Origin of the sequence: Kitasatospora humi, assembly GCF_020907985.1 — a bacterium.
Lineage (GTDB): Bacteria > Actinomycetota > Actinomycetes > Streptomycetales > Streptomycetaceae > Kitasatospora > Kitasatospora humi.
The window spans coordinates 1-50,223 of the sequence record NZ_JAJJPA010000046.1; the positions used below are offsets into that span (position 1 = coordinate 1).

At 72.3% G+C, this 50,223-nt stretch carries 40 protein-coding genes, 3 tRNA genes and 1 pseudogene; 12 read left to right on the forward strand and 32 right to left on the reverse strand.

The genetic code is table 11. The features are described from left to right. The first annotated feature begins 149 nt into the window (after positions 1-149). From LN042_RS29590 to LN042_RS29600, 3 genes and pseudogenes are all read left to right on the forward strand, one after another. On the forward strand, positions 150-593 hold the full coding sequence (locus LN042_RS29590) for an SMI1/KNR4 family protein (RefSeq protein WP_230054481.1): 444 nt from the start codon (positions 150-152) through the stop codon (positions 591-593). Positions 594-638: 45 nt separating this feature from the next. Then, positions 639-1,406, forward strand: a pseudogene (locus tag LN042_RS29595) (transposase). 151 nt (positions 1,407-1,557) lie between these two features. Next, on the forward strand, positions 1,558-1,884 hold the full coding sequence (locus LN042_RS29600; RefSeq protein ID WP_230054482.1) for a DUF2087 domain-containing protein: 327 nt from the start codon (positions 1,558-1,560) through the stop codon (positions 1,882-1,884). Between the two features lie 21 nt (positions 1,885-1,905). Here LN042_RS29600 and LN042_RS29605 read toward each other — a convergent pair whose 3' ends face one another. Both LN042_RS29605 and LN042_RS29610 read right to left on the reverse strand, forming a co-directional pair. Further along, positions 1,906-4,719 carry a ComEC/Rec2 family competence protein gene (locus LN042_RS29605; protein WP_230054483.1) on the reverse strand — a complete coding sequence of 938 codons (2,814 nt, stop codon included), beginning with the start codon at positions 4,717-4,719 and terminating at the stop codon, positions 1,906-1,908. Positions 4,720-5,008: 289 nt separating this feature from the next. Beyond that, on the reverse strand, positions 5,009-5,416 hold the full coding sequence (locus tag LN042_RS29610; RefSeq protein WP_230054484.1) for a ComEA family DNA-binding protein: 408 nt from the start codon (positions 5,414-5,416) through the stop codon (positions 5,009-5,011). Between the two features lie 9 nt (positions 5,417-5,425). On the opposite strand from LN042_RS29610, the gene LN042_RS29615 reads away from it, so the two are divergent. Further along, on the forward strand, positions 5,426-5,641 hold the full coding sequence (locus LN042_RS29615) for a hypothetical protein (RefSeq protein ID WP_230054485.1): 216 nt from the start codon (positions 5,426-5,428) through the stop codon (positions 5,639-5,641). A gap of 1,505 nt (positions 5,642-7,146) precedes the next feature. On the opposite strand, the gene LN042_RS29620 is transcribed toward LN042_RS29615, so the two are convergent. The 5 genes from LN042_RS29620 to LN042_RS29640 form a co-directional block, all read right to left on the reverse strand. Next, entirely contained in the window at positions 7,147-7,992 is an 846-nt protein-coding gene (locus LN042_RS29620; protein ID WP_230054486.1) for a DegV family protein, read from the reverse strand. A 132-nt stretch (positions 7,993-8,124) separates the two neighbouring features. Next, a complete protein-coding gene (locus LN042_RS29625) occupies positions 8,125-8,973 on the reverse strand; it encodes a hypothetical protein (RefSeq protein WP_230054487.1) in 849 nt (282 codons plus the stop codon). Positions 8,974-9,316: 343 nt separating this feature from the next. Next, positions 9,317-12,202, reverse strand: a complete 2,886-nt coding sequence (leuS, locus tag LN042_RS29630) for a leucine--tRNA ligase (protein ID WP_230054488.1) — start codon at positions 12,200-12,202, stop codon at positions 9,317-9,319. Between the two features lie 226 nt (positions 12,203-12,428). Beyond that, positions 12,429-13,418, reverse strand: coding sequence for a UDP-glucose 4-epimerase GalE (galE, locus tag LN042_RS29635; protein WP_230054489.1), 990 nt, complete (start codon positions 13,416-13,418; stop codon positions 12,429-12,431). 315 nt (positions 13,419-13,733) lie between these two features. Further along, complete coding sequence (locus LN042_RS29640; RefSeq protein WP_230054490.1) at positions 13,734-15,017, reverse strand: NsdA family TPR-like regulatory protein; 1,284 nt, start codon at positions 15,015-15,017, stop codon at positions 13,734-13,736. Positions 15,018-15,227: 210 nt separating this feature from the next. Between LN042_RS29640 and LN042_RS29645 the strand changes: the two genes are divergently transcribed. Beyond that, the gene (locus LN042_RS29645) at positions 15,228-16,505 is read left to right on the forward strand and encodes an MFS transporter (protein ID WP_230054491.1); all 1,278 of its coding nucleotides are present in this window, start codon (positions 15,228-15,230) and stop codon (positions 16,503-16,505) included. 58 nt (positions 16,506-16,563) lie between these two features. Here LN042_RS29645 and LN042_RS29650 read toward each other — a convergent pair. Both LN042_RS29650 and LN042_RS29655 read right to left on the reverse strand, forming a co-directional pair. Then, a tRNA-Ala gene (locus LN042_RS29650) sits at positions 16,564-16,636 on the reverse strand. A gap of 151 nt (positions 16,637-16,787) precedes the next feature. After that, positions 16,788-18,248 (reverse strand): MFS transporter, encoded by a 1,461-nt coding sequence (locus tag LN042_RS29655; protein ID WP_230054492.1) that lies wholly within the window; start codon positions 18,246-18,248, stop codon positions 16,788-16,790. 102 nt (positions 18,249-18,350) lie between these two features. Between LN042_RS29655 and LN042_RS29660 the strand changes: the two genes are divergently transcribed. Further along, positions 18,351-19,262: a helix-turn-helix transcriptional regulator gene (locus LN042_RS29660; RefSeq protein WP_230054493.1), complete on the forward strand. Its 912-nt coding sequence runs from the start codon at positions 18,351-18,353 to the stop codon at positions 19,260-19,262. 44 nt (positions 19,263-19,306) lie between these two features. Here LN042_RS29660 and LN042_RS29665 read toward each other — a convergent pair. From LN042_RS29665 to LN042_RS29700, 8 genes are all read right to left on the reverse strand, one after another. After that, positions 19,307-19,379 (reverse strand) — tRNA-Ala (locus tag LN042_RS29665). A gap of 38 nt (positions 19,380-19,417) precedes the next feature. Further along, a tRNA-Ala gene (locus LN042_RS29670) sits at positions 19,418-19,490 on the reverse strand. 113 nt (positions 19,491-19,603) lie between these two features. Next, positions 19,604-20,254 carry a histidine phosphatase family protein gene (locus LN042_RS29675; protein WP_230054517.1) on the reverse strand — a complete coding sequence of 217 codons (651 nt, stop codon included), beginning with the start codon at positions 20,252-20,254 and terminating at the stop codon, positions 19,604-19,606. Further along, the gene (gene rsfS, locus LN042_RS29680; RefSeq protein WP_230054494.1) at positions 20,251-20,694 is read right to left on the reverse strand and encodes a ribosome silencing factor; all 444 of its coding nucleotides are present in this window, start codon (positions 20,692-20,694) and stop codon (positions 20,251-20,253) included. Before rsfS ends, LN042_RS29675 begins: the two co-directional genes overlap by 4 nt. A gap of 73 nt (positions 20,695-20,767) precedes the next feature. Next, positions 20,768-22,597 carry an LCP family protein gene (locus LN042_RS37850; protein ID WP_230054495.1) on the reverse strand — a complete coding sequence of 610 codons (1,830 nt, stop codon included), beginning with the start codon at positions 22,595-22,597 and terminating at the stop codon, positions 20,768-20,770. Positions 22,598-22,646: 49 nt separating this feature from the next. Then, positions 22,647-23,264 carry a nicotinate-nucleotide adenylyltransferase gene (nadD, locus tag LN042_RS29690; protein ID WP_230054496.1) on the reverse strand — a complete coding sequence of 206 codons (618 nt, stop codon included), beginning with the start codon at positions 23,262-23,264 and terminating at the stop codon, positions 22,647-22,649. Positions 23,265-23,352: 88 nt separating this feature from the next. Continuing rightward, complete coding sequence (locus tag LN042_RS29695) at positions 23,353-23,499, reverse strand: hypothetical protein (RefSeq protein ID WP_230054497.1); 147 nt, start codon at positions 23,497-23,499, stop codon at positions 23,353-23,355. A gap of 136 nt (positions 23,500-23,635) precedes the next feature. Continuing rightward, entirely contained in the window at positions 23,636-23,782 is a 147-nt protein-coding gene (locus tag LN042_RS29700; protein WP_230054498.1) for a hypothetical protein, read from the reverse strand. Between the two features lie 147 nt (positions 23,783-23,929). Here LN042_RS29700 and LN042_RS29705 point away from each other — a divergent pair, with 147 nt between their 5' ends. Both LN042_RS29705 and LN042_RS29710 read left to right on the forward strand, forming a co-directional pair. After that, the gene (locus tag LN042_RS29705; protein ID WP_230054499.1) at positions 23,930-24,997 is read left to right on the forward strand and encodes a M48 family metallopeptidase; all 1,068 of its coding nucleotides are present in this window, start codon (positions 23,930-23,932) and stop codon (positions 24,995-24,997) included. Positions 24,998-25,105: 108 nt separating this feature from the next. Continuing rightward, entirely contained in the window at positions 25,106-26,569 is a 1,464-nt protein-coding gene (locus LN042_RS29710) for a sensor histidine kinase (protein ID WP_230054500.1), read from the forward strand. On the opposite strand, the gene LN042_RS29715 is transcribed toward LN042_RS29710, so the two are convergent. Then, positions 26,544-28,016 carry a DUF2079 domain-containing protein gene (locus LN042_RS29715; RefSeq protein WP_230054501.1) on the reverse strand — a complete coding sequence of 491 codons (1,473 nt, stop codon included), beginning with the start codon at positions 28,014-28,016 and terminating at the stop codon, positions 26,544-26,546. The two genes, LN042_RS29710 and LN042_RS29715, sit on opposite strands and share 26 nt — an antisense overlap. A 127-nt stretch (positions 28,017-28,143) precedes the next feature. Between LN042_RS29715 and LN042_RS29720 the strand changes: the two genes are divergently transcribed. Beyond that, entirely contained in the window at positions 28,144-28,821 is a 678-nt protein-coding gene (locus LN042_RS29720; RefSeq protein WP_230054502.1) for a response regulator transcription factor, read from the forward strand. 9 nt (positions 28,822-28,830) lie between these two features. On the opposite strand, the gene LN042_RS29725 is transcribed toward LN042_RS29720, so the two are convergent. From LN042_RS29725 to LN042_RS29785, 13 genes are all read right to left on the reverse strand, one after another. Beyond that, positions 28,831-29,904: an SCO2583 family membrane protein gene (locus LN042_RS29725; RefSeq protein ID WP_230054503.1), complete on the reverse strand. Its 1,074-nt coding sequence runs from the start codon at positions 29,902-29,904 to the stop codon at positions 28,831-28,833. A 72-nt stretch (positions 29,905-29,976) separates the two neighbouring features. Beyond that, on the reverse strand, positions 29,977-30,558 hold the full coding sequence (locus tag LN042_RS29730; protein WP_230054504.1) for an SCO2584 family spore wall biosynthesis protein: 582 nt from the start codon (positions 30,556-30,558) through the stop codon (positions 29,977-29,979). A gap of 72 nt (positions 30,559-30,630) precedes the next feature. After that, positions 30,631-31,923 (reverse strand): glutamate-5-semialdehyde dehydrogenase, encoded by a 1,293-nt coding sequence (locus LN042_RS29735; RefSeq protein ID WP_230054505.1) that lies wholly within the window; start codon positions 31,921-31,923, stop codon positions 30,631-30,633. A gap of 64 nt (positions 31,924-31,987) precedes the next feature. After that, the gene (locus LN042_RS29740; RefSeq protein WP_372495844.1) at positions 31,988-32,389 is read right to left on the reverse strand and encodes a DUF8830 family protein; all 402 of its coding nucleotides are present in this window, start codon (positions 32,387-32,389) and stop codon (positions 31,988-31,990) included. A gap of 106 nt (positions 32,390-32,495) precedes the next feature. Next, complete coding sequence (proB, locus tag LN042_RS29745) at positions 32,496-33,632, reverse strand: glutamate 5-kinase (protein ID WP_230054506.1); 1,137 nt, start codon at positions 33,630-33,632, stop codon at positions 32,496-32,498. A 111-nt stretch (positions 33,633-33,743) separates the two neighbouring features. Further along, entirely contained in the window at positions 33,744-35,216 is a 1,473-nt protein-coding gene (gene obgE / locus LN042_RS29750; protein WP_230054507.1) for a GTPase ObgE, read from the reverse strand. A gap of 102 nt (positions 35,217-35,318) precedes the next feature. Continuing rightward, entirely contained in the window at positions 35,319-35,576 is a 258-nt protein-coding gene (rpmA, locus tag LN042_RS29755) for a 50S ribosomal protein L27 (protein WP_030058248.1), read from the reverse strand. Between the two features lie 16 nt (positions 35,577-35,592). Further along, on the reverse strand, positions 35,593-35,907 hold the full coding sequence (gene rplU / locus LN042_RS29760; protein ID WP_035849223.1) for a 50S ribosomal protein L21: 315 nt from the start codon (positions 35,905-35,907) through the stop codon (positions 35,593-35,595). 231 nt (positions 35,908-36,138) lie between these two features. After that, a complete protein-coding gene (locus tag LN042_RS29765) occupies positions 36,139-39,435 on the reverse strand; it encodes an Rne/Rng family ribonuclease (protein WP_230054508.1) in 3,297 nt (1,098 codons plus the stop codon). Between the two features lie 420 nt (positions 39,436-39,855). Further along, positions 39,856-40,659: a TIGR03936 family radical SAM-associated protein gene (locus tag LN042_RS29770; protein ID WP_230054509.1), complete on the reverse strand. Its 804-nt coding sequence runs from the start codon at positions 40,657-40,659 to the stop codon at positions 39,856-39,858. Positions 40,660-40,998: 339 nt separating this feature from the next. Further along, positions 40,999-41,565 (reverse strand): GNAT family N-acetyltransferase, encoded by a 567-nt coding sequence (locus LN042_RS29775; RefSeq protein ID WP_230054510.1) that lies wholly within the window; start codon positions 41,563-41,565, stop codon positions 40,999-41,001. A 405-nt stretch (positions 41,566-41,970) separates the two neighbouring features. Next, positions 41,971-42,654, reverse strand: a complete 684-nt coding sequence (locus LN042_RS29780; protein WP_230054511.1) for a response regulator — start codon at positions 42,652-42,654, stop codon at positions 41,971-41,973. Continuing rightward, positions 42,651-43,868 carry a sensor histidine kinase gene (locus tag LN042_RS29785; protein WP_230054512.1) on the reverse strand — a complete coding sequence of 406 codons (1,218 nt, stop codon included), beginning with the start codon at positions 43,866-43,868 and terminating at the stop codon, positions 42,651-42,653. The genes LN042_RS29780 and LN042_RS29785 overlap by 4 nt, the downstream gene beginning before the upstream one ends. Positions 43,869-44,011: 143 nt before the next feature. Here LN042_RS29785 and LN042_RS29790 point away from each other — a divergent pair, with 143 nt between their 5' ends. Then, complete coding sequence (locus LN042_RS29790) at positions 44,012-44,740, forward strand: ABC transporter ATP-binding protein (RefSeq protein ID WP_230054513.1); 729 nt, start codon at positions 44,012-44,014, stop codon at positions 44,738-44,740. 921 nt (positions 44,741-45,661) lie between these two features. Then, complete coding sequence (locus tag LN042_RS38120; protein WP_372495843.1) at positions 45,662-47,137, forward strand: ABC transporter permease; 1,476 nt, start codon at positions 45,662-45,664, stop codon at positions 47,135-47,137. A 216-nt stretch (positions 47,138-47,353) separates the two neighbouring features. Here the strand turns inward: LN042_RS38120 and LN042_RS29805 are convergent, their stop codons facing one another. After that, positions 47,354-47,815, reverse strand: coding sequence for a DUF4304 domain-containing protein (locus LN042_RS29805; protein ID WP_230054515.1), 462 nt, complete (start codon positions 47,813-47,815; stop codon positions 47,354-47,356). A 486-nt stretch (positions 47,816-48,301) separates the two neighbouring features. On the opposite strand from LN042_RS29805, the gene LN042_RS29810 reads away from it, so the two are divergent. After that, positions 48,302-49,990 (forward strand): recombinase family protein, encoded by a 1,689-nt coding sequence (locus LN042_RS29810; RefSeq protein ID WP_230054516.1) that lies wholly within the window; start codon positions 48,302-48,304, stop codon positions 49,988-49,990. The last annotated feature ends 233 nt before the right edge of the window (positions 49,991-50,223 follow it).

Here is a 50,223-nt window from a genome sequence, read left to right on the forward strand (position 1 = left end):
GGTTGTCCCGTATTGCCCTGGGGCGGGTGAGCGACTGACTTGGCCAGGGCCGTACTGTTCGCCTGGCGATCAGGTGCTCCCCTGGTCGTGTCGCGGGCTCCTGTTGATGCCGACCGGGCCGCAGGCCGGCCCGATTAGTGGCCAGGATCATGGAGGTCGATTCCATCGTGTGGACCGAGGTTGTGGCGGCCCTGCCCGGGACGGTGGTCTTTCAGCCCCCTGCATCGGAGCAGTCGCTGGCCTGCTGCACTGCGGTCCTCGGCCACTCACTGCCTGCGGACCTCGCAGCCCTCCTCCGGGAGAGCAACGGCATCGAGGGCGAGTACGGCGCGGGGCTCATCTGGTCCGCCGAGCGCATCGCCTCCGAGAACCAGACCCTTCGCTCGGATGCCGAGCTCGCCACCTTGTACATGCCGTTCGATCCGCTGCTCTTCTTCGCGGACGCGGGGAACGGGGACCTGTTCGCGCTCCTCCCCAGAATCAACCGCCCCGACGTCTTCGCCTGGAACCACGAAGACGACAGCCGCACCTGGGTGGCACCCAGTCTGGCCAAGTACCTCGAATGGTGGTTGACGGGGAAGATCAAGCTGTAGTGCCACGCCTCATGAGCACCTGGTCACCAATGAGATGATCTTGGTGTGGCTGGTGTGATCACGGCGTCGGAGCCCTCCTGGATAGCCCCGTTCACCGGGCTGAGCCCGCGCGACTTCCGCAAGCTGATGACGATGCTGCGACGCGAGGGCGCCGACACGGTGCGCCCGGGCCGGCCTTGGGGCCTCCCGCTGGAGGACCGCGTGCTGCTGGTCGCGGCCTACTGACGAACCAACCTGACGCTGCGGCAGCTCGCACCGCTGTTCGGGGTGTCCAAGTCGGCCGCCGACCGGATCATCGACCACATCGGCCCGCTCCTGGCGCTCAAGCCCCGGCAACGGTTCCGCAAGGACACCGTGCTGATCGTCGACGGAACCCTGGTGCCCACCCGAGACCACACCATCGCCGAGCAGTCCAAGAACTACAGGTACTCCACCAACCACCAGGTGGTCATCGACGCCCACTCCCGCCTGGTCGTGGCGATCGGCAGACCTCTGCCAGGCAACCGGAACGACTGCAAGGCATGGGAGGAGTCCGGCGCCAACGCGGCCGTCGGACAGACCACTACGATCGCCGACGGCGGCTACCCGGGCACCGGCCTCGTCATCCCACACCGCCGGCCCAGGGGCGGCGAACTCACCGAGTGGCAGGCCGAGCACAACCGCGAGCACAAACAAGTCCGAGCCCGCGTCGAGCACGTCTTCGCCCGGATGAAGACCTGGAAGATCCTGCGCGACTGCCGCCTCAAGGGTGACGGCGTCCACCACGCCATGCTGGGCATTGCCCGCCTGCACAACCTGCTCCAGGCTGCATAAGCCAACGCACTGCCGGTCGACCGACCGTGCCTCGAACCACCCAAAGATCAATTACGGGACGGCCCTTAGTTGACCTGATGTCGGACACGAGGTGCGTCAGCTGCGGAAAACCCCTTGCTGGTAGGAGGGTTGACGGGGGACGCTGCCGAACATGTCCGCAGACGTTTCCCAGGCCGAGGCTGAGGCCGATTCCAGTGTCCATGCCGGCTCCAGTGTCCAAGCCGCCGGTCTGGCCGCCTTCTTCACGGGCGGGCGGCTGACCACCGTTCCGCGCAAGCCCGCCCGGCGCGAGCAGCTGCTGCGTCACCTGGCCCGGACGCTCTTCGAGGCCGACCGTCGCTACAGCGAGCGCGAGGTCAACGAGGCACTGCTGACGGTGCATGACGACTTTCCCGCGCTGCGCCGCTACCTGGTGGAGGCCAAACTGCTGACCCGGGACAAGGACGGCAGCGGCTATCAGCGGGCGGCGATCGGGTAGCGGCCGACGGGCTCACGGGGCTCACCCGCCTGCGGGGCGTGGATGGACCACCGCCTGCAGGGTGGCCGGAGTGCTGCCCAGCACGGCGATGTCGCCGGTGCGGTCGGTGCGCAGCACGGTGGCTCCCAGGGCTGCCAGGCGGTCGACGGTGCGCGGTGACGGATGACCGTAGGAATTGCCGGCCCCCACGCTGATCAGGGCGAGACGGGGGTGCAGAGCGCTGGCGAGCGCCCAGTCCTGGTGGACCGAACCATGGTGGGCCACCTTCAGGACGTCCACCGGACCTGGATGGGTGGTGCGCAGCAGTTCCGCCTGGGCGGTGGGTTCGAGGTCGCCGAGCAGAGCGAACCGCAACCGGCCCGCGGTGACGAGCAGGCTGACGCTGGCGTCGTTGGGCCCCGAACTCACGGGATCGAAGGCCGCGTTGGGCCAGAGCACCTGCCAGGAGAGCTCGGGTGCCGCGGTGCGCTGCTCTCCCGGAGACGCTCGCAGCAATGGAACGTGGGCGCTCGCGGCCAGCGCGGTGACCTTGGCCGCCTCCGCGGCGGGCGCGGCCAAGGTGGTGGTCTCGATGGCGCCGACTGCACGACCGTGCAGCACCCCGGGCAGACCCGCACTGTGGTCCGCGTGGAAGTGGGTGAGCACGACCAACGGGATCCGGGTGACTCCGAGGTCCCGCAGGCAGTCGTCCGCGGCGGTCGGGTCCGGCCCCGTGTCAACCACCACGGCGGTGTCGGAACGACCGGCCAATGGCAGCACCAGCAAGTCCCCTTGCCCGACCGAACACATCACCAACCGCGCCCCTGCCACCGGCCAGCCTGTGGCGATCCGGACCAGGGCAGGCGGCCGCAGCAGCAGGACCACCAGGCCGAGCGTCAGCACGACGGCGACCGCCAGGCGGAGCATGCGGCGGGGCCGCGGGAAGCTGGACGGCGACAGGAGGCTACCCGGGGGTTCACCGGCGCCGGAGTCAGCAGTGGTGGACCGACCAGCAGCGGATCCGGCGGTTGTGGGCGGCCCGCTACGGGGTTGCGCGGGAACGGGTTGCGCGGGGCCGGGTTGTGCGGGGCCGGATCTGGCAGCGCCCGGGTGGCTGCTGCCGGTGACCTCGGTGGCCTGGGCCGTCGGGAAGAGCAGCCGGCCCGCGTAACAGGCCGCCAGCACGCCCAGGGCCAGCGTGGCGGTGCCTCGCCAGCCCGCCGTCCAGGTGAGTTCGGCGCCGGGCAGTGCCGCACCGGCCCGCGCGACGACAGCCAACCACTGTGTCGGGTAGCCGGCCATGCCGGCCAGGAACGCGGCCACCCCGCTGGAGAGCGGTGCCACCGCAAGAGCCGCGAAGCCCAGCAACGTGGCCGGCATCACCGCCAGTTCGGCAAGCAGGTTGCACGGGATCCCGACCAGGCTGATCCGTGGTGCGAACAGCACGGTGACCGGAGCGCAGAGCACCTGCGCCGAGGCCGTGCAGGCCACTGCCTCAGCAGCACTGTGCGGCCAGCCCCGCTGGTGCAGCCCCTCCGCCCAACGGCGCCCCAGGGTGAGCAGCCCCGTGGTGGCGAGCACCGAGAGCAGGAACCCGTACGAGCGGGCCAGGAACGGGTCGACCAGCAGCAGGAGGAGGACCCCCGCCGCGAGTGCGGAGAGCGCCTGGCGCGGACGACCCAGCGCCAGGGCGAGCAGGCTCACCAGCCCCGTCGCCGCCGCGCGCAGAACGCTCGGCTCCGGACGGCAGAGGATGACGAAGGCGATCGTGAGGGCCGCGCCGAGCAGGGCCGCCACCCTCAGCGGGACACCCAGGAAGGCCGCCAACCCACCGCGCTCCGCGGTGCCCGAACGCGTCGGGGCGCCCAGTAGGAGCGCCAACACGATGGAGAGGTTGGCGCCGCTCACCGCGGTGATGTGGACCAGGTCGGTGCTCTGGAATGCCTGGGCGAGGTCGTCCGGCATCGCATCGGTGTCGCCCACCACCAGGCCGGGCAGCAGGGTACGGGCGTCGGACGGCAGGCCCGCACATGCCTGGCGCAGCCCCGCCCGCAGCCGACCTGCCAGGCGCTGCGTCCAGTTCGGCGGCGCCAGCAGCCGCGGCGGCCCCGTGGCCACCAGGGCGGCCGCAGTGTCACTGCTGCCCTCCTCGCCGGCCGGCAGGACCCGCGCGAGGGTCGCCACCCGGGCGGACGGCAGCAGCCCCTGCCAGGAGGCGGCGTCGCGCTCCTGGACGATCAAGGTGATCGGGGTGTCGGTCTGTGTGGTCTCCGCGCCGTGGCGGGTGGCGCCGCTGGTGCCGCTGGTATTACTGCTGCCCGCATTACTGCTGCCGCCTGTGGTGCCACCGGTGTCAGTGGTGACGCGAACTGCGGTGGCGTCCACGAGGAGCATGTGACGGCCGGCGTCCGCCCCGTGGGCGTGCGAGGTGCGAGGACGCGGGTCGCCGGTGATGGTCAGCTCAACGGTGACCTGCGTGCCAGGTGGTGGTCCGGCGACGGCTCCAGGGCGGGAGTCGCGGATGGCTGTGGTCGAGGTGGCGAGCCCGCTGTTGATGTCGGTGCCGGTCGGCGGTGCGTCGGCGGCGGTAGCGGCTCGGGCGAGGGCGGGAATCGGTCCGCGGTACAGGTCGGCGGTCCGCAGCACGGTGCAGGTGGTGGCCGCGGCTGCGGTGAGCAGTACGGCGGCTCCGAGTGCGGCAGTTCGACGTGACCGGTCGCCGCCGCGCACGAGCAGCAGCAGGGCAACCGCTGTGCCCGCGGCTACGGCAGCCCCGTAGAGCAGCGCCGTGGTGGCGTGCGAGTTGCTGCTGAGCAGCAGCGCCGTGACGGCCCAGGCGGCGACGGTCGGCAACACGAGCCGCAGATCGGGCCCCTGCGAAAGATCGGCGTGTTGGGTGGTTGTGCGCGGAGATGGCATGGCCTGTGACGGTGGGTGGTGGTGGACGGTTGGCGTAGGAGCGGATTCTCCGGGCCCGGGGGCCGGCGTTGGTGGCTTGGCGTGGAGAAGGCGAGGCACGGCGGACGGCGCGCAGTTGTCTTGGGCCTGCGTCGACCGGTCACGCTTGCCGTTGCGCAGTCGGTCGGAGCGAGGACCGAGCAGCGGTGATCACAGGAGCCGGGACGTAATGGAAGGTGCCGGCGCGTCAGAGAACAAGCAGTGGTCTCAGCTCGGCGAACTTGCGTCCGCCGAGCCCGCTGATCTGCCGGAGCTGCTCCAACGAGCGGAACGGGCCGTGTTGGGTGCGGAAGTCGAGGATGCGGCGGGCCAACGCAGGGCCGATACCGGGGAGCGCATCGAGCTGTTCCTGAGTGGCCCTGTTGATGCTCACCGGCTCCTTGGGCGGCGTGGATTGGGCGGCGCTCCCACCGGGCGGAGCGGTTGAGCCGACCAGCACCTGCTCACCGTCCACCAGTACCCGGGCCAGGTTGAGGCCATCGGTGTCCACGCCCGGTTGCGCACCGCCAGCCGCCCGCAATGCATCGGCGACTCGCGATCCTGCCGGCAGGCTGAGTATGCCTGGATGCGCGACGCGGCCTGCCACATCGATCACGACCGGGAGTTGAGCACTGCCGGACGGTTCGGCGGCGCTCGCCCCGGTGTCCGCTGGTTCGACCCCTGGGGCGACCGGCTCGGCCGGACGCTCGGAGTCGCCGGCGGCTGCTGCGGCCCGGGGTGCGGTCTTACCGGTGGTAGTGGGCACGGCGACGGGCTGCGGCCGACCCAGCCAGAAGTGCTGGATGGCATAGGCGACGGCGAGCAGGAGCAGAACTCCTAGGCCGAGCACCGCCTTTCGGTCCGCCCAAAGCAAGGGGTGGAGCGCGCTGGGCAAGCGCAGCCGCCGCCTGGGCGGGTGGGACGGAACGGGCCGGGACGGGAGCGGGGCGGCGACGGAGGACTGGGCAGTCGGGGGCGAGGAACAGGGCGCGCCGGTGCCGGCGGCCCTGCCCTCCCCACCCGAAGGGCCGGCCGCCGGGGAGGGCAGGGCAGGCGGCGCAGGCGAGTCGGCAGGACCCGCCGGCGCGGAGCGCGCTACAGCGGCGGGCGAGAAGGAGGTCGCGGGCACGGCGGTAGCAGCGGAGGGTGGGGAAGGCAGGGCGGAGGACAGACGCGAGCCCGCTGCCGACGCGGGCACGGACATCCGGGCGACGGGGGAAAGCACTCGCGCACGGCCTGGGGCCGTCGGAGCCGCGCCGGTCGCGGCCGACGAGGCCGACGAGGCCGGCCCGGTATTCAGGGAGCGCAGGCGGGGCCGCGCGCCGCACCGGGGGCCCCTGCGCTTGCCATAGCCGTAGGGCCAGTCAGCCGGGAGCGCGGCAGCGCTTCCGGTGCTGCGTGTGGGCGAAGCAGGGGCTGCGGAAGCAGGGGCTGCGGTGGAGAGGGTGTCGTCGTCAGGGATGCGGGTCGAGGGTTGCTCCGAGCCCAACCAGTCGACCCCTTCCAACACGGCGACTGTGGCACTGCCGTCCCCGAGGCTGTCCGAGACCGGGGACGCCAGGGGCCGGGGAAGCCCCGAGCGGCGCGGATCGGGCGCCGACGACCCGTCAGGCTCCGGCGCTGGCCGAGCGACCGTATCGGATGGGGCAGAGCCGAAGTCGCCCTCTGCGGGGGCGCGGAAAGCCGGGAAACCGCCCCCGGACACGGGCGGGGTGGCGAGCCGGCGGGCGGCTTGCGCGTCCAGCGAGCCGGCCGACCGGGCCACCCGCCTCAGGTGAGACCCCGTGACCCAAGAAGACTCCGAGTCATCCGGGCTCACCCCGGACCATGCGTCACGCGGGACGGCCCCGTCCAGCGAAGCAGGTCCCGACCCATCAGGCGTGAATGCACCCAGGGCCGCTGAGTCGCCGCCCGGCGCGGCAGGGGGTCCTGCGGCCCGGGGAAGCGCCGAAGCGTGCGCCCCCACACCGAGGGGACGGTCAGACTCCGGCCCAGGCTCATCGACCGCACCCCGCGCACCGAAGTCGGTTCCGTCCGGCTCCGCAGGGCCATGGGCACCGGCCTCCCCGTGGACGCCCGACTCATCCCCATGGACGCCCGACTCACCCTCCTGGACGCCCGGCGTCGCCGTGGCGATGCCGAGTGGCGGCAGCAGATGGGCCAGGCGGGCGCGGGTGAGGGCGGCGGTCTCCCGGCGGCGGGCGGCCGGGGTGCGAAGGGCGCGGAGAACGGTCATGGCACCGACGCTAGGCCGGGCCCCGACGTCCCATCACGACCACCTGGGAACCTGTGGACAACCCTGCGGCTGTGGATAATTGACGTACCGTCAGTACGATCATCGCACCCTCATACCGGTGCGACCACCACCGCCAGCAACCCCGGCCCCACATGGGCTCCGATCACCGCGCCGACCTCCCCCACGTACAGGTCGCGCAGCTTCGGTACCCGCCCGCGCAGACGGGCGGCGAGCGGCTCGGCGCGGTCCTCGGCGGCGAGGTGGTGCACGGTGATGTCCACCTCCCGCTCACCCGCGTACTCGGCGGCGATCTCCTCCAGACGCGCGATGGCGCGGGAGGAGGTGCGCACCTTCTCCAGGGGTTCGATCCGGCCCGCGTCGAGGTGGAGCAGCGGCTTGACGGCCAGGGCGGAGCCGAGGAGCGCCCGGGCGGTGCCGATCCGGCCGCCCCTGCGCAGGTGTTCCAGGGTGTCCACGTAGAAGAAGCCGCGGGTGTCGGCGGCACGTCGTTCGGCCGCGGCCGCCACGCCGTCCAGGTCGAGTCCCGCGTCCCGGGCGTCGGCCGCCGCCAGCACCGCGTAGCCGAGCGCCATGCCGACCAGCCGGCTGTCCACCACCCGCACCGGTATCGGCGCTTCGGCGGCTGCCAGCCGGGCGGCGTCGCCGGTGCCGGAGAGCTCGGTGGAGAGGTGGATCGAGACCACCCCGGTGGCACCGGCCTCGGCGGCGGCGCGGTACGCGGCGGCGAAGGTCTCCGGATTGGGGCGCGAGGTGGTGAGCCGCTGCTTGGCGTGCAGGGCCTCGGCGACGTCCTTGGGCGCGATCTCCACGCCCTCGGTGAGCACGGTGTCCCCGACCACGACGCTCAGCGGGACCACCGAGACCTGGTGTGCGTCGACGGCGTCGTGGGGCAGATAGGCCGTGGAATCGGTGACGATGGCGAGCTGGGCGGACATGAGCCGGAGGTTACTCCTCCCGTGGTCACCCGGCACATCAGAGCCCCATGGCCCACCGGCACCTCAGAGCCGACCGCCAGGACCCCAGAGCCAGAGCCGATCGCCGGCCGGGCACCCGCTCCCCGCCGGCGGTCAGTTCCCGGACGACCCGGGTGCCGGCTTCCGCAGCCGCTGTGCGACGTTCACCACCTGCTCCCCCAGCCCCAGCACCTCCTCCGCCGAAAGCCACCGACCGGCCCTGCCGGCCCCCAGCCCGGGCCGCCCCGATGCACCCGCCCCACTGGCAGCACCGTTCCCACCGGCAGCACCGCTCCCACCAACTCCGGAGCTGCCCCCAACCCCGGAGCCGCCCCCAGCCCCAGCCGAAGTCCCCGCCCCAGCCCCAGCACCGCCCGAAGCCGTCGCCGCGGCGCCGCCCCCCGCGCCCGTCTCCCAGTGGCGCAGCGCCCCCGCCTCGCTCGCGATCTCCTCGCTCAGCCGCCCCAGATCGTCCGCCGCGAACCGGTGCATCCGGTCCTGCGCCGCCCACCGCAGCGACTCGGCTGACTGCGTGATCCGGTCGGCCCGCACCCGCAGCTCCGACAGCTTGGCGGCCACCCGCGACGGATCGGGCTCGCGCTCAAGCAGCCGCAGTTCGGCGTCCAGCTCGGCACCGTGGCCGTCAAGCCGGGCCAGCAGGCCGAGTGCCTCGGTGAGCTGGCCGTCGTTGGGCAGGCCGCCCTCCAGCACCTCACGGGTGCGGGTCAGCGAGGTGCGCAGCGCGAGCCGGACGGCCGCCACCTCACCGTGCGCCCCGGGTTTCGCATAGCTCTTGGCCTTCAGCGCGACGTTCTCCACCGCCCGCCGGGCCTGCGCCTCGGTCTGGTCGACCTTGCGGGCCACGGCCTTCGCCGCCTTGACGACGCCGACCACCACCAGGACGGTCAGCACGAGCGCGATGAGCGCCACCACCCCGACCAGGATCCCGATCGCGTGGAACATCAGACAGCCGCCTTCCCGCCCTCGCCGAGCCCGCGGGAGTCCCGGGGCCTTCCCTCAATACGGTAGCCCGACCGCCCCCGGCGGAGCGGCGGTCCAGGGGCTTTCGCGGGGCGGATCAGGGTCTCTTCAGGGTTACCCCGAGAAAGCCTCCGCCGGGAACCTCCTGGGCCGGCAACCCCCTGCCAATGCCTCCCGGAACGGCAGCGGCCCGGCCGCCACCGCGACCGGGCCACTGCCGAACCACCCGAACCACCCGAACCACCCGAAGCACGCGAACCAACGGGCCGAGCCGGCCAACCGGCCAACCGTCAGCCGTCAGCCGTCAACCGTCAGCCGTCAACCGTCAGCCGGTGACGATGTTCACCAGCTTCGGCGCCCTGACGATCACCTTGCGCACCGGGGCGTCCCCGATCGCCGCGACCACCGCCGGGTCGGCCAGCGCCAGCTGCTCCAGCTCCGCATCGCCGATGGTCGGCGGCACCTCCAGACGGGCCTTGACCTTGCCCTTGATCTGCACGACGCAGACCACGGCCTCGTCCACGGCAAGCGCCGGGTCGGCGACCGGGAAGTCGGCGTAGGCCAGCGAGTCGGTGTGCCCCAGCTTGCGCCACAGCTCCTCGGCGATGTGCGGGGCCAGCGGCGCGACCATCAGCACCAGCGGCTCGGCCACCTCGCGCGGCGTGCTGCCGCGCTTGACCAGGTGGTTGTTCAGCTCGATCGCCTTGGCCACCGCGGTGTTGAAGCGCAGCCCGGCCAGGTCGCCGCGGATCCCGTCGATCGCCTTGTGCAGCGCCCGCAGGGTCGCCTCGTCGGCCGGTTCGTCGGTGACGACGACCTCACCGGTCTTCTCGGAGACGATGTTGCGCCACAGACGCTGCAGGAAGCGGAACGAGCCGACCACCGCACGCGGCTCCCAGGGACGGGAGACGTCCAGCGGGCCCATCGACATCTCGTAGAGGCGCAGGGTGTCGGCGCCGTACTCCTCGCAGATGCTGTCGGGCGAGACGGCGTTCTTCAGCGACTTGCCCATCTTGCCCGCCTCGCGGGTGACCGGCTGTCCCTGCCAGACGTAGCCGCCGTCGACCTCCTCGACCTCGGCGGCCGGCACCGGGAAGCCGCGCTCGTCGCGGTAGACGTAGGCGGTGATCATGCCCTGGTTGAACAGCCGGTGGAACGGCTCGACCGACGAGACGTGACCCAGGTCGTGCAGCACCTTGTGCCAGAAGCGCGCGTACAGCAGGTGCAGCACCGCGTGCTCCTGGCCGCCGACGTACAGGTCGACGCCGCCGGCCTTCTTCTCGGCGTTGGGGCCCAGCCAGTAGGCCTCGTTGGCGGGGTCGACCAGCTTGGCGCGGTTGTCCGGGTCGACGTAGCGCAGCTCGTACCAGCAGGAACCGGCCCAGTTGGGCATGGTGTTGGTCTCGCGGCGGTAGCGCTTGACGCCGTCGCCCAGGTCCAGCTCGACGTTGACCCAGGCCTCGTTGCGCGACAGCGGGGTGCGCGGGCTGCTGGTGGCGTCCTCCGGGTCGAAGGTGATCGGCGAGTAGTCGTCCACCTCGGGGACCTCGACCGGCAGCATCGACTCGGGCAGCGCGTGCATCACGCCGTCCTCGTCGTAGACGATCGGGAACGGCTCACCCCAGTACCGCTGGCGGCTGAACAGCCAGTCGCGCAGGCGGTAGTTGACGGTGCCCTCGCCGATGCCGCGGCCGGCCAGCCACTCGGTGACCGTGCGCTTGGCGTCGGTGACGGTCAGGCCGTCCAGCGAGACCCCGTCGCCCACCGAGTTGACCAGCACCGAGTCGTAGGTGTCGAAGGCGTCGTCCCACTCGTGCGGGTCGGTGCCGCGGCCGTCGGTGGGCTGGACCACGCACTGCATCGGCAGGTTGAAGGCGCGGGCGAAGGCGAAGTCGCGGTGGTCGTGCGCGGGCACGGCCATGATCGCGCCGGTGCCGTAGCCCATCAGCACGTAGTCGGCGATGAAGACCGGGATCGGCTTGCCGGTGACCGGGTTGGTCGCGTAGGCGCCGGTGAAGACGCCGGTCTTCACCTTGGCGTCCATCTGGCGCTCGACGTCCGACTTGGCGGCGGCGGCGGCGCGGTAGGCGGCGACGGCCTCGGCGGGGGTGTGCGCCTCGCCCTTCCAGTCGTTCAGGGTCTCGCTCGGCCAGGCGGCCGGGACGATGGCGTCGACCAGCTCGTGCTCGGGGGCCAGCACCATGTAGGTGGCACCGAACAGGGTGTCCGGGCGGGTGGTGAAGACGGTGACGGTGTGGTCCCCCACCGGGAAGTCGACCCGGGCGCCCTCGGAGCGGCCGATCCAGTTGCGCTGCTGCAGCTTGATGGCCTCGGGCCAGTCCAGCAGGTCCAGGTCGCTGATCAGCCGGTCGCCGTAGGCGGTGATCCGCATCATCCACTGGCGCAGCTTGGACTTGAAGACCGGGAAGTTGCCGCGCTCGGAGCGGCCGTCGGCGGTGACCTCCTCGTTGGCCAGCACGGTGCCCAGGCCGGGGCACCAGTTGACCGGCACCTCCTTGCTGTAGGCCAGCCGGTACTCGCCCAGCACCTCCTCGCGCTCGGCGGCGGACAGCGCGGCCCAGGCGCGACCGTCCGGAACGGCCCGCTCCCCGGCGGCGAACTGCGCGATCAGCTCGGCGATCGGGCGGGCCTTGTCGGCGTCGGTGTCGTACCAGGAGTCGAAGATCTGCAGGAAGATCCACTGGGTCCAGCGGTAGTACTCCGGGTCGATGGTGGAGATCGACCGGCGGGAGTCGTGGCCCAGGCCCAGGCGGCGCAGCTGGCCGCGCATGTTGGCGATGGCGGCGTCGGTGGAGACCCGGGGGTGCACGCCGGTGGCCACCGCGTGCTGCTCGGCGGGCAGGCCGAAGGCGTCGTAACCCAGCGTGTGCAGCACGTTGTGGCCGGTCATCCGCTGGTAGCGGGCGTAGACGTCGGTGGCGATGTACCCCAGCGGGTGGCCGACGTGCAGGCCGACACCGGACGGGTAGGGGAACATGTCCATGATGAAGCTGTGCGGCTTCTCGCTGACCGCCCCGCCCGTGGCGGCCTGCGGGGCCAGCGGACCGACCGGGTTGGGGGCGTTGAAGGTGCCCTCCTTCTCCCAGGTGTCCTGCCAGCGGGACTCGATGTCGGCGGCCAGGGCTGCGGTGTACCGGAACGGCTCGGTGGTGGCCTCGGCCGGGCCGGAGGCAGGGGTCGTCTCGCTCATGGTCCTTCAAGCTCCATCGGGTCAGGTTGCGAATCGTCAACTGAGCGGCCGGGTGCGGTGCCTGGGTCCCGAAGAAGGGCTCCGGAAACAAAAAAGCCCCTCGCAGGAGGGGACGCCACGCCGACTCCGGCGCTACCCCCGCTCGGGGCGGCCGGTCCTGGTCAGCGCGGCCGGCTAAGGAGCAGGCGCACGGTTCGCATGGGCTCAGGGTACCGCAGGGGATGTCTCAGCCCAGCCGGGTGTCCCGGACCTCGGCCCAGCGCAGCGAGTCCCGGATGCCCTCGGCGAGGCTGTGCCCGGCCTCCCAGTGGAGCAGCCGCTTGGCGCGGTCGCTGCGGGTGTAGGCGCCGGCCACGTCGCCCGGGCGGCTCTCGGTCTCGACCACGGCGACGGGCTGGTCGACCACGCCGTTGAAGGCCTCGACCAGCTCGCGCACCGTGGTGCCGGTGCCGGTGCCGAGGTTGATCGCCGAGGCTCGGCCGCCCTCCAGCGCCCGGTCGAAGTTCTCCAGCGCGGCCACGTGCGCGGCGGCCAGGTCCCAGACGTGGATGTAGTCGCGGATGCCGGAGCCGTCCCGGGTCGGCCAGTGGGTACCCGTGATCTTGAACGGTTGACCGGCCTCGTGAGCCTCGATCAGCTTGCCAAGCGCGTGGCTGGGGTGACGCACCTGCAGTCCGGTGCGCAGTTCGGGGTCGGCACCGATCGGGTTGAAGTAGCGCAGCGACAGGATCCGGATCGGCTGGGTGGCGGCGATGTCGGCGAACATGCCCTCGCAGACCGCCTTGGTCCGGGCGTACGGGCTCTGCGGGTCGAGTCCGGCGCGCTCGTCCACGCTGAAGTCCTCGCTGGCCCGGTAGATCGAGGCCGAGGAGGAGAAGATCATCTTCTGGCAGCCGTTGCGCAGCAGGTGGCCCGTGAAGTCCAGGCTCTTGGCGACGTTGGCCCGGTAGTAGCCGACCGGGTCGGCCACCGAGTCCGGCACCACGATCAGCGCGGCGCAGTGCACCACGGCCTCGATCTCCGGATGCTCGGCGAAGATCCGGTCGACCAGGGCGCCGTCCGCGATGTCGCCCTGGTAGAACGCCCGGCCCTCGGTGAACTCCCGTCGGCCGGTGACCAGGCTGTCCAGGACCACGGGGGTGTGGCCGGACTCGATGCAGGCGGAGGCGACGGTGCTGCCGATGTAGCCGGCGCCGCCGGAGATCAGAACCTTCATGAGCTGCGATGAGCCTTCCGTTCGTTGTGCCCGGGCAGCCTAACGCCGACGGCCCGACTTTCCGGACGCCTTCCTGCCGCCCTCCGGTTGCGCGGCCGCCGCCCGGTACCCGCGCAGCGCGTCGTGCGCGACCCGCTCGGCCGCCGGCTACCGGCGGCGGGACGACGGGAACACCGCGGCCCGGGCACCGGTGGCGAGCGCCGCGGCCGGCGGCACCACCAGCGGACCGGCAAGGGCCGTCAGCCGGAACGAGCCGTTGCTCCTTCGTGATCGTCACACCGGGTCTCGCACACGGCGTCGATCCGGTCGGGAGCTCTACGCCCCGCCCCCGCTCCGCGGCCCGTCGAACTCCCGCAGCACCCGGGCGACCAGGCCCGACTGCATCCCGGCGGCCAGCCCGCGCGCCTGGTCTGCCGCGGCGGCGGCGCGCCCGGTGTCGCCGGTGCGGCGGTAGGAGTCGGCCAGCCGGACCAGCAGCAGCGCCCGGGCCCGGGCCGCGGTCAGGCCGGCCACCGCCTCGGTGAGCATCGGCCGGGCCCGCTTGTGGTCGTCCAGGAACAGGTGGGCGCAGCCGACCAGGCCGGCCAGTTCGGCCCGGGCGGCGTCCCTGGGCAGCACCGTCCAGGCCTGGTCGGCGGTCGCCTCGGCGGCCTCCTGGTCGCCGTTGCGACCGTGCGCCAACGCCAGCCGGCCCAGCTGGCGGGCCCGTTGCTGCGGTGCCAGGGTCGCGCCCGCGGCGGCCAGCGCGGAGCCCAGCAGCTGGGCCGGATCCAGCCCCCGCCCGGCGCCGTAGTACGTGAGCTGCACCGCCAGGCTGCCCACCACGCTGACCGCCAACTGCGGCTCCCCCGCCACGTGCGCGGCCCGCAGCGCCGCCACGTAGGCGCGCTGGGCCGCCGCCTCCTGGCCCAGATCGGCGCCCGCCCAGCCGACCAGCCGGGCCAACCGCCCGGCCGCGCCGTACAGCGCCCGGCCGAGCGGCTCGTCCTCGGCGTAGCCGCCCAGCTCCAACAGCTTGCCCACCATGGCCAGTTCGGCACGGGCCGACTCCAGCACCAGACCGCCGCCGCAGGCCCGGCCGAGCCGCCGCAGGCCGGCGCAGCTGGCCCGCAGGTCGTTCAGCTGGTCCGCCGTCACCCGCAGCGCACCGCTGCCGCCGGTCAGCGGGGGCGGCGGCGCGGACCAGTGCCGGGCGGCCCGGGCCAGCTCGTCGCCGCGGAACAGGTCGGTCAGCCGCACCGGCGCCACCTGCAGGCCGGCCTCGTGCAGGGCGATCTGCGCGGTGTCGGCGGTCCACGGGTCGGTCAGCAGCCGGGCCGAAAGCGCCTTGGCACCGCGGTGACTGCCCATCCGGCCCCAGAGCTGCTCGTAGGTGACGGCGATGCCGACCGCGCGGCTGAGCACCTCGCAGACCGCCTGGTCGTGCGGGGACCTGGGCACCATGCCGCGGTCGCGCCATTTGTAGGGCGCGGTCTGGCTGATCGCCATTCCGGGGGGCAGCACCAGATTGACCTCGCGGGCCAACCGCTCCGGGCTCCAGGCGAGCTGGTGCAGGATCCGGGCGAGCTCTTCGTTGCGGATGCGCGCGAGATCGGCCATGGCCCGACCGTAGCTGGCCGTGGCCGCTTCCGGGACCGCTCAGCGTGAAGTCGCGTCGCTTATCACGCACCCGGGCGCGAAAAGCTCTCGACTCCCCCGAACGGACCAATGGTTTCACCCGGTCTGGGACGCAACCGCCCGCCGGCGTAACCAGCGTGGTACCTGAACGTCAGACAGGGGGCCATCCCCCGTCCGAAAGCGGTCACCTCCGTGTCCCAGACTGCTCTGCTCCCCCGTCCCGTCCTACCCCGCACCGGGCCGCCGCCAACCCCGCACCGCCGACTGGCCCGGCGGATCGGCCGGCGCCGTGCCGTACTGGTCGGCGCCGTGGTGCTCAACCAACTGGCCTACGGCGCCGTCTACTCCTGGAGCATCGTCTCCGCCGGACTGCAGTCGCCGCACAGCGCCTTCGCGCTCGGCCGCGACCGGGCCGCGCTGCCGTTCGCCGCCGCGCACGCCGTGGTCTTCCTCGGCACCGTGCTCGGCGGCCTGCTGATGTCCCGCCGCTCGCCGCGGGTCATCGCGCTGCTCGCCGGGCTGCTCTACGCGGGCGGCTACCTGGTGGCCGGCTGCGCGCACGGGCGCCAGGACTTCTGGCTGCTGCTGCTCGGCTACGGCGGGATCAGCGGGATCGGCCTGGGCCTGGGTTACATCGTGCCGACCACCATGCTGCAGCGCTGGTTCCCCGGGCACCGGGCGCTGGCCGCCGGCGCCGCCACCGGAGGCTTCGGCCTCGGCTCGGTGCTCAGTGCGCCGCTCTGCCGACTGCTGGTGGCGCACTTCACCGTCGATCCGGCCCGGGCGCTGCTGGTGCTCGGCACCCTGTTCCTGGCCACCACGCTGACCGGTGCCGCCTACTTCGACAATCCGCCGGTCCGCCCCGCGCAGCCGACCTCCGGCGCCGGCCACCGGCCGGCCCAGGCGCTGCGCAGCCGGCAGTGGTACCTGCTGACACTGATGCTCTTCTACAACACGCTCGCCGGGATCAGCCTGCTCGCGGTGGTGGCCCCGGCCGCCACCAGCCTCACCGGGTTGAGCCCGGCCCTGGCCGCCGTGCTGACCGGGGTGCTCGGGGTGTTCAACACGGTGGGTCGCCCGCTCTGGGGCTGGCTGTCCGGCCGCACCGGGCTGCTACGGGCCTTCGTGGTGATGCTGCTGGTGCAGGGCGTCGGCCTGGTGGTGCTCTCCCGGACCACCTCGGCCGCCCTCTTCCTGCCGCTGGCGGCGCTGGTCTGCCTCTGCTTCGGCGGTGGCTTCGCCACCATGCCGGCGGTGGTTTCGGAGTTCTTCGGAGCGGCCCATGCCGGGGCGGTCTACGGGTTGATGCTGGTCGGCTGGGGCATGGCCGGGCTGCTCGGGCCGCTGGCGATCTCCCGGGTGGCGGCCCAGCACTCCTACTCGGTGGCCTTCCTGGAGCTGGGCGCGATCACGCTGGCAGCGGCGCTGCTGCCCCGGCTGGCCGAGCGGCCGCAGGCGCGGTCGGCCTGACGGGCCGCCAACGCAGTGGGGCCGCCTCCCGTTTGGGAGGCGGCCCGAGCACTTACGGTGGAGCTATGGGGAATTGAACCCCAGACCTCTTGCATGCCATGCAAGCGCTCTACCAACTGAGCTATAGCCCCGCATCGCACCGAGTGCATTTTTTTGCCGCCTGGCGGTTCCCCGCGGCGACACGTCTTACTTTACACGCTCCCGGGAGTGCTTCACGAATCCGTTCCCCGGTGCCGTCCGGGCGGCGGGCGGCACCGGGCGGAGACGGACCCTGCGCGTCGGCTACCCGAGCCGGGCCGCGTGCCGGGTGCGGAACGCGAAGACGGCGGCCAGCGCGGCGGCGGCCAGCAGGCAGAACGAGGTCACCTGGACGGCGTGGCCGGAGGCGGCCGGACCGGCCGGGTAGCCGACCGAGCCGAGGAAGACGGTGCCGAGCAGCGAGACCCCGACCACCTGGCCGAGTTGCACCATGGTCACCGTCACCCCGCTGGCGTCCGCCGCGTCGGCCGGGGCCACCCGGCTCAGCGCCCGGGCGAACAGCGGGCTGTAGGCGCAGCCGGAGGCCGCCCCGATCACCAGCAGCAGCGCCTCGGTGCCCGGGCTCAGCAGCTCACCGCCGCGCAGCAGCCGGCCGAGCGCCAGGTAGCCGGCGCCGACCACCCCGAGCGCGACCATCGGCAGCGGCAGGTGCAGCCGCTTCGGCAGCCGCTGCCAGTGCAGGCCGGAGAGCCCGAAGCCGACGGCCATCGGCGCGAAGGACAGGCCCGCGCGCAGCGGCGAGTCCCCCAGCCCCGCCTGCAGGTGCAACGCGAAGGCGAACAGGAAGCCGGAGAACCCCAGCATGATCAGGAACAGCGCCGCCGCCCCCGGCACCAGCCCCGGGGAGCGCAGCACCCGGACGTGGATCAGCGGCTGCCCGCCACGCTCGGCGATCCGCCGCTCCACCACCACGAAGAGCGCGAAGGCCGGCCCCGAGCCGCCCAGCACCACCCAGCCCCAGACCGGCCAGTGCAGGTCGTGCCCGAGCACCAGCGGCACCACCAGCAGGCCGATCGCCAGCGCCAGCAGCAGCAGCCCGACCAGGTCGAGGCGGCGCTCCCGGTCCACCGGCAGGTTCGGCAGCACCCGGTGCCCCGCCGCCAGCAGCACCACCCCGATCGGCACGTTGATCAGGAAGACCGGCCGCCAACCGCTGCCGAACAGGTCGGCGCTGACTAGCACCCCGCCGAGCACCTGCCCGGCCACGCTGCCGCCGGCCAGCACCGCCGTGTAGGTGCCCAGCGCCCTGGCCCGGGAGGCGCCGGTGAAGGTCTTCTGGATCAGGCTCATCACCTGCGGCACCATCAGCGCCGAGGCGACCCCCTGGAGGAACCGGAAGCCGATCAGTCCGGCGGTGTTCGGGGCCAGGCCGCAGGCCAGCGAGGCGGCGGTGAAGCCGGCCAGGCCGAGCTGGAAGAGCGGGCGGTGGCCGAACCTGGCGCCCAGCCGGGCCCCGGTGATCAGCAGCACCGCGTAGGCGATGGTGTAGCCGGCGATCACCAGCTGCAGGCCGGCGCCGTCGGCGTGCAGGTCGGTGCGGATGGTCGGCGCCGCGACATTGACCACGGCGACGTCCAGGATGGCCATGAACTGGCCGGTCAGGATCACTCCGAGCACCAGGCCGGGGCGACCGGGCCGGGTGGGCCGCGCCGCGGCGTCGGGATCTGCCGCCGAGCGCGGCCGTCGAGTCTGCAGGTCCGTCATGACGGGCAATCTGCCGCAGCTTCGATACTGGTGGTTAGAGCCTGCTGATCCTGGTACCGGCACTACCTGTCAGCCGCGGCGCCCGTGCGCCAGGATGGTCGCATGACCCTGCTGGAGTCCCGCCCCGCCGCGCCCGCCAAGGGCCCCGAGCCCACCCGACGCACCGAGCTGGCCGCCTTCCTCAAGGCCTGCCGGGCCCGGGTCACCCCGCAGGACGTGGGCCTCCCGCCCGGTCTGCGCCGGCGCACCCCGGGGCTGCGGCGCGAGGAGGTCGCGCAGCTCGCCGGGGTCGGGGTCACCTGGTACACCTGGCTGGAGCAGGGCCGCCCGATCAACGCCAGCGACCAGGTGATGGCGGCGGTGGCCCGGGCGCTGCTGCTGGACGAGGTCGAGCGGCAGCACCTGTTCCGGCTGGCCGGGCTGCCCGCCGGCGACCCGGGCGACCTGCTCTGCCCCACCGTGGACCCGACGATGCAGGTGATCCTGGACGGGCTGACCCCGCTGCCCGCCGCCATCAGCAACCGCCGCTACGACGTGCTGGGCTACAACGCGGCCTATGACGCGCTCTTCCCCGGCGCCACCCGCGTCACCGCGCCCAACGGCCGGCGCAACTCGCTCTGGTGCGCCGTGACCGTGCCGGACTGCTGCAACCCGTTCGTCAACCGCGAGGAGGAGCTGCCCCGGATGGTCGGGGTGCTGCGGACCGCCTACGCCTCGCACGTCGGCGAGCCGGCCTGGGAGGAGTACGTGCGGGCGCTGTGCGCGGTCAGCGACCGTTTCCGGGAGCTCTGGGAGAGCCAGCTGGTGGCGCCGACGGTGACCGTGCGCAAGGTGTTCCGGCACGCCTCGGTGGGCGAGGTCCAGTGCCAGGCGTCCTACCTGACCATGCCCGGCGCCCCCGAGCTCTACATGGTGGTCTACACGCCGCAGACGCAGCAGGACCGGGAGCGGCTGGCGTGGCTCACCGCGAACCCCCAAGCCCCGGCCGTCGAACACGCGCACCAGCACCAGTGACGCCGAAGGGCCGCCCCCGACCGGGAGCGGCCCCTCGACTTCGGTGGAGCTATGGGGAATTGAACCCCAGACCTCTTGCATGCCATGCAAGCGCTCTACCAACTGAGCTATAGCCCCGCAGACCGCGCGGCTCCATCGGAACCGCTGGTGCGGAGTGGAGCTATGGGGAATTGAACCCCAGACCTCTTGCATGCCATGCAAGCGCTCTACCAACTGAGCTATAGCCCCGCGGCCGAGGAGTGCCGCCGCCCTTCCGGGCCGCGTCCTTTCCTGCGAACGAGGAAGACTCTAGCTGGTCAGGCCCCGAATGACGAAATCCGGGCAACCGGGGCCCCGCCACCTCAGGACTCGTCGCCGATCACCGGCTCGGGCAGGGTGCCCGCGTTGTGCTCCAACAACCGCCAGCCGTCGACCCGCCGCGGGCCGAGCACCGACCAGCAGCAGTTGGAGAGCCCGCCGATGCACTCCCACACCTCGGGCGCCAGGCCGAGCAACCGGCCGAGCACGGTTCGGATGGTGCCGCCGTGGCTGACCACCACCAGGGTGCCGTCCTCGGGGAGCTTCTCGACGGCCTCCAGAACCACCGGGACGGCGCGGTCCGCCACCTCGGTGGCCAGCTCGCCGCCGCCGCGCCGGACCGGCTCGCCGCGCCCGAAGGCCGCGTAGTCCTCGGGGTAGCGCTCGCGGATCTCGGTGTGGGTCAGGCCCTGCCAGCTGCCCGCGTAGGTCTCCCGCAGGCCGGCGTCGTGCTGCACGTCCAGGCCGGTCAACCGGGCCAGCTCGGCCGCGGTGTCGGCGGCCCGCTGCAGGTCCGAGGAGACCAGCAGGTCCGGCCGGAGCCCGGCGAGCAGCCGGGCCGCCCGCCGGGCCTGCTCCAGGCCGGCGTCGGTCAGCGGGATGTCCGTGGTGCCCTGGAACCGGGACTCCAGGTTCCAGGAGGTCTGGCCGTGCCGCCAGAAGACGATCCGCGGTCCCCCCGCGCGGCCGCTCAGCTGAGGTCCTGCAGATGGCCGACGGCGTTGCCGGCCTCGTCCACGGCGGCGTCCTCGGGACGGTTGCGGGTGGCCATCGCGTCCTCGGGCAGCGGCAGCTCGGGGCAGTCCTTCCAGAGCCGGTCCAGCGAGTAGAAGGAGCGCTCCTCGGCATGCTGGACGTGCACCACGATGTCCAGGTAGTCGAGCAGGATCCAGCGGCCCTCGCGCTCGCCCTCCCGGCGCACCGGCTTGACGTCCAGCTTCTCGCGCAGCTGGTCCTCGATCTCCTCCGCGATCGACTTGACCTGGCGGTCGTTGGCCGCCGAGGCGATCAGGAAGGCGTCGGTGATCGACAGCACGTCGCTGACGTCGAAGGCGACGACGTTGTGCGCCAGCTTGTCGGCCGCCGCCTGGGCGGCGACGGTGATGAGTTCCTGCGAGTGTTCGGTTGCGGTCACGATGCTCTTTCGGCTGGGGGGCACAGGGTTTTCGCCTCCAGGATCTCACGCCGCCGAGTCCCGCCACCGCCCGTTACTGCCCCTTCGGCGCCTGGTAGTCCTTGCCCAGCACCACCACCAGGTCGGCGGTCTGCGGGTCGGTGGTCTTCTGCGCCGCGCTGTCGGGCAGGCCCAGGCTGGTGGCCAGCGACTTGGCGGCCTGGGCCCGGGAGTCGTCGGTGTAACGGATCACGGTGGTCGGCTGGGCCGCAGCCTTGCCGCCACCCGGCACGAAGGTCAGACCGGCGTTGATCACCTGGGCCTGGGCGGCCTGGGCGGTGCTGTCGCTGCCGCTGCCGGTGGCGTCGACCACACTGACCCGGGCCGGGCCGCTGGTGGCGGCCGCGCTGTGCAGGGTGCTGCCGAGCACGTCCTTGACCAGCGGGGCGGCCTTGGCCTGGTCCACCGTGCCGTCCGCGGCGACCGGCAGCTCGGTGGTCTGCAGGTGCCCGGCGGCCGCCTGCCCGCTGAGCTGTGCCAGCAGGCCGGCCAGCGCCTGCTCGGGCAGCGAGGGATCCGGCACGGAACCCATCCGGTGCACGTCGTCGGTGGCGTCGGCGAGCGTGCTGGGCATGGCGGTGATCAGTGCCGCCAGCACCTGGCCGAACCGGTGCAGCTGGGCCTCCGGGCTCTCGCCGGGCGCCTGGTAGGTGGCGTAGGCCACGGCCGCGTCGCCCAGCAGCATGCGCCCGCTGCCCTTCTCCACCAGGACCTTGCCGTCCGGACCGGTGATCTGGGCGTCGGTGTCCACCTTGATCCCGCCGATCTGGGAGACCAGCAGCCGCAGGTACGGGGTGTCCAGCCGCCAGGTGCCGGCCACCGGGGCGCCGAGCATGGTGCCCAGCGCGTCCCGGGTGGCGGCCGGGCCCATCGAGGTGAAGGCCGTGCCCACCGGCACCATGGCGGAGTCGTCGGCCGACGGCAGCTTCAGGGAGTCCGGCAGCAGGAGCACCGACGCCTTGTGGCCGCCGGTGTCGTTGACCAGCAGGGCACTGGTCACCTTGCCGTTGAGGTCGCGCAGGTGGACGACGTCCACGTTGCGTCCGCCGGTGGCCGCGGCCGCCGAGGAGTCGCCGCCCAGGGCGCCGGTGGCCCAGAGGTAGCCGACCGTGCCGCCGCCCGCCAGCAGCAGGGCCACCGCGCCGGCGATCAGCCGGTTGCGCAGCCGGCGGCGGCGCTCGTCACGGCGCTCGGTGCGCGACTCGGCGAACTTCAACCAGTCGATGACGTCCTCGGACTGCTCCGACTCCTCGTCGACGAAGGTGAACTCGTCGGTGGGGTAAGGGTCCTGGTCGCTGCGCGGCTTGGGCACGGAGCGCCGGCCACCGACCTTCTCGGAGGGCTCGCCGGCCGGCTCCTCGGGCGCGGCGCGCGGACGCGGCGGCGCCGGTGGCGCGGGCCGGGCGGCGGGCGCCTGCTGGGGGGTGGCGGGGGCCTGCTGGGGGGCGGCGGGAGCCTGCTGCGCCGGGACGACGGGCGCCGCGACCACCGGCGCCTGCGGGGCCGCGGGCTGGACCGGGTAGTAGGGCTGCTGCTGGTAGGGCTGCTCGTACTGCGGCTGGTAGGGCTGCTGCTCCGGGTAGCCCTGGTACGGCTGCTGCTCGTACTGCTGCCCGTACTGCTGCTGCTCCTGGTACCCGTAGGGCTGCTGCTGGTACGGCTGCTGCTCCTGGTAACCCTGGTACGGCTGCTGCTCGTACTGCTGCCCGTACCCCTGGTGCTCCTGGTACGGCAGTTGCTCCTGGTAACCCGGGTACGGCTGCTCGTACTGATCCCCGTAGGGCTGCTGCTGGTAGGCGTGCGGGTAAGCCCCCGTGTTCCAGTCGCCGTTCTCGGGCCCAGTGGGGTCTGCCGTTCCGGTCACGCCGTACCTCAAGCTCTTCCGTGGTGTCCTGATCAGCCGGTCGGCCGGCTCAGCCGGCGTCCAGGTAGAGCGCGCGCTTGTCGATGTAGCGCACCACCCCGTCCGGGACGAGATACCAGACCGGCTGGCCCTTGGCCACCCGCATCCGGCAGTCGGTGGAGGAGATCGCCAGGGCGGGCACCTCGACCAGCGAAACGCCGCCGGCCGGCAGGCCCGGGTCGGTGAGGGCGTGGCCCGGGCGGGTGCAGCCGATGAAGTGGGCCAGTGCGAAGAGTTCCTCGGCGTCCCGCCAGGAGAGGATCTGGGCGAGCGCGTCCGCGCCGGTGATGAAGAACAGGTCGGCGTCCGGGTGCAGCTCCTTGAGCTCACGCAGCGTGTCGAGGGTGTAGGTCGGACCGCCGCGGTCGATGTCGATCCGGCTCACCGAGAACTGCGGGTTCTCGGCGGTGGCGATCACCGTCATCAGGTAGCGGTCCTCGGCGGCGGACACCGTTCGCCGCCCGGTCTTCTGCCAGGGCTGCCCGGTCGGGACGAAGATCACCTCGTCCAGGTGGAGGGCGCTGGCTACCTCACTGGCAGCGACCAGGTGGCCGTGGTGGATCGGGTCGAAAGTGCCGCCCATCACCCCGAGCCGCCTGCGCCGCTTCGGCGTGCTCTCTCCCGTCATGCCGCCACACCTTACGCGACGTGCTGATCGAACAGCTGACCGCTCGGGGGCACCCCGGGTCCCGGCGTGCTCCCGAGCGGGTCGCGGCTCAGCGGTCCCGGTTGAACCGGGTGGTGATGAAGAGCAGCAGCAGCAGGATGAAGAGCGCACTGCCACCGGTCAGCAGCGGGTTCAGGCTGTCGTGGTTGCTGCCCTCGGCCAGGGCGGTCAGGGCGGGCAGGGCGCTGGAGGTCATGATCGGCAGGGCCTTCTCGACTCAGGTGGGGGCCAGGACGCGGGTCCCGGCAACCGGGGCGGCCCGCGCGCTCATCGTACGGGGCGCCCTCGCGCAACCGCGCGGCGGCTCCCCGCGTCTGACTGGAGGTGAGCTGTCAGTTGTTGCTGTTGGCTCGGGCCAGGATCCAGACCAGCGCCAGCACGCCGACGATCGAGCCGATGACGATCAGGCGCAGGAAGAGGCCCGGGCCGGGCCCGCTGGAGATCGGCGCGGCCAGGGTGGCCAGAACGGCGGGGGACATCGGCGGGCTCCTCGGAGACGGTGGTGACTCAGTCAGCCAGCTTAGGCCGCTTTACGCCCGACGGCCCGCGCCACCCCCATCGGGGACGAGTGCGGACGGTCGGACGTTGAGAGTTGTCACAGTCGAGTCGAGAGGGACACAGCAGTCATGACCGATTCCACCCGCACCGCGGGGCCGGCCGACAACGTGCCGGGGCGCCGGCGCCAACGGTTCGCCGGCATCTCCACCCGGGCCTGGGAGCACCCGGCCGACCGGTCCGCACTGGTCGCCCTGCGCAAGCTCACCGGGTTCGACGATGTGCTGAAGAAGCTGGCCGGCCTGGTCTCCGAGCGCAGCGTGCGGCTGATGTTCCTGGCCACCGCGGTGAAGACCTCGGAGCGGCAGTACCCCGAGCTGTACAACATGGTCCGGGACGCGGCCTACGTGCTCGACCTTGAGCAGGTCCCCGACCTGTACGTGACCCAGGACCCCAAGGTCAACGCGATGTGCATCGGGATGGACACCCCGGTGATCGTGGTGACCACCGGTCTGGTGGAGCTGCTGGACGAGGAGGAGCTGCGGGCCGTGATAGGCCACGAGGTCGGGCACGCGATGTCCGGCCACGCGGTCTACCGGACCATGCTGCTGATCCTCACCAACCTGGCCACCCGGATCGGCTGGATCCCGCTCGGCAACCTGGCGATCATGGCGCTGGTGACCGCGCTCAAGGAGTGGTTCCGCAAGGCCGAACTCTCCTGCGACCGGGCCGGCCTGCTGGTCGGCCAGGATCCGCAGGCCTCGATGCGCGGTCTGATGAAGCTGGCCGGCGGCCACAACCTCGGCGAGATGAACGTGGACGCCTTCCTGGAGCAGGCCGAGGAGTACGAGAAGGCCGGCGACCTGCGCGACGGCGTGCTCAAGCTGCTCCAGGTGCTGCCGCAGTCCCACCCGTTCGCGGTGGTCCGGGTGGCCAAGCTGAAGCAGTGGTCGGACAGCGACGAGTACCGCTCGATCATGGCCGGCGCCTACCCGCGCCGCGCGGACGACCCGCAGGCCAAGGTCAGCGACCAGTGGAAGGCCGCGGCCGACTCCTACGGCAAGTCCCTCAAGGACAGCAAGGACCCGCTCTTCACCCTGATCCGCGACCTCGCCGACGGCGCGGGCTCGGTGGGCAGCAAGTTGAAGGACACCTTCACGGGTGCCAGGGGCAACGGGCAGAATCCCGAGGCGGAATAACACCGCGAAGCCGGTTCTGTCCGTCCTGAAAGAAAATTCAGGACGGACAGAACCGGCTTTTCCTCTTTACCCGGAGGCGCCACCGGAAATTCTCCGTATGCTGCCCCCATGCTTTCCTGGAGCCGACTGTCCGTCCGCACCCGCGCCGCGATCGGCGCGGCCCTCGCCTCGGCGCTGGCCTTCTCACTGGCGACTCTCTGCGTGAGCCGCGCCGTCCGGGACCCGTGGCTGGCGGCGGCCCGGGCGAAGGCCCAGCAGCAGGCGGTCAACCTCAACGACGCGGTCAAGGACGGCCAGCTCCGGCACAGCGCCGATCCGTACTGCTACCTGCTGTTCTTGCAGGACGGCACGCTCGCCGCCTCGGACTGGCAGCTGGGGGACTACGCTGCCGAGTCGCCGCAGGCCTTCTCCGCGCTGCTGCCGTACCCGCAGGACGTCGGCCTGGGCACCGAGCAGTTCGTGACCGTCACGCTGCCGCCGTCGCTGCACCACCGGCAGGGCTACGAGAGCGGCCCCGACCTGCATGGACGGTCCGTCACCCTGCTCAAGCGGGTGACCGACCAGGGCACCACGCGGTCACTGGCGGAGCTGACCGGCCGCCAGGGTCTGGCACCGCAGCGGGCCACCGTGTACGTACTCGCCTCACCGGTCGACGCCGACGCCGCCTCCGCCCAGGTCACCCAGCTGCTCGGCTGGTACCTGACGCCCGCCGCCACCGCCTTCGTCGCCCTGATGGCCTGGCTGGTCACCGGCCTGGCGCTGCGCCCCGTGGAGTCGATCCGCCGCCGCATGGCCGCGATCCGGGACGGAGCCTTCCACGAGCGGGTCCCGGTACCACCGGCCCGGGACGGCATCGCGCGGCTCGCCGTGACCACCAACGCCACCCTGGACCGCCTGGAGCACGCCCTCGACGAGCAGCGCCGCCTGGTCGCCGACGCCTCCCACGAACTGCGCAGCCCGCTCGCCGCCCTGCGCAGCACCCTGGAGGTGGCCGTCCGCCACCCCGGGACGGCCGACTGGCCCGCCGTGGCGGCCGGCGCCCTCACCGACACCGAGCGCCTCCAGGACCTCGCCGACGACCTGCTGCTCACGGCCCGCATCGAGGGCGCTCCGGACGGTCCCCGGACCACCGTCGACCTGCACGACCTGGTCGCCGAGCAGCTCGCCGAGCGCGGACACACCGACCCGCACCTGGCCTTCACGGCCGAGCTCGCTCCGGCCGTCGTCGCCGGCAGCGAACTGCTGCTGGCCCGCGCCGTCCGCAACCTGCTCGACAACGCCGTGCGGCACGCCCGCACCCGGGTCGCCGCCACCCTGGTCCAGGACGAGCGGCACGCCGTGCTCACCATCACCGACGACGGCCCCGGCATCCCGCCCGCCGACCGCGACCGGGTCTTCGACCGCTTCGTCCGGCTGGACACCGACCGCAACCGCGGCACCGGTGGGGCCGGTCTGGGCCTCGCCCTGGTCCGCACCATCGCCCGTGCGCTGGGCGGTACCGCCACCGCCGAGGAACCCGCCGACCTGCCCGGTGCCCGCCTGGTCGTCACGCTGCCCATCGCCAGACCGTGACGCCCCCGCCCGCCGCCACCGGCCGGTAGCCTGCCGCCGCCAGCCCCTGCTCGACGGCGAGTTGCTCGCTCCTGGGCACCGGGAAGTCATCCGGCTGGTCCAGTGCCGCCACCCAGTCCGCCACCGGCCGGTCGCGCGGCCCGGCCTGACCCGGATGGGTCAGGTACGGAAAGAGCGAGACCGTGCAGCGGCCGGTCAGCTGCGGGGCCAGCGCATTCGCGGCCGCCACCCGGGCGCCGTCCGGGATCACCGCCAGCACCCGGCGGGCCGCCACCACCTGGGCGGACGGCCCCGACAGGTCCGGCACCGGGGCGGCCGACAGCGCGACGACCAGCACCGCACCCGGTATCCAGCGCAGCAACCGCGGCTCGGTGGCCCGTGCCACCGCCGACCGCCTCACCTCCAGCCGGAGACCGCCCGCACCGGCCGGCTCGCGCGGTGGCGCAGCGGCGAGCACCACCGGCCGCACCGCACGGCGGCGGATCCGGCGCAGCCCGTCCAGCAGCGCGGTGAAGAGCACCGGCATCAGCACCGCGTTGTAGTGCTGCCCGGTGGTCCAGTAGGCCGGGTCGAGGCTCCAGAAGCGGGCCGCCAGCGGCAGCACCAGCAGCAGCGCGATCGGCGAGCGCAGCGCCAGCAGCAGGGTGGGTGCCAGCAGCGCGGCCACCGTGCGCCACTTCACGACCGGCCGGACCAGCCGGGCGACCGGGTCGCCGCCGTGCCACGCGGCGCCGGCGCCGTAGGTGTAGTGCCCACCCGGGTTGACCGCGGGCACGATCAGCAGCACGGCCAGCACCGTGCCCAGCACCGCCACCAGCACCGCGGCGAGCCCCAGCGCCCGGCGGCGGCCGGCCAGCCAGACGTAGCCGCCGATCCCGGCGAGCAGCAGCCCCTGGTCCTCCTTGACCAGCAGCAGCGGCAGCCCCCAGCAGACCGCGGCCCACCAGCGGCCGCGGGCCAGCGCGACCACCGACCAGGCCGCCAGCGGCACGGCCAGCGCCACCTCGTGCACGTCGAAGGCGTCCGCCCGCCACAGCCCCCACGAGAAGCCGTACGCCAGTCCGATCGCCACGCCCCGGCGGCGTCCCAGCAGTTCCGCCGCCAGGGCGCTGATCGGCACGGTGGAGAGTGCCAGCAGCAGCGCCTGCGCCACCAGCAGCGTGACGGCGCTCGGCCACAGCCGGTAGACCGGCGCCAGCACCGCCAGCAGCGGGCTGAAGTGGTCACCCAGGAGGTCGAAGCCGGTTCCCTTGAGGGTGGCCGTCGGCGGGCGCAGGCCCGCGTAGCCGCGCACCCCCTGCTCGAAGATCCCCAGATCGAAGCCGGTGGTCTCCATCCGCCACTGCCGGGGCACCGCAAGGGCCAGCTGGAACAGCGCGACCGGTACGGCCACCAGCCAATGGATCGGGAATGGCCGGTAGTCGGCGCAGCCGAATCGTGGATTCACCCGGGTGACGTTAGGAAAACGCTACTGAACAATTCCTGAACGAAGCTGAGGAATTCTTCAGACCGGAGAATTCCGGCACATCGGGCACCGGGCTTTCCGTGGCCGGAAAGCGGCCTATTCTGATCGGGTGCGCCTGCTACTGGTCGAGGATGAAGAGCGGCTCGCCCAGTCCCTGGGTCAGGGGCTGCGGGCCGAGGGATACGCGGTGGATGTGGCCGGGGACGGCCCGAGCGGTCTGGAACGGGCCCGCTCGGGGCAGTACGCGGTCGTGGTGCTGGACCTGATGCTGCCCGGCCTGAACGGCTTCCGGGTCTGCCAGGAACTGCGTCTGGACCGCAATCCGGTGCCGATCCTGATGCTCACCGCCAAGAACGGCGAGTACGACGAGGCCGAGGCGCTGGACTGCGGCGCCGACGACTTCCTCAGCAAGCCGTTCTCCCACGTGGTGCTCACCGCCCGGCTGCGCGCCCTGCTGCGGCGCGGCGCGACCGTGCGGCCCGGCGTGCTGGCCGTGGCCGACCTGCGGATCGACCCGGCAGCCCGGCGCTGCACCGTGGCAGGGGCCCAGTTGCGGCTCACCGTCAAGGAGTTCGGGGTGCTGGAGTGCCTGGCCCGGCAGCCCGACCAGGCGGTGCCCAAGACCGAGATCCTGGACGCGGTCTGGGACTCGGCCTTCCGGGGCGACGTCAACATCGTCGAGGTGTACATCGCCGCGCTGCGCCGCAAGCTGGACCGGGCGGGAGCGCGGTGCCTGATCGAGACGGTGCGCGGCATCGGCTACCGGCTGGTGCCGCGCACCGGCTGAGCCGGCCCGTCAACCCAGCGGGCCGCCCATGACCGCGCAACCCTGCCAGGCGGGGTGGGAGCGGTCGGCCGGGTCGACCGTGCCGGGATGGGTGGTGAGCGGGCCGGTGCCGCCGGGGGCCAGTGGCTGGAAGTACTCGGACTGCACGGCGTCGCAGGCGCTCGGGCCGGCCTGCTGGACGGTGTCGACCACCCGCAGTCGGCCGACCGCCAGGTCGGCGCGGTCCAGGTCGAACCGGACCTCGCGGCGGATGCTGTAGAGCGTGACCGGGCCGTTCACCGTCACTCCGGCCGGGCGGAGCGCGTAGACCAGGGTGTGGTCGGCGGTCAGTTCCAGGGTGGAGGCGCTCAGTTCACGCACCGTCACCGCGCCGGCCACCTTGACCGTGTCGCTGGCCAGCGCCACCTTCATCGGGTCGAACCGGACCATCCAGCCGGTCACCGTGTGGTGCTGGTCGTCGCCGGGGGCCGTGGTGCTCTGGTCGAACTGGTTCTGCTCGCCCTGCGTCACCAGGGACCGCACCGGCGCCGTCTCGCCCTGGGCCAGCACCGCCGGGGAGAGCTCGGAGGCCACCAGGTAGCGGCGCACGGTGTCCACCGCGGCGTTCACCTGGGCCTGGGTGAAGTGCGCGGTGCTGGTGCGGGCGGCAGGCAGGCCGAAGCCCGCGCTGCCGTCCGCGTAGCCCGCCGCGGCCGCGAGGTTGGCGAACGGGCTGCTCGGGTCGACGGTCGGCACGCCGCCGGAGGCCGGGGTGAGCACGGTCAACTCGCTGGTGAGCTGGCTGCCGCCGGTGCCGAGCGGCTCGGGCCGCGGGCCGGTGAACCCGAAGTACACGGCCGTGCCGAACGCCACCACGACGAGCAGCAGCAGGATCAGCGCCTGCCGGGGCAGCGAGCCGAGCAGCCCGAAGCCCCCCTTGTGCCGGATCCCGCGCGGGGCGCCGCCGAGGCGCTCCACGGCGGACAGCTCGGTGATCCGGGCAGCGCGGACGAACGACTCGTCGAAGACGACGGATCGGTATTCGTCATCGCTTCCGGAACCGCCCTCGGGCACACCCTCCGGAGGCTCACCCGGGTCACCCATGGATCCAGGGTAGAGCGCGCGGCGGGCCCGGAACGAGGTCCCGGCACCACCTTTCGCGGTCGATCCGCCCGGTCACCCCGCGGGCTGCGGAGCGGCCGAGCCGACCGGGTCGGCCCGGGCCGCGGTCGGTGCCGGAGTGGCCGGGCCGCTGGTGCCGATCAGCGGCCGGCGCCCCGGGGAGTTGCCGGAGCCGCGGTACACGGCGGCCACCGCGACCGCCACCAGGCTGACCCCCATGACGATCACCAGCACCCAGGCCAGCGGGCGGTGCCAGCGCTGCTGGGCGACCTGCCCGCGGGCGGCCGAGCGCGCTCCGCCGCCGGGCCACCGGACGGCCCGGCGGCGGCCCAGGTCCAGGCCGGAGCCGACCCAGGGATCGGTGTAGATCCGGTCTTCCTCGCTGCCGGGGTGCGGGCGCAGTTCCAGCGGCAGGCCGTCGTAGTGCTCACCGGCCGGTTCGCGGGCCCAGCCGGCGCCCGCGGGCTCCTCGTTGCGGGCCTCGGCGGCGGCCAGCTGCCGCTCTCTGGCGCTGGGCTCGTGCACGGCGGCGGAACGGATGAAAGCCTCGTCAAGGACCACGGTGGCGAACTCGTCGTCCGCGTCACCGTGGTCAGCGCCGTCGGAGTACGGCGAGCCCCCCAAGTCCTCAGCCACGGACTCAGCGTATTACCGGGCGCGTGATTTGTCTGTGGCTCCCGGCACTTGGGCTTCGTCAAGAACCGCTGCTCAGCCGCCGGCGGTCTGCCGGGCCTCACCGCGGACGTGTCCGTCACCAGTGACGATGTACTTGGTCGAGGTCAGCTCCGGCAGCCCCATCGGCCCCCGGGCGTGCAGCTTCTGGGTGGAGATGCCGATCTCCGCGCCGAAGCCGAACTCACTCCCGTCGGTGAAGCGGGTGGAGGCGTTGACCGCGACGGTGGTCGAGTCCACCAGCTGGGTGAAGCGGCGGGCGGCCGCCTGCGAGGTGGTGACGATCGCCTCGGTGTGCCCGGAGGACCACTGCCGGATGTGCTCCACCGCCGCCTCCAGCGAGGGCACCACGGCGGCGGCCAGGTCCAGCGAGAGGTACTCGGCACCCCAGTCCTCGTCGGTGGCCGGGACCACGGTGGCGGGCGAGCCGGCGGCCAGTTTGAGCACCGCCTCGTCGCCGTGCACCGTCACCCCGGCCGCCGCCAGCGCGGCCAGCGCCAGCGGCAGGAACTCCTCGGCCACGTCCTGGTGCACCAGCAGGGTCTCGGCGGCGTTGCAGACGCTGACCCGCTGCGCCTTGGAGTTGAGCAGGATGCCGACCGCCATCGCCAGGTCGGTCTGGGCGTCCACGTACACGTGGCAGTTGCCGGTGCCGGTCTCGATCACCGGCACCGTGGAGCCCTCCACGACCGTCCTGATCAGCGAGGCGCCGCCGCGCGGGATCAGCACGTCCACCAGGCCGCGGGCCCGCATCAGCTCGGTCACCGAGTCCCGGCTCTCCCCCGGCACCAGCTGCACGGCGTCGGCCGGCAGTCCGGCCGCCTCGACGGCCTCGCGGACCACCGCGACCAGGGCGGTGTTGGAGCGGTAGGCGGAGGCCGAGCCGCGCAGCAGCACCGCGTTGCCCGACTTCAGGCAGAGCGCGGCGGCGTCCACGGTGACATTGGGCCGGGCCTCGTAGACGATGCCGACCACGCCCAACGGCACCCGGACCTGGCGCACGTCCAGCCCGTTCGGCAGGGTGTAGCCGCGCACCACCTCACCGACCGGGTCGGGCAGTCCGGCGACCTTGCGCACGTCCGCGGCGATCGCGGCGATCCGCTCCGCGGTCAGGGTGAGCCGGTCGACCACCGACTCGGCGGTGCCGGCCTGCCGGGCCCGGGCGACGTCCTCGGCGTTGGCGGCGGTGATCTCCGCGCCGCGCGCCACCAGCGCGTCGGCGATCGCCAGCAGCGCGGCGTCCTTGGCCGAACGCGGCAGCGGGGCGAGTGCGGCCGCGGCGGTCCGGGCGCGGCGCGCGGCGGCGAGGACGGGGCTGTCGATGCTCATGCCCGAAGCCTAACGACTGCCGCGCGGCCGCCCGGAAACCCTTCCACGCGTTGAGACGGCCGGGTCAGTACGGGTGCACCCCGCCGAGCTTCGGGGTGGGGTCACTGAAGCCCTCGGCGATCCGCTGGTGGTAGGTGGCCCGGTCGATCACCTCCAGGCCGACGATCTCCCAGGCCGGGAGTCTGGCACTGGTCCGGTGCTCGCCCCACAGGCGCAGCGCGATGGCGGCCGCGTCGTGCAGGTCGCGGGCCTCCTCCCAGTAGCGGATCTCCGCGTGGTCGGCGGCGTAGCGGGCGGTCAGGAAGAACGAGTGGTCGTGTGCCAACCGTTCCAGCCCGGCCTTCAGCTCGGCCAGCGGGGTCACCGCTCCGGCCAGACTCAGCACCACGTGCCACAGCCGCCCGGCCTCCGGTTGGTCCGGCACCTCGAGGTGCGGGTGCAGCTGCCGGACGATGCCGCCCGGCACCTTCGCACGCGCCTGGTCGCGCCTGAGTCTCACCGCGGCCTCCTGTTCGACACTGGTCCGGAACCGGACCGGCGCCGGCCCGGACGGGCCGTCAGCCGACGGACCGTCAGCCGCGCAGCACCACCAGGTCGTCCCGGTGGATGACCTCGCGCTCGTAGGCGGCGCCCAACTCCCGAGCGAGGTCCCGGGTCGACCGTCCGAGCAGGCGCGGCAGTTCCCTCGCATCAAAGTTGACCAGGCCACGGGCCACGATGTGGCCGTTTTCGGCAAGAAGGTCCACCGGATCACCGGCGGCGAAGTCTCCGTCCACCTTGGTCACCCCGGCCGGCAGCAGCGACTTGCCGCCCTCCACCACGGCCCGCACCGCGCCCTCGTCCAGGTGCAGCGCGCCGCGCGGGGTGCTGGCGTGGGCCAGCCAGAGCAGCCGGTCGGCGCTGCGCGAGCCGGTGCGGGTGAACAGGGTGCCGGTGGGGCGGCCGGCCAGCGCGTCGGCGGCGTGCCGGGCGGCGGTGAGCACCACCGGGATGCCGGCGCCGGTGGCGATCCGGGCCGCCTCCACCTTGGTCACCATGCCGCCGGTGCCGACGCCGGCCTTGCCGGCGCTGCCGATCTGCACGTCCGCCAGGTCCTGCGGGCCGTGCACCTCGGCGATCCGCCGGGTGCCGGGCCGGCTGGGGTCGCCGTCGTAGAGGCCGTCCACGTCGGACAGCAGGATCAGCAGGTCGGCCCGGACCAGGTGGGCGACCAGCGCGGCGAGCCGGTCGTTGTCGCCGAACTTGATCTCGGCGGTGGCCACCGTGTCGTTCTCGTTGACGACCGGCACCGCGCCCATCGCCAGCAGCTGGTCCAGGGTGCGGTAGGCGTTGCGGTAGTGCGCGCGGCGGCTGGCGTCCTCGGCGGTCAGCAGCACCTGGCCGACCCGGCGGCCGTACCGGGCGAACGAGGCGGTGTAGCGGGCCACCAGCAGGCCCTGGCCGACGCTGGCGGCGGCCTGCTGGCGGGCCAGGTCCTTGGGGCGCCCGTCCAGGCCGAGCGGCGCCAGGCCGGCCGCGATCGCCCCGGAGGAGACCAGCACGATCTCCGGGGCGTCCGGCTCGCCGAGGCGCCGGGCCAGCGCGTCCACCAGCGCGTCCACCCGGTCGGCGTCCAGGCCGCCGGCCGCGGTGGTGAGCGATGAGGAGCCGACCTTGACCACGATCCGACGGGCCGTCAGGACGTCCTGACGCAGTGCCTGCTCGCTCATCGCCCTACCTCGCTGCTGCTGATTCCGGCTCCGCTGTCCGCGGGCAATCTACGCGAAAACCCCAGCTGAGCCCCAAGCCTTTCAGGAGGTGGGACCCGTCGGACCAGGAGGCTAGTCCTCGTCGTCGTCGAGCTCGGCCGGACGGCCGGAGGAGAGCGCCTCGAAGGCGAGGTACTCGGCCTCGGCGGCGTCCCGGCCCTTCTGCCGCTCGCGGCGGCGGTCCACGGCCGGGCGCGGGCTCTCGAAGCGGTGGTCCTCGCCGCGTCGGCCCAGCATCTCGGCGCCGGCGGCCATGGTCGGCTCCCAGTCGAAGACCACGGCGTTCTCGTCGGGACCGATGATGACCGTGTCACCCTCGTGGGCGCCGACCTTCCACAGCTCCTCCTCGACACCGAGGCGGGCCAGCCGGTCGGCCAGGTAGCCGACCGCCTCGTCGTTGCTGAAGTCGGTCTGCCGCACCCAGCGCTCCGGCTTGACACCGCGCACCCGGTAGGCGCCGTCCTCCTCGGTGACGGTGAAGCCCGCGTCGTCCACCGCCGCCGGGCGCAGCACGATCCGGGTGGACTCCTGCGCCGGCTTGGCGGCGCGCGCCTCGGCGACGATCCCGGCCATCGCGAAGCTCAGCTCGCGCAGGCCCTTGCGGGAGGCGGCGGAGACCTCGAACACCCGGTAGCCGCGCTCCTCCAGGGAGGCCCGGGTCAGGTCGGCGATGTCCTGGCCGTCCGGCACGTCCACCTTGTTGAGCGCGACCAGCCGCGGCCGGTCGTCCAGGCCGCCGTACTGGGCCAGTTCGGCCTCGATGGTCTCCAGGTCGGAGAGCGGGTCGCGGCCCGGCTCCAGGGTGGCGCAGTCCAGCACGTGCACCAGGACGCTGCAGCGCTCCACGTGGCGCAGGAACTCCAGGCCCAGGCCCTTGCCCTGGCTGGCGCCCGGGATCAGGCCAGGCACGTCGGCGACGGTGTAGACGGTGTCGCCGGCGGTGACCACGCCCAGGTTGGGGATCAGGGTGGTGAACGGGTAGTCGGCGATCTTGGGCTTGGCGGCCGAGATCACCGAGATCAGCGAGGACTTCCCGGCGCTGGGGTAGCCCACCAGGGCCACGTCGGCGACCGACTTCAGCTCCATGACGATGTCCCGGACCTCGCCGGGCTCGCCGAGCAGCGCGAAGCCCGGGGCCTTGCGCCGGGCGGAGGCCAGTGCCGCGTTGCCCAGGCCGCCGCGGCCGCCGGCCGCGGCCACGAACGAGGTGCCGTGGCCGACCAGGTCGGCCAGCACGTTGCCCTTCCGGTCCAGCACCACGGTGCCGTCCGGCACCGGCAGCACCAGGTCCTCGCCGTTGGCGCCGGCCCGGTTGCCGCCCGCGCCCGGCTTGCCGTTGCCGGCCTTGCGGCTGCGCGAGTGGTGGTAGTCCAGCAGGGTGGTGATCTGGGTGTCCACCACCAGGGTGACGCTGCCACCCTCGCCGCCGTTGCCGCCGTCCGGCCCGCCGAGCGGCTTGAACTTCTCCCGGTGCACGGAGGCGCAGCCGTGGCCTCCGTTACCCGCGGCGACGTGCAGTTCGACGCGGTCCACGAAGGTGGTCATGAGCGGTGCCTCCAGTTGACGAACAGAGCTGTGGGAGAAACGCACGCAGGGTGGACCGGGGAACCCGATCCACCCTGCATGGGATCCAGCGGAAGTGCCGGATCAGGCCTCGACGGCCACGATGTTGACGACCTTGCGGCCGCGGCGGTTGCCGAACTGGACCGCACCGGCGGTCAGCGCGAACAGGGTGTCGTCGCCACCGCGACCGACGCCCGCGCCCGGGTGGAAGTGGGTGCCGCGCTGGCGGACCAGGATCTCGCCGGCGCTGACGACCTGGCCGCCGAAGCGCTTGACGCCGAGGCGCTGGGCGTTCGAGTCGCGACCGTTGCGGGTAGAGCTTGCGCCCTTCTTGTGTGCCATCTCGCTATCCCCTTACTTACTTCGCGGAGTCGATGCTCGTGATGCGGACGGCGGTGTGGCGCTGACGGTGACCCTGGCGCCGACGGTAGCCGGTCTTGTTCTTGTAGCGGAGGATCGTGATCTTCTCGCCCTTGGTGTGGTCGACGACCTCGGCGTGGACCTTCACACCGGCGAGGACCCACGGGTCGGAGGTGACGGCCTCACCGTCGACGACCAGGATGGTCGAGAGCTCCACCGAGTCACCCGGCTTGACGTCAACACGGTCGATCTCCAGCACGTCGCCCACGGCGACCTTGTGCTGGCGGCCGCCGGCGCGAACGATCGCGTACATGCGGTACCTGCTTTCCACTACTCGGTTCGGAACTCTCCGATGCCAGCCACCTGGGTACGGACACAGGGGCCTCCCCCGGCCTTCCGTCGGAAGGGCGGGAGGTGAGGTGCTCGGGAGCGTGGCGTAGACACGCCGAGGGTCAAGAATACGGACCAGCCGTCCCCGGGGCAAACCGGGCGCCGGACCGTCCGTCAGCCGGGGCGGGCAGCGGGCCCGCCCCGGTCACGGGCGTCACTCGGCCGCCGACTCACCTTCGGCGGCGGCCGCCTTCTTGGCCGCCGCGCCGGTCCGCTTGGTGGCGGTCTTGCGGGCGGTCGTCTTCTTCGCCGCCGCCGTCGTCTTCTTGGCGGCGGTGGTCTTCTTGGCGGCCGTCTTCTTGGCAGCGGTCTTGCGGGCGGCGCGCTTCTTCGGGGCCGGAGCCTCCTCGGCAGCGGCCTCCTCGGCCGGAACCTCGGCAGCCTGCGCCTCTTCGGCGGCCGGAGCCTCGGCCTCGGCGGCCGGTGCCGGCTCCTCGGTCAGCACCGGGGCGGCGGCCGCCAGGGCGGCCTCCACCACGGCCTCGGCCCGCGACTGCAGCACCACGATCTCGCCACTGGTCGGGGCACCGGCCGGTGCCGTGGCCTTGCGCACCGCGCGGCGGCGGGTGCGGCCGGCCGGCGCCGGGGTCGACGGGATCTCGACCAGGCTGGGCTGCTCGGCGGCGGCCTGCGCGGCCTGCTCCCGCCGCTCGGCGGCGGCCTCCTCGACCACGGGCGCCTCGGCCACGGCCGCGGGCTGCTCCTGCGGAGCCTCCTCGCGGACGACGACCTCCAGCTCCTCGTGCTCGTGCTCGTACGCCTCCTCCGCCGACGGCTCGACGACGGCAGCGGCCTCCTCGTGGCCGGCCCCGCCCTTGCCGCGCCGGCGGCGCTTGGCGGAGCCGGTCTCGCCCGCGGTGCCGACCGCGCCGCCACCGCCGCCGACCGAGGTCGGCTGCTCCATGTGCACGATCACGCCGCGGCCGTTGCAGTGCACGCACGCCTCGGAGAAGGACTCCAGCAGGCCCTGGCCGACCCGCTTGCGGGTCATCTGCACCAGGCCCAGCGAGGTGACCTCGGCCACCTGGTGCTTGGTCCGGTCCCGACCCAGGCACTCCAGGAGCCGGCGCAGCACCAGGTCGCGGTTGGACTCCAGCACCATGTCGATGAAGTCGATCACGATGATGCCGCCGAGGTCGCGCAGCCGCAGCTGACGGACGATCTCCTCGGCCGCCTCGATGTTGTTGCGGGTGACGGTCTCCTCGAGGTTGCCGCCCTGGCCGACGAACTTGCCGGTGTTGACGTCGATGACGACCATCGCCTCGGTCCGGTCGATCACCAGCGAACCGCCGCTGGGCAGCCAGACCTTGCGGTCCAGTGCCTTCATCAGCTGCTCGTCGATCCGGTAGGTGGCGAACACGTCCACGTCGCTGGTCCAGCGCTGCAGCCGCTCGGTGAGGTCCGGGGCCACCGAGCCGACGTAGTCGTGGATGGTGTTCCACGCCTCGGCGCCGGAGACGATGACCTTGGTGAAGTCCTCGTTGAAGATGTCGCGGACCACCCGGACGGTCATGTCCGGCTCGCCGTACAGCAAGGTCGGCGCGTTGCCGGAGGCCGCCTTCTTCTGGATCTCCTCCCACTGCGACTGCAGCCGCTGCACGTCGCGGGTGAGCTCCTCCTCGCTGGCGCCCTCGGCTGCGGTGCGCACGATCACGCCGGCGTCGTCCGGCACGATCTTCTTGAGGATCTGCTTCAGCCGGGCCCGCTCGTTCTCCGGAAGCTTGCGGCTGATGCCGGTCATCGAGCCCTCGGGCACGTACACCAGGTAGCGGCCGGGCAGCGAGATCTGGCTGGTCAGGCGGGCGCCCTTGTGGCCGATCGGGTCCTTGGAGACCTGGACCAGCACGGACTGGCCCGACTTCAGCACCGACTCGATCCGGCGCGGACCGCTGTGCCCGAGCTGACCGAAGTTCACCTCGCCGGCGTAGAGCACCGCGTTGCGGCCCTTGCCGATGTCGACGAAGGCGGCCTCCATCGACGGCAGCACGTTCTGGACCTTGCCCAGGTAGACGTTGCCGACGTACGAGGTGGCCTGCTCCTTGTTGACGTAGTGCTCGACCAGCACGCCGTCCTCCAGCACACCGATCTGGGTGCGCCGGCCGTTCTGCCGGACCACCATCACCCGCTCGACCGACTCCCGGCGTGCCAGGAACTCGGCCTCGGTGATGATCGGCACCCGGCGGCGGCCCAGCTCGCGGCCCTCGCGGCGGCGCTGCTTCTTGGCCTCCAGGCGGGTGGAGCCCTTGATCGACTGCACCTCGTCCGGGTCGAAGGCCGGCTCGGTGGAGCGGCGGCGCGGCTCGCGCACCTTCACGACCGTGCGGACACCGTCCTCGGTGGTCTCCACCGGCTCCGCGGCCTCACCGCTGCGGCGGCGACGGCGACGACGGCGACGCGACGAGGCCAGGCCACCGGCCAGGTCGTCGCCCTCCTCGTCCTCCGGCTCCTCGATCTCGGCCTCGGCCGACTCGGCGGCGGTCTCCTCGGCGACCGGAGCCTCGGCCTCGGTCTCCTCGGCCTCGCCACGGCGGCGGCGACGGCCACCCCGGCGGCGGCGGCGCGAGGACGGACGGTCCTCCTCCCAGCCGGCCTCCTGCTCGGGACCGGTGGTGGGCGCCTCCTCGGCGGCGGCGGGGGCCTCGACCGCCGGGGGCACCTCGCGGGGGGCGGCCTGGGGGCGGGCCTCGGCAGCCGGACGGGTCACCCGGACCGCGGAGCGGACCCGGCGACGGCGGCCGACGCCGCTGTACTCGTACTCGTCCTCGTCCTGGCGGGCGGCCTTCGGCTCGGCGGCGGGCTGCTGCGGAGCGGCCTTCGGCCCCGCGGGGGCAGCGGGCTCCTGGAAGACCGGAGCCTGGAAGACCGCGGTGGCCGGGCGGACGGCGCGGCGGCGGGTGCGGTGGTGCTCGGTGGCCGGCTGCTCGGGCTCGGCGGCAGGCTGCGGCGGGGCGGCCTCGGCAGCGGGGGCGGCCGCGGTCTCCTCGACGGCGGGCTCCTCGGCTTCGGGCTCCTCCTCGACGACGACCTCCACCACCGGCGCGGTGGTGGTCTGGGGCGCCTCGGCACGCTTGCGGGTACGACGGGCCCGGACCGGCTTCTCGGCGGCCACGGGCTCCTCGGCGGCGGCCTCGGGAGCCGGCTCGGCGACGACCGCGGGGGTCGGCTCGGCGGCGGCCTCGGGGGCGGCCGGCGAACCGGCGGGCGCCTCGGCACGCTTGCGGGTACGGCGCGCCCGGACCGGCTTCTCGGGGGCGGCCGGCTCGGCCGGCTCGGACTCGGCGGCGGGCGCCGGGGTTCCGGCCTCGACCGGGATCACGGTCTCGGCGGCCGGGGCCGCGCCCTGCGGGGCGCCGGCCGGGCGGGACACCGCGCGGCGGCGCCGGCGCGGCGGAGCGGCATCTCCGACCGGTTCGGCCGGGGTCTGCGCATCGGTGTTCTCGTTCTCAGGCATGCGGGTGGATCTCCCGTCAGGCCCCCGGGCTCCGCATCCGGGCACGGGCGCCGGTGGCCGGCCGCGGGCGCTCGGCGCCCGGGCCGACTCTCCACGGCGCCGACATGCGGACGCGAAGCCGCACAGGGGCTCGTAGTCTCGCTCGGCGCCCCGCACGGTGCGGGGTGTCGAAAGTCTTCTGGTCCGACCAGCGTTCTCAGGTTTTCCCAAGCTGCGCGGCCCCACAACCCAGGGTGGCTCCCGGGGCGGGCCCCGCCGACCCGAGGGCGGCGTGGTTCTCCTGGAGCCCGCCGACCCGGTGGCGGGTCGAGCGGTCACCGCAGGAGCGGCCAGTGCGCGACGACGCTCGCTCCCCTGGGGAGCCGCGGGGGCCCGGAGCGCGCGGGGCCGGTCGGTTAGTCCGGCCCCCGGCTCCGCCCGCTAGGCGGACGCTGCGGCCTGCGGCTCGACGGCCGCCTCCGATGGGACGGCCGGGGCCGCAGCGCGGTCGAGCGCCAGCGGGTCGGTCACCGTGCCGGTCTCCTCGTCGAGCGGCCCCTGCGCCAGCCTGGTCACCTCAGCGGGGACCGGCAGCGCCAGGTCGGCCGTCGCACGGAGACCGGACAAGACGTCGTCTGGTCGTACGGCGGGTGTGGCGTGTCGTACTACCAGGCGCAGTATCGCACAGGGTCGCCCGATACGAACATCGGAGGTGACGCCGACTTCCCCCGCCGGACCGACGCCTACCTGCGCCTGAACCAGTTCGAGCCCGGCCACGGCACCGCGCGCGTCGAAGACCCGCACACCATTCTTGGTCTTCCGTTCGACCTCGACGCTCTCCGCCCCGAGGAACAGCCCGACGGCCCGGTCGGCCGCCTCCTCGGAGACCTCCGGCAGCCGCAGCTCCCAGAGCGAGGCCTCCAGCCGCTCCACGAAGTTCGGAGTGCGGACCTCGACCGCGTCCACGATGTCCAGGCCGATCGGCAGCGACTCGTCCAGCTGTGCCCTGAGCAGTTCCGGGTCCCGGAACTCGGCAAGGCCGATCTCCAGGTACTCGGCCTCACTGGCCACCCCGGTCGGCGCGGCGTTCGCGTAGGAGACCTTGGGGTGCGGGGTGAAGCCTGCCGAATACGCCATGGGCACGGCCGAGCGGCGCAGCGCCCGCTCGAACGCACGCTGGAAGTCACGGTGGCTGGTGAAGCGCAGACGGCCCCGCTTCGTGTAGCGCAGGCGGATGCGCTGCACCGTCGGGGCGGGCGGCGGACCGTCTGGGGTGCGGCGTGCCAGGGTCGTTCAGTCCTTCGTGAGAAGCCTGGTCCCGGTCGGCCGGGCGTGGTTCGCCGCGACCGACCGGAACGTACGTCAATGTCAAAGGGTACGCGCTTGCCGACCCCCGGATCCGGGCCCACCCTTGCCCGCCCGCTGCCCGGCCCCCGTCGCCGAGCGTGTCAGCCCAGGTCAGCCCTGGTCGCCCCGGTCCGGGGGCAGGTGTCCAACTGCGGCGGGCGGCTGGACGCCCTCAGCGGCGGAGCGCGCCCCGGGCCGACCGGAAGACGCGCCGCATGAACCTCGCAGCCCCTTAACTCACCTTTGATCACTCAGAGTTGAATCCAGCACCCGCGAGGACCGCACTCCGAACCACTGCTCCGCGCCGAACTCCTCGAACCGCTCCACCTCGGTGAATCCCAGCTTCGCCGCGAGGCGCGTCGAGCGGTCGTTGGCGGTCTGGCTGCACAGCACCACCGGCTCGTCGGGATGCGCGCCGGCGAACCAGTCGAGTGCCGCCGCGCACGCCTCGGCGGCGTACCCGGATCCCCATGCCTCCGGCAGGAACAGGTAGCCGAGCTCGGCCTCCCCGGTCTCCGGGCGGACGTGCCCCGGACGCTCCGCGTCGCGCCGCTCGAGCGTGACTATGCCGATCATCGCTCCGTCCAGATCGACCACGAAGAAGCCGGGCCGCCGCCCGGGCACCTCGGGCACCGCGCGCTCGAGCTCGTCACGCGGTCGAGCGCCACCGACGTAGGCCCCCACCTCCGGCGAGGCGAACAGTTCGATGACCGCCGCCCGGTCCCGGGCCTCGGACTCGCGGAGCACGAGCCGCTCGGTCTTGATCGGAGCAGGTGGCCAGTCGACGCTTTCTAGTTGGGTCATGATCGGCAACTTATCCCACACTCGCCGGGCAGGAGCCTCAAACAACCGACAGCGATGGCGACTTCGGCCCTGCCGCCCCCTCCCCCGGATCACCCTTCCGAGCCCTCTCCCCGACCCCGGGGCCACCCAGCAGGGTGACCCGCCCGAAGGCGGGAGACCATGAAATACGTCACATGCCCCGCATGCGTCACACGCCCCGCGTGCGACGCCACTCAGCCACAAGCACGCCCGCCCCCAGCGGGCAAGGCTTCGGGGAGTGGCTGTCCCTCGCGCCGGCGCCCGAGGAGGCGCAGGTCCGTGACTGCCTCAACAACCTCGATTCGAATCCCGCTGCGGCCAAGTGGGTGTGCCGGCGCATCCGGAACACGGCGAACTCGGGGTCTCGATAGTCCTTCTCATCCTTCCCTACCGTCTACGCGGCACGAGTCCGGCCTCGAAGGCGATGATCGCCAAGTGGACGCGGTCCCGAGCTTCGAGCTTGGCGAACAGACGCGCGACATGCGTCTTCGCCGTCGCCGCGCTGATCACCAACCGCTCGGCTATCTCAGCGTTCGACAGTCCCTGCCCGACCAGTGCCAGCACCTCGCGCTCCCGGTCGGTGATCCCCGCGATGAGACTTGAGTCCGCGGCGGGCTCGGCATCCGGTTCGGGGGCCGCGGGGCCGGACGTTCCGGCGAAGTCCGCGATCAGCCGTCGGGTCACGCTCGGCGCGATCAACGCGTCGCCGGCCGCCACCACGCGGATCGCGTCCAGGATCGCGTCCAGGGCCATGCTCTTGAGCAGGAACCCGCTGGCCCCGGCGCGCAGTGCGCCGTAGACGTACTCGTCGTCGTCGAAGGTCGTCAGCACCAGCACCTTGGGCGGGTCCGGCTCGGCGGTCGCCTGCCGGGTCGCCTCTATCCCGTCCATGCCCGGCATCCGGATGTCCATCACCACGACGTCCGGCCGCAGCTCACGCACCAGGCGCACCGCCTCGCGGCCGTCGCCGGCCTCGCCGACCACCTCCAGGTCGTCGGTGTCGCCGATCAGGATCGCGAGCCCGACCAGCATCAGCGGCTGGTCATCGACCAGCAACACCCGCACGCTCATGCCGGGAGCCTCGCCGCCACCCGGAATCCGCCCTCCGGACGCCGGCCCGCGCTGAACTGGCCGGACAGCAAGGTCACCCGCTCGCGCATGCCGAGCAGGCCGAAGCCGCTCCCGCCGACCGCCGCCGGGGGCCTCGGACGGCCGGGCCCGCCGGGACCGTGGTCCCCGTCGTCCACCACCTCGATCGTCACTCCGGTCGGCTCGTAGCCGACCGCGACCCGGCACGTCCGCGCACCGGAATGCCGCACCACGTTCGTCACCGATTCCTGGACGATCCGGAACGCCGACAGCTCGATCTCCGGCGGCAGCGGACGCTGTTCGCCCTGCCAGGTCACCTGGACCCGCACCCCGGCGTCGGCCGTGCGTTCGGCGAGCCGCGGGACGTCCGCCAGGCTGGCGCCCGGCGTCAGCGGGGCGGCCTGCGGCATGGCGTCGTCGGGCTCGGCGCGGCGTAGCGCTCCGAGCATGCGCTGCAGCCCGAGCAGCGTCTCCCGGCTGGTGGTCTCGATGCCGGTCAACGCCTGCCGCGTCTGCTCGGGCCTGGTCTCCACGACCCGCGCCGCCGCTCCCGACAGCACCGTGATGATCCCGATGCTGTGCGCGACGCTGTCGTGCAGTTCGCGGGCGATCCGCAGCCGCTCGGCCATGACGGCGCGCGCCTCGGTCTGCTCGTGCAGGGCTTCGAGGTATTCACGGCGTTTGCGGTACACCCCGCCGACGAGCCACGCGACCGCGAACACGAACGCGAGCTGCCCGGCCCGCCGGGCCGCGTCGCCGACGGATTCCCCGTGGGCGACGAGGGTGAGCTCGGCGAACCTGGTCGCGACGGCCGCGACGGAGCCGACGGCGGCAGCCGCCGGCCGCCGGGCGGCGAGGTACCCGGCCAGGACCAGGAGCAGGAGGAGCACGATCCAGGGCCGCGCGCCGAAGAGGTTGCCGAGGGCTACTTCTTCGACCAGGACGGCTGCGAAGACCGCTGCGGGTAGCCGGCGCACCAGCAGGATCGGGAGGGCGAGCACGACGCACAGACCGATCATCTGGTCGGGCCCGATGTCGGGGAACCGCAACGGGCCGCTGTAGCGCCGGATCTGACTGAACGGCATCGACAAGAAGAGCATCAGCGCGTAGAAGCAGGTGGTGGCCAGCACCACGGCCTGTGCCGTCAGCCAGGCCACGGGTGCCGATGTCGAGAAACGCCGGAGCAGCTCTTCCATGCGGAGATCGTATGGATCGGTGCCGGCTCTGCGCGTCGTCCCGGGGGTGTACACGGGGTACGCCGCCGGGCCGACGGCCTGGGGGAGAGGTGACATCCGCCGGCCGACGCGGTGGATCATGGTCCGTTCCTAGGTTCAGGGCCATGACGAATGAGCCGATGATCGATCTCCGGGACGCCACGAAGAAATACGATGACGGCCCGCCCGCGCTGGCCGGGGTGACCTTGTCCGTGGCAGCCGGTGAGTGCGTGGCGATCCTCGGCCATTCCGGCAGTGGCAAGTCGACGCTGCTGAACCTGGTCGCGGGTCTGGACAGGCCGTCCAGCGGCACCGTGACCGTCAACGGAACCCGGGTCGACCAGCTCGGCGAGGCCGGCTCGGCGAGGTACCGGCGGGCTTCCATCGGCATGATCTTCCAGTTCTTCAACCTGCTCGACGACCTTACGGTGCTGGACAACGTGATGGTTCCGGCGCAGTTGGCCGGGATGGGCAAGAGCGAGGCGAAGCGGCGGGCGACCGAGTTGCTCACCTCGCTGGGCATCGACCGGCACGCCAAGGCCTACCCGCAGCGGCTGTCCGGCGGCCAGCGGCAGCGGGTGGCGGTGGCCAGGGCCCTGATGAACCGTCCGGCGCTGCTGCTGGCCGACGAGCCGACCGGCGCGCTCGACTCGCGCTCGGCCGAGGACGTGCGCCAACTGCTGCTGGAGCTGAACGCCGAGGGCCAAACCATCCTGCTGGTGACCCACGACATCCAACTGGCCGCGAACACCGCGCGACGCACGATCGAGCTGGTGGACGGTTCCGTGGCCCGGGACGTGCTCAACCCGGTCAGTGGCACCACCTCCACCAGCTCGGCGGGAGCGGTCCGATGAGCGCCCTGGGCAAGGTCGTGCGCTCCGGCGTCGGCCGGCGTCGTGTGCAGTCCCTCGTGATGGCCCTGACGACGTTCGCGGCCGTCACCTCCTCGGTGCTCTCGCTCGGTCTGCTGGTCGCCGTGCAGACTCCGTTCGAGCACGCCTTCAAGGCCCGCAACGGCGCGCACCTGTCGGTCCAGTTCGACGGCTCGAAGGCCACCGCCGCGCAGACCGCCGCCACCGCGCACGCCGCCGGCGTCACCGAGGCGTCCGGGCCGTACCCGGTGACCGCCGCCCTGGACACGATCCACGGCACGGACTGCACCGCGACCATCGCCCCGGGCATGCCGATGGCCGGTAGCACCAACGGGCCGGTCGTCGTCGCCACCCGGCCCGACCTGGCCGGCACGTCCGGTCTGGACCAGCTGGTGCTGGTCCAGGGCAGGTGGCCGACCAGCGCGAACGAGATCGTCCTGTCCTCATGGGACCGTCTGTGCGCAGGCGGTTCGGTGGTGTTCGACTCGCTGCCGGGCAAGCCCTCGTTCAAGGTCGTCGGCCAAGCGAACTCGCTGACCGGCACCGCGACCGGCTTCCTCACCGCCGACGGCTTCGCGCGGCTGACCGCCGCCGGCGCCAAGACCGACGAGCAGATGCTCTACCGCTTCGCCAAGTCCGGGACCGAGACCGACCTCGCCACGGACAAGCAGGCGATCATCGCCGCCGCGCCGGCCGGCTCGGTCGAGAGCGGACAGTCCTACCTGGCCGCGGAGAAGCAGGCCGTCGGCACCGCGAAGTCCTTCGTGCCGTTCCTGGTCGTCTTCGGCGTCCTCGGCCTGTTCCTGTCGGTGCTGATCATCACGATCGTGGTCAGCGGCGCGGTGGTCTCGGGAATCCGGCGCATCGGGATCCTCAAGTCGCTCGGCTTCACCCCCTTGGCAGGTGGCCCGCGCCTACGCCGCACAAGCCCTGATCCCGGCGGCGATCGGCGTGCTGGGCGGCACACTGGCCGGCAACCTGCTGGCCGTTCCGGTCCTGAACGATGCCAGCAAGGATCTCGGTGCCGCCGGCACCAACCTGCCGGTGTGGGTCAGCCTCGTCGTGCCGATCGGCACCTTGCTCATCGTCGGGGTCACCGCGCTCATCCCGGCCCTTAGGGCCGGCCGGATGCCGGCGGTGCAGACCCTGGTCGTCGGCCGCGCCCCCAAGGCCAAGCGCGGCCAAAGCGCGCAGCGCCTGGCAAGCAAGCTGCCGCTGCCCCGGCCGATGTCGCTGGGACTGGCCCAGCCGTTCGCCAAGCCGGCCCGGGCCGCGCTGGTCGGCGCCGCGGTGCTGTTCGGCGCGGTCAGCGTCACCTTCGCGGTGGGGTTGGAGACCACGTTCACCAAGTACCAGGACACGGGCAACTCCGGCCTCAACGCCGCGTCGATGCTCGTGGTGCCCGCCGGCACACCCGTCGGTTTCCACTCCTCCGGCGGCCCTGCCAGCCCCCACTTGGACTCCACCAAGGTGGCCGCCGCGCTCGCCTCGGTCCCGGGCACGAAGGCCGCGTTCGGCTGGGGCAACAGCGGCGCGACCGTGATCGGCGCGTCGCCTGGGGACCATACGCTGGTGGACACCACCACCGGCGACCTGTCCTGGACCAACCTGGGGCTGCTGCACGGCCGTTGGTACCAGAACCCCGGCGAAGCCGTGATCAACGACCACCTGGCCTCGACGGCCGGGATGCAGGTCGGCGACACCGTCACCGTGGCCCAGGACAACAAGCGACTGCCGCTCCGGATCGTCGGCATCGACTTCGATGCCAGCGGAAACGGGGTCGTGATGACCGACAATGCCACGTTCACCACCGCCGGTCTGACGCCGTACATCACCCAGTTCAACGTCAAGCTCGCCGACAACGCCAGCCGCGCGGACTGGTCCGCCTCGGCCACTGCCGCGCTGACCCCACTGCACGCCGCGGTTACCCCGAACATCAGGTACCCGAGCCTCACGGTGCTCACCATGAGCGCCCTGGTGGCCACCCTCACCCTGATGATGATCGCGGTTGCCGCGCTCGGCGTGCTGAACACCGTGGTGCAGGACACCCGGGAACGGATCCACGACCTGGGGGTCTTCAAGGCCCTCGGAATGACGCCCAAGCAGACCATCGCGATGGTGCTGACCTCGGTGAGCCTCACCGGCCTGATCGCCGGGCTGTTCGGGGCCCCGATCGGGATGGCGGTGGAGAACGTGACGCTGAGCCGGATGGGGAGCGCGATCGGCAGGAACCTGCCGCCGAGCGTGACCCACGTCTACACCCCCGGGATACTGCTCCCGCTGCTGGCCGGCGGGATCGCGATCGCCCTGCTCGGCGCCCTGCTGCCGGCCGGCTGGGCGGCGCGCTCCCGGACCGCCACCGCGCTGCGGACCGAGTAGCACCGGTCGCTCGTAGCACTGAGCGCATCCGGGCGCACAAGTTCAAGGCTCGACACATAGACAGCACGGCGCCACCGGGCGCAGCACAGCCCGCCGAGGGCTGCCTCTACGTATGCTCGGCAGTTTCGTGCGCGGCACCAGCGCGGATGACGCGCTGATGCCGCGCACGGCTCGCCCCACCATGAGGGCCGGCCCCGGGATCGTTCAGCGCGCCACTCACACATGGCCGAGCCGATGCCGAATCTCGGGCATGGCGTAGTCCGAGATCGAGGCGACGACGCCGTTGGCCGCCCTGATGACCCGATCGACCGGTTGCGCGGCTGAGATGTGCCACCAGGTGTCCTGGCGGGCGGCCAGCAGATGGCCGATCCGCACCGGCGAGAACTGCGGGCCGTAGTGGGTGGACGGGTTCGGTTGGGCGGGCAGCCCGGGATGCTCCGCCTGATGGGCCCCCCACGCCTGTCGGTCGATCACCGAGATGTTGATCGTGAACTTCAGCGAGCTCGCCGAGTTGGAGCGGGACGACTGGAAGCCCAACTGCACCCAGGCTCGGGGATCCGGGAGTTCGAAGCGCTGGCCGGAGCCCTTCCAGCCGAGCTCCCGGAGCCGCGGGGCGACTCTGTCACGCATCATCGTGCGGTACAGCTCCTGTGCTGTCGCCGCATGCGGATCAGCCATCGACCTTGATCCCTCCAACTGGCCAGAAACGCTGGCGCCCCGCAGGCCACCGCAGCCAACATGGCGGCTCTGCTGCCAGAGTTCTCGGCAAAGCAAGGTCCCTCCCCGTGTCAGCCGGGGAGGGACCAAAGGTTCACCAGGTGACCACACTCAGACCCACTCGAACTCGCTGACGACTCCATCGGCCTGGCGCGGCGCCGGCAGAGGCGTCCTCACCACCCCCGCCGACCGATCACCCGCACGGGCACCCCCGCCGACGCCGAGCTCACCCAGAAGAGTGTCCCGCTCGGCGTCGGAGAGGCGGTGAAGTGCGTCACACGGATCGTGCAGGACATCACTCACCCACAGGCGCCTTTCGCCTGGTCAGCCCCCGTGTTCACCACCGTCAGCGGCAGCAGCTTCTTGCCCGTCGGGCCGATCTCTGGATCTGCGTGTCCATCTGCGGGCATATCGACACGGCCCAAAACTCATCCTTACCCTCTGTGCATGGGCAATCGCAGGGGGCGGGCGCGCTCCGCAGCAGCACGCGAGCAGTACTCCGTAGAGGCCGAGTGGACCCAGGCCGATCTGAAGCTCCTGGCCGAGCTGAAGGCCGCCGAGGCCCTGTTGCCGGATGACGCGCCGCGGGCGCTGCTCTCGGTCCGGCTGTCCGTTCTTACTGAAGACACGACCTCACCCGTCCGCCAGGAACTCGACCTGAGGATGCTGGCCAGGGAGATCGGCTACCGGGTCGTCGGCGTGGCGAGCGATCTCAACGTGTCCGCCACGAAGGTCCCGCCCTGGAAGCGGAAGCAGCTGGGTGACTGGCTGAACAATCGGGTGCCCGAGTTCGACGTCCTCATGTTCTGGAAGATGGACCGCTTCATCCGGCGACTCTCGGACCTCAGCACCATGATCGACTGGTGCCTGAAGTACGGGAAGAACCTCATCTCCAAGAACGACCCGATCGACCTCACCACCACCATCGGGAAGATCCTGGTCACCGTGATCGGTGGCTTGGCTGAGATCGAGGCCAGCAACACCAGCACCCGCGTCACCAATCTCTGGGACTACACCAAGACCCAGGGCGATTGGCTGGTTGGCAAGCCGACCTACGGCTACAGGACCGACGAAGACGAGGCCGGGCATGTAGTCCTCTCTATTGATGAGGATGCCCGGAGAGCACTCCACTGGTGCAGGGGCGCGGCCCTACGCGGCGTACCAGCCAGCCGGATGGCCGCGGTACTCAAGCGCGCCGGCCTGTGCGGGCCCGGGCTGACCACCAGCACGCTGCTGAGGCGGCTCAGGAATCCGGCTCTGCTCGGCTACCGGGTGGAAGAGGACAAGAGCACCGGTGCCCGCCGCTCGAAGCTCATCCTGGGCCTGGACGGCAAGCCGATCCGGGTCGCTCCCCCGATCTTCACTCAGGAGGAGTTCGATTCTCTGCAGGCCGCCCTGGATCGGCGGTCCATCAACCAGCCGACACGCCAGCCAGGCGGCGCCACGAAGTTCCTCGGAGTACTCACCTGCGTCGACTGCAAGAGCAACATGCTGGTTCAGAGGACTACCAAGATCATCCCAGCTCAGCGCTCGGCGGCCGATGGGGCTTCGGAGGCCGAGGCTGCAACAGAGGGAGCCACCGAGCAGGTCCGGAAGTACATCTACCTGCGCTGCCAAAAGTGCAAGGGCGGCGGTCAGGGCGCACCCAACCCTGACGTCATCTACGCCAAGCTCGTGCTCGACGTTCTGTCGGTGCTGGGGGACGAGCCGGTGCAGATCAGGTCGTACGCGCAGGGGGCGGAGGCCCGCAAGGAGCAGAAACGCCTTGAGGAAGCGATCACCTACTACATGGAGGGGCTTGCTCCCGGCGGCCGATTCACCAAGACGCGCTTCACTCGGGATCAGGCCCAGGAGACCATGGACAAGCTCATCGCCGACCTTGAAGCCATCGACCCCGAAACGACCAAGGACCGCTGGGTGAACGTCCACGACGGACAGACCTTCCGCGACCGCTGGGACGCCGGCGGCATGGAGGCCATGGCGGCAGATCTGCTCAGGGTCGGCATCAAGTGCGAGGTCACCCGAACGAAGGTTCCGAGGCAGCGCGCCCCCCGGGTCCATCTGAAGCTGCTGATCCCCAAGGACGTCAGGCAGCGTCTGGTGATCAAGGAAGATGACTTCGAGAAGCCCCTATGACGAAATGTCCCCCGGCAACTGTCGGGGGACATTTTCATAGTGCTTCGGGCTCGTATGGTTCTTCGTTCCCATCGTCATCAACGATGACGATCTCACTGTCAATCACGAGCGGTCGACCGGCCGAGTCTCGTAGGTCAAGGCTGTTCAGTTCGGTGCCAAGAGCCATGGTCATCGCGCCCCCTCTCATCCCGCGCCGCGTCCCGGTTCATGGCTAGGTCTTCGGCGATCCCGGC

Bases quoted from the DNA above. Each gene is read 5' to 3' on its own strand.
- LN042_RS29590 (WP_230054481.1), top strand. From the start codon at position 150: ATGGAGGTCGATTCCATCGTGTGGACCGAGGTTGTGGCGGCCCTGCCC.
- LN042_RS29600 (WP_230054482.1), top strand. From the start codon at position 1,558: ATGTCCGCAGACGTTTCCCAGGCCGAGGCTGAGGCCGATTCCAGTGTC.
- LN042_RS29620 (WP_230054486.1), bottom strand. From the start codon at position 7,992: ATGTCCGCCCAGCTCGCCATCGTCACCGATTCCACGGCCTATCTGCCC.
- LN042_RS29625 (WP_230054487.1), bottom strand. From the start codon at position 8,973: ATGTTCCACGCGATCGGGATCCTGGTCGGGGTGGTGGCGCTCATCGCG.
- leuS (WP_230054488.1), bottom strand. From the start codon at position 12,202: ATGAGCGAGACGACCCCTGCCTCCGGCCCGGCCGAGGCCACCACCGAG.
- galE (WP_230054489.1), bottom strand. From the start codon at position 13,418: ATGAAGGTTCTGATCTCCGGCGGCGCCGGCTACATCGGCAGCACCGTC.
- LN042_RS29640 (WP_230054490.1), bottom strand. From the start codon at position 15,017: ATGGCCGATCTCGCGCGCATCCGCAACGAAGAGCTCGCCCGGATCCTG.
- LN042_RS29655 (WP_230054492.1), bottom strand. From the start codon at position 18,248: ATGACGGACCTGCAGACTCGACGGCCGCGCTCGGCGGCAGATCCCGAC.
- LN042_RS29660 (WP_230054493.1), top strand. From the start codon at position 18,351: ATGACCCTGCTGGAGTCCCGCCCCGCCGCGCCCGCCAAGGGCCCCGAG.
- nadD (WP_230054496.1), bottom strand. From the start codon at position 23,264: ATGACGGGAGAGAGCACGCCGAAGCGGCGCAGGCGGCTCGGGGTGATG.
- LN042_RS29695 (WP_230054497.1), bottom strand. From the start codon at position 23,499: ATGACCTCCAGCGCCCTGCCCGCCCTGACCGCCCTGGCCGAGGGCAGC.
- LN042_RS29700 (WP_230054498.1), bottom strand. From the start codon at position 23,782: ATGTCCCCCGCCGTTCTGGCCACCCTGGCCGCGCCGATCTCCAGCGGG.
- LN042_RS29705 (WP_230054499.1), top strand. From the start codon at position 23,930: ATGACCGATTCCACCCGCACCGCGGGGCCGGCCGACAACGTGCCGGGG.
- LN042_RS29710 (WP_230054500.1), top strand. From the start codon at position 25,106: ATGCTTTCCTGGAGCCGACTGTCCGTCCGCACCCGCGCCGCGATCGGC.
- LN042_RS29725 (WP_230054503.1), bottom strand. From the start codon at position 29,904: ATGGGTGACCCGGGTGAGCCTCCGGAGGGTGTGCCCGAGGGCGGTTCC.
- LN042_RS29735 (WP_230054505.1), bottom strand. From the start codon at position 31,923: ATGAGCATCGACAGCCCCGTCCTCGCCGCCGCGCGCCGCGCCCGGACC.
- proB (WP_230054506.1), bottom strand. From the start codon at position 33,632: ATGAGCGAGCAGGCACTGCGTCAGGACGTCCTGACGGCCCGTCGGATC.
- obgE (WP_230054507.1), bottom strand. From the start codon at position 35,216: ATGACCACCTTCGTGGACCGCGTCGAACTGCACGTCGCCGCGGGTAAC.
- rpmA (WP_030058248.1), bottom strand. From the start codon at position 35,576: ATGGCACACAAGAAGGGCGCAAGCTCTACCCGCAACGGTCGCGACTCG.
- rplU (WP_035849223.1), bottom strand. From the start codon at position 35,907: ATGTACGCGATCGTTCGCGCCGGCGGCCGCCAGCACAAGGTCGCCGTG.
- LN042_RS29765 (WP_230054508.1), bottom strand. From the start codon at position 39,435: ATGCCTGAGAACGAGAACACCGATGCGCAGACCCCGGCCGAACCGGTC.
- LN042_RS29775 (WP_230054510.1), bottom strand. From the start codon at position 41,565: ATGACCCAACTAGAAAGCGTCGACTGGCCACCTGCTCCGATCAAGACC.
- LN042_RS29780 (WP_230054511.1), bottom strand. From the start codon at position 42,654: ATGAGCGTGCGGGTGTTGCTGGTCGATGACCAGCCGCTGATGCTGGTC.
- LN042_RS29785 (WP_230054512.1), bottom strand. From the start codon at position 43,868: ATGGAAGAGCTGCTCCGGCGTTTCTCGACATCGGCACCCGTGGCCTGG.
- LN042_RS29790 (WP_230054513.1), top strand. From the start codon at position 44,012: ATGACGAATGAGCCGATGATCGATCTCCGGGACGCCACGAAGAAATAC.
- LN042_RS29805 (WP_230054515.1), bottom strand. From the start codon at position 47,815: ATGGCTGATCCGCATGCGGCGACAGCACAGGAGCTGTACCGCACGATG.
- LN042_RS29810 (WP_230054516.1), top strand. From the start codon at position 48,302: ATGGGCAATCGCAGGGGGCGGGCGCGCTCCGCAGCAGCACGCGAGCAG.